The organism is Pseudomonas sp. GW460-LB5 (assembly GCF_059423245.1).
Genome location: NZ_JBWKXT010000011.1, coordinates 1 through 56,405, shown reverse-complemented (window position 1 = coordinate 56,405; position 56,405 = coordinate 1). Strand labels below are relative to the sequence as shown.

The 56,405-nt window shown below is 63.9% G+C and carries 47 protein-coding genes; 34 read left to right on the top strand and 13 right to left on the bottom strand.

Translation table 11 applies throughout. The features are described from left to right. Positions 1-84: 84 nt before the first annotated feature. From AC07XM_RS09335 to AC07XM_RS09320, 4 genes are all read right to left on the bottom strand, one after another. A complete protein-coding gene (locus AC07XM_RS09335; protein WP_016487609.1) occupies positions 85-402 on the bottom strand; it encodes a DUF2388 domain-containing protein in 318 nt (105 codons plus the stop codon). A gap of 215 nt (positions 403-617) precedes the next feature. Continuing rightward, on the bottom strand, positions 618-1,400 hold the full coding sequence (locus AC07XM_RS09330; protein ID WP_016487608.1) for an NAD(P)-binding domain-containing protein: 783 nt from the start codon (positions 1,398-1,400) through the stop codon (positions 618-620). 12 nt (positions 1,401-1,412) lie between these two features. Further along, the gene (locus AC07XM_RS09325) at positions 1,413-1,679 is read right to left on the bottom strand and encodes a hypothetical protein (protein ID WP_408981013.1); all 267 of its coding nucleotides are present in this window, start codon (positions 1,677-1,679) and stop codon (positions 1,413-1,415) included. 14 nt (positions 1,680-1,693) lie between these two features. Beyond that, a complete protein-coding gene (locus tag AC07XM_RS09320; RefSeq protein ID WP_016487606.1) occupies positions 1,694-1,840 on the bottom strand; it encodes a hypothetical protein in 147 nt (48 codons plus the stop codon). A gap of 217 nt (positions 1,841-2,057) precedes the next feature. Between AC07XM_RS09320 and AC07XM_RS09315 the strand changes: the two genes are divergently transcribed. Continuing rightward, positions 2,058-2,684: a glutathione S-transferase family protein gene (locus tag AC07XM_RS09315; protein WP_023048997.1), complete on the top strand. Its 627-nt coding sequence runs from the start codon at positions 2,058-2,060 to the stop codon at positions 2,682-2,684. A 110-nt stretch (positions 2,685-2,794) separates the two neighbouring features. Here AC07XM_RS09315 and sfnR read toward each other — a convergent pair whose 3' ends face one another. The 4 genes from sfnR to AC07XM_RS09295 form a co-directional block, all read right to left on the bottom strand. Beyond that, positions 2,795-3,895, bottom strand: coding sequence for a sigma54-dependent transcriptional activator SfnR (gene sfnR, locus AC07XM_RS09310; protein ID WP_023048998.1), 1,101 nt, complete (start codon positions 3,893-3,895; stop codon positions 2,795-2,797). 9 nt (positions 3,896-3,904) lie between these two features. Beyond that, positions 3,905-5,092 (bottom strand): acyl-CoA dehydrogenase family protein, encoded by a 1,188-nt coding sequence (locus tag AC07XM_RS09305; protein ID WP_016487603.1) that lies wholly within the window; start codon positions 5,090-5,092, stop codon positions 3,905-3,907. Positions 5,093-5,101: 9 nt separating this feature from the next. Then, entirely contained in the window at positions 5,102-5,662 is a 561-nt protein-coding gene (msuE, locus tag AC07XM_RS09300) for an FMN reductase (RefSeq protein ID WP_016487602.1), read from the bottom strand. A gap of 250 nt (positions 5,663-5,912) precedes the next feature. Next, entirely contained in the window at positions 5,913-6,503 is a 591-nt protein-coding gene (locus AC07XM_RS09295) for a TetR/AcrR family transcriptional regulator (RefSeq protein ID WP_102689034.1), read from the bottom strand. Positions 6,504-6,587: 84 nt separating this feature from the next. On the opposite strand from AC07XM_RS09295, the gene AC07XM_RS09290 reads away from it, so the two are divergent. From AC07XM_RS09290 to AC07XM_RS09250, 9 genes are all read left to right on the top strand, one after another. Beyond that, the gene (locus AC07XM_RS09290) at positions 6,588-7,337 is read left to right on the top strand and encodes an SDR family NAD(P)-dependent oxidoreductase (RefSeq protein WP_016487600.1); all 750 of its coding nucleotides are present in this window, start codon (positions 6,588-6,590) and stop codon (positions 7,335-7,337) included. Continuing rightward, entirely contained in the window at positions 7,330-8,085 is a 756-nt protein-coding gene (locus tag AC07XM_RS09285; protein WP_102689033.1) for an SDR family oxidoreductase, read from the top strand. Before AC07XM_RS09290 ends, AC07XM_RS09285 begins: the two co-directional genes overlap by 8 nt. A gap of 195 nt (positions 8,086-8,280) precedes the next feature. Then, on the top strand, positions 8,281-10,356 hold the full coding sequence (locus AC07XM_RS09280) for a hydantoinase/oxoprolinase family protein (protein ID WP_095115473.1): 2,076 nt from the start codon (positions 8,281-8,283) through the stop codon (positions 10,354-10,356). A gap of 23 nt (positions 10,357-10,379) precedes the next feature. Further along, the gene (locus AC07XM_RS09275) at positions 10,380-12,044 is read left to right on the top strand and encodes a hydantoinase B/oxoprolinase family protein (protein WP_016487598.1); all 1,665 of its coding nucleotides are present in this window, start codon (positions 10,380-10,382) and stop codon (positions 12,042-12,044) included. Between the two features lie 3 nt (positions 12,045-12,047). After that, the gene (locus AC07XM_RS09270; protein ID WP_016487597.1) at positions 12,048-13,250 is read left to right on the top strand and encodes a pyridoxal phosphate-dependent aminotransferase; all 1,203 of its coding nucleotides are present in this window, start codon (positions 12,048-12,050) and stop codon (positions 13,248-13,250) included. A 25-nt stretch (positions 13,251-13,275) separates the two neighbouring features. Continuing rightward, positions 13,276-14,088: an NAD-dependent epimerase/dehydratase family protein gene (locus AC07XM_RS09265; RefSeq protein WP_102689032.1), complete on the top strand. Its 813-nt coding sequence runs from the start codon at positions 13,276-13,278 to the stop codon at positions 14,086-14,088. Between the two features lie 136 nt (positions 14,089-14,224). Continuing rightward, positions 14,225-15,421 (top strand): NAD(P)/FAD-dependent oxidoreductase, encoded by a 1,197-nt coding sequence (locus AC07XM_RS09260; RefSeq protein WP_016487595.1) that lies wholly within the window; start codon positions 14,225-14,227, stop codon positions 15,419-15,421. Positions 15,422-15,446: 25 nt separating this feature from the next. Next, positions 15,447-17,132: a thiamine pyrophosphate-binding protein gene (locus AC07XM_RS09255; protein ID WP_102689031.1), complete on the top strand. Its 1,686-nt coding sequence runs from the start codon at positions 15,447-15,449 to the stop codon at positions 17,130-17,132. 63 nt (positions 17,133-17,195) lie between these two features. Then, entirely contained in the window at positions 17,196-18,644 is a 1,449-nt protein-coding gene (locus tag AC07XM_RS09250) for an NAD-dependent succinate-semialdehyde dehydrogenase (RefSeq protein WP_016487593.1), read from the top strand. Positions 18,645-18,836: 192 nt separating this feature from the next. On the opposite strand, the gene AC07XM_RS09245 is transcribed toward AC07XM_RS09250, so the two are convergent. Continuing rightward, on the bottom strand, positions 18,837-19,562 hold the full coding sequence (locus AC07XM_RS09245) for a FadR/GntR family transcriptional regulator (protein WP_016487592.1): 726 nt from the start codon (positions 19,560-19,562) through the stop codon (positions 18,837-18,839). 329 nt (positions 19,563-19,891) lie between these two features. Between AC07XM_RS09245 and AC07XM_RS09240 the strand changes: the two genes are divergently transcribed. From AC07XM_RS09240 to AC07XM_RS09220, 5 genes are all read left to right on the top strand, one after another. Further along, a complete protein-coding gene (locus AC07XM_RS09240; protein WP_024717576.1) occupies positions 19,892-21,040 on the top strand; it encodes a branched-chain amino acid ABC transporter substrate-binding protein in 1,149 nt (382 codons plus the stop codon). Between the two features lie 130 nt (positions 21,041-21,170). Continuing rightward, positions 21,171-22,109, top strand: coding sequence for a branched-chain amino acid ABC transporter permease (locus AC07XM_RS09235; protein ID WP_102689030.1), 939 nt, complete (start codon positions 21,171-21,173; stop codon positions 22,107-22,109). A 10-nt stretch (positions 22,110-22,119) separates the two neighbouring features. After that, positions 22,120-23,367 (top strand): ABC transporter permease subunit, encoded by a 1,248-nt coding sequence (locus AC07XM_RS09230; protein ID WP_102689029.1) that lies wholly within the window; start codon positions 22,120-22,122, stop codon positions 23,365-23,367. Then, positions 23,364-24,137 carry an ABC transporter ATP-binding protein gene (locus AC07XM_RS09225; RefSeq protein WP_016487588.1) on the top strand — a complete coding sequence of 258 codons (774 nt, stop codon included), beginning with the start codon at positions 23,364-23,366 and terminating at the stop codon, positions 24,135-24,137. The genes AC07XM_RS09230 and AC07XM_RS09225 overlap by 4 nt, the downstream gene beginning before the upstream one ends. Beyond that, complete coding sequence (locus AC07XM_RS09220; RefSeq protein ID WP_016487587.1) at positions 24,134-24,850, top strand: ABC transporter ATP-binding protein; 717 nt, start codon at positions 24,134-24,136, stop codon at positions 24,848-24,850. The genes AC07XM_RS09225 and AC07XM_RS09220 overlap by 4 nt, the downstream gene beginning before the upstream one ends. 234 nt (positions 24,851-25,084) lie before the next feature. Here the strand turns inward: AC07XM_RS09220 and mrdA are convergent, their stop codons facing one another. Next, entirely contained in the window at positions 25,085-26,980 is a 1,896-nt protein-coding gene (gene mrdA, locus AC07XM_RS09215; protein ID WP_016487586.1) for a penicillin-binding protein 2, read from the bottom strand. A gap of 572 nt (positions 26,981-27,552) precedes the next feature. Here mrdA and AC07XM_RS09210 point away from each other — a divergent pair. The 3 genes from AC07XM_RS09210 to AC07XM_RS09200 all read left to right on the top strand — a co-directional run bounded on the left by AC07XM_RS09210 (position 27,553) and on the right by AC07XM_RS09200 (position 31,303). Continuing rightward, positions 27,553-28,893 carry an MFS transporter gene (locus AC07XM_RS09210; protein ID WP_102689028.1) on the top strand — a complete coding sequence of 447 codons (1,341 nt, stop codon included), beginning with the start codon at positions 27,553-27,555 and terminating at the stop codon, positions 28,891-28,893. Between the two features lie 102 nt (positions 28,894-28,995). After that, positions 28,996-30,249 (top strand): OprD family porin, encoded by a 1,254-nt coding sequence (locus tag AC07XM_RS09205; protein WP_102689027.1) that lies wholly within the window; start codon positions 28,996-28,998, stop codon positions 30,247-30,249. Positions 30,250-30,589: 340 nt separating this feature from the next. After that, on the top strand, positions 30,590-31,303 hold the full coding sequence (locus tag AC07XM_RS09200) for a GntR family transcriptional regulator (protein ID WP_016487583.1): 714 nt from the start codon (positions 30,590-30,592) through the stop codon (positions 31,301-31,303). Positions 31,304-31,310: 7 nt separating this feature from the next. Here the strand turns inward: AC07XM_RS09200 and AC07XM_RS09195 are convergent, their stop codons facing one another. Together AC07XM_RS09195 and AC07XM_RS09190 are read right to left on the bottom strand one after the other, a co-directional pair. After that, positions 31,311-32,261, bottom strand: coding sequence for a PDR/VanB family oxidoreductase (locus AC07XM_RS09195; RefSeq protein ID WP_102689026.1), 951 nt, complete (start codon positions 32,259-32,261; stop codon positions 31,311-31,313). A 10-nt stretch (positions 32,262-32,271) separates the two neighbouring features. Next, entirely contained in the window at positions 32,272-33,339 is a 1,068-nt protein-coding gene (locus tag AC07XM_RS09190; RefSeq protein ID WP_016487581.1) for a Rieske 2Fe-2S domain-containing protein, read from the bottom strand. A 1,019-nt stretch (positions 33,340-34,358) separates the two neighbouring features. On the opposite strand from AC07XM_RS09190, the gene AC07XM_RS09185 reads away from it, so the two are divergent. Genes AC07XM_RS09185 through AC07XM_RS09175 form a run of 3 tightly spaced genes read left to right on the top strand, consistent with a single transcriptional unit; the run spans position 34,359 to position 38,522 of the window. Beyond that, positions 34,359-35,024 (top strand): ABC transporter ATP-binding protein, encoded by a 666-nt coding sequence (locus AC07XM_RS09185; protein WP_060517345.1) that lies wholly within the window; start codon positions 34,359-34,361, stop codon positions 35,022-35,024. Beyond that, on the top strand, positions 35,024-37,477 hold the full coding sequence (locus AC07XM_RS09180) for an ABC transporter permease (protein WP_102689025.1): 2,454 nt from the start codon (positions 35,024-35,026) through the stop codon (positions 37,475-37,477). Before AC07XM_RS09185 ends, AC07XM_RS09180 begins: the two co-directional genes overlap by 1 nt. Then, positions 37,467-38,522 carry a lipocalin-like domain-containing protein gene (locus AC07XM_RS09175; RefSeq protein WP_102689024.1) on the top strand — a complete coding sequence of 352 codons (1,056 nt, stop codon included), beginning with the start codon at positions 37,467-37,469 and terminating at the stop codon, positions 38,520-38,522. The genes AC07XM_RS09180 and AC07XM_RS09175 overlap by 11 nt, the downstream gene beginning before the upstream one ends. Before the next feature lie 165 nt (positions 38,523-38,687). Here AC07XM_RS09175 and AC07XM_RS09170 read toward each other — a convergent pair whose 3' ends face one another. Continuing rightward, positions 38,688-39,434, bottom strand: coding sequence for an enoyl-CoA hydratase-related protein (locus AC07XM_RS09170; protein WP_060517348.1), 747 nt, complete (start codon positions 39,432-39,434; stop codon positions 38,688-38,690). A 102-nt stretch (positions 39,435-39,536) separates the two neighbouring features. Here AC07XM_RS09170 and AC07XM_RS09165 point away from each other — a divergent pair, with 102 nt between their 5' ends. From AC07XM_RS09165 to AC07XM_RS09105, 13 genes are all read left to right on the top strand, one after another. After that, entirely contained in the window at positions 39,537-40,181 is a 645-nt protein-coding gene (locus tag AC07XM_RS09165; RefSeq protein WP_016487575.1) for a TetR family transcriptional regulator C-terminal domain-containing protein, read from the top strand. Between the two features lie 74 nt (positions 40,182-40,255). After that, entirely contained in the window at positions 40,256-40,972 is a 717-nt protein-coding gene (locus tag AC07XM_RS09160) for a response regulator (protein WP_102689023.1), read from the top strand. Beyond that, positions 40,969-41,754, top strand: coding sequence for a substrate-binding periplasmic protein (locus AC07XM_RS09155; protein ID WP_016487573.1), 786 nt, complete (start codon positions 40,969-40,971; stop codon positions 41,752-41,754). Before AC07XM_RS09160 ends, AC07XM_RS09155 begins: the two co-directional genes overlap by 4 nt. Beyond that, on the top strand, positions 41,751-44,003 hold the full coding sequence (locus AC07XM_RS09150) for an ATP-binding protein (RefSeq protein ID WP_102689022.1): 2,253 nt from the start codon (positions 41,751-41,753) through the stop codon (positions 44,001-44,003). Before AC07XM_RS09155 ends, AC07XM_RS09150 begins: the two co-directional genes overlap by 4 nt. A gap of 196 nt (positions 44,004-44,199) precedes the next feature. After that, positions 44,200-45,606 (top strand): amino acid permease, encoded by a 1,407-nt coding sequence (locus AC07XM_RS09145; protein WP_060517352.1) that lies wholly within the window; start codon positions 44,200-44,202, stop codon positions 45,604-45,606. 342 nt (positions 45,607-45,948) lie between these two features. Further along, on the top strand, positions 45,949-46,743 hold the full coding sequence (locus tag AC07XM_RS09140) for an enoyl-CoA hydratase/isomerase family protein (RefSeq protein ID WP_070086532.1): 795 nt from the start codon (positions 45,949-45,951) through the stop codon (positions 46,741-46,743). 32 nt (positions 46,744-46,775) lie between these two features. Next, positions 46,776-47,936, top strand: coding sequence for an acyl-CoA dehydrogenase family protein (locus AC07XM_RS09135; RefSeq protein WP_016487569.1), 1,161 nt, complete (start codon positions 46,776-46,778; stop codon positions 47,934-47,936). Positions 47,937-47,953: 17 nt separating this feature from the next. Next, complete coding sequence (locus tag AC07XM_RS09130; protein WP_102689021.1) at positions 47,954-50,071, top strand: acetate--CoA ligase family protein; 2,118 nt, start codon at positions 47,954-47,956, stop codon at positions 50,069-50,071. Then, entirely contained in the window at positions 50,064-51,671 is a 1,608-nt protein-coding gene (locus AC07XM_RS09125) for a 5-guanidino-2-oxopentanoate decarboxylase (RefSeq protein WP_102689020.1), read from the top strand. Before AC07XM_RS09130 ends, AC07XM_RS09125 begins: the two co-directional genes overlap by 8 nt. 34 nt (positions 51,672-51,705) lie before the next feature. Then, a complete protein-coding gene (alr, locus tag AC07XM_RS09120) occupies positions 51,706-52,935 on the top strand; it encodes an alanine racemase (protein WP_060517362.1) in 1,230 nt (409 codons plus the stop codon). A gap of 24 nt (positions 52,936-52,959) precedes the next feature. After that, positions 52,960-54,150 carry a pyridoxal phosphate-dependent aminotransferase gene (locus tag AC07XM_RS09115; RefSeq protein WP_102689019.1) on the top strand — a complete coding sequence of 397 codons (1,191 nt, stop codon included), beginning with the start codon at positions 52,960-52,962 and terminating at the stop codon, positions 54,148-54,150. Then, on the top strand, positions 54,143-55,555 hold the full coding sequence (locus AC07XM_RS09110) for an aldehyde dehydrogenase family protein (RefSeq protein WP_102689018.1): 1,413 nt from the start codon (positions 54,143-54,145) through the stop codon (positions 55,553-55,555). The genes AC07XM_RS09115 and AC07XM_RS09110 overlap by 8 nt, the downstream gene beginning before the upstream one ends. 43 nt (positions 55,556-55,598) lie before the next feature. Next, positions 55,599-56,300, top strand: a complete 702-nt coding sequence (locus AC07XM_RS09105) for an NAD(P)H-dependent oxidoreductase (RefSeq protein WP_102689046.1) — start codon at positions 55,599-55,601, stop codon at positions 56,298-56,300. Positions 56,301-56,405: the final 105 nt, after the last annotated feature.

Genomic DNA, 56,405 nt, shown 5'->3' with positions numbered 1-56,405 from the left:
CCCTGCAATCGCTCAGTGATCTGACCTTGAGCACCGTGTTTGCTTCGGTCAACAACCTGTACTGCCGGCCGGCACAGGATTGCCTCAATGATCGGCTATGCGGTCATCCTGAGAAAGAATAGCCCTGGCCAGTTCTTCATCATTGGCCTGTAGCCCTGGGTGGTCCTTGCGCGCCTGTTCCAGCGCCGACTCTACATAGGCGCCACGGATTGCACCGCCGCTGGCGACGAAGGCAGAAAGCTCGTCACGGGCCGGGATGATCCGTTTGTCGTCCTTGAAGGTCGAATACAGCGAAGCGGAAACACCGGCTGAGGTGGCGACGTCGCCCGCATCGACGCGGGCCAGGGCAGCACCGGCAGGCAGCAGGAGCAGCAGCGCAGGGGCGAGGAGTAGGTGGCGCATGTCGAGTTCTCCAATACGTGAAGCACAGGGAAATAAACCACTCAGTGTTTAAGAGGGCCAGGGGGGCGGGTAGTTCCCTTTGCAGGCTGGAGATTGTCGGGGCCGCCGCGCGGCCCCCGAGGCAGGGGCAGGCCAACTGGTTGGTGGTCTTCCCCCGGGCAAAGCACACGAAAACGGCTGGTCCGTTTACCGGGGCTGATACGTTCGATCATCCCTTAGTGCCCGGCCCGCCCTGACCGCGTCAACAGCCCGTCTAGCACCACCTCGCATGCCGCGCCCCAGGTGGCGCTTACCGGCTGATGCATCAGCACCGCGAGGCCATCGGCAGTAAAGGTGCCCGGCGTGGCAATGGCCTCGCCCAAGGCCTTGAGCGTACACGCTGGCTGCTGCCCGGCACTGGCCACGCAGTCTTGCAGGTTGCCCAGCACCAGCGCACGCGCTTCGGTTGCGGGCAGGCCTTTGTCCATCAGCCACTGCTGCAGGTCGTGTAGCAAGAAGTAGAACCAGCCATTCATGCACGCCGCCACGGTGGCCAGCTCGAATTCCGGCTCGCCCTGCAGCACCACCAGTTTGCCCAGTGGCTCCAGGTACTGCGTAGTGAGCGCATCGGGTGGGCACACCACTACCGTGGACTGGTTGTACTGCGCCGCATACGACAGCATCGCACGCACACAGAGGGCACCAGGGAACGCGGTGGACAGTTGCGCAAGGTTGACCCCGGCGGCGAGCGAGACCAGGCGCTGGCCTGAGCGCAGCTGTACGTCATTTGCCAGTTCGGCGAGCGATTGCGGGCGCACGCCAAGGATCACAAGTTCTGCCTGGTCGACCACTGCCTGGTTGCTTGCCAGCACCTGGCAACCATGCTCCTGGGCCAGCACGGCTGCCCGTTGCGCATTGCGCGGTGACAACAGGATGGGGCCTTCGAAACCGCTGCGACGCAGGCCGATGACTGTTTTTTCGGTGAGCTCGCCCACCCCGAGAATGCCAAGGCTATGCATGGTGCCTCCTGATCAGCTTTGCAGGCCGGCGCGGCGCTGGCCCCGGTGCAGGTTGAGGTTGACGCCGGCGCTCAGCAGCGGCTCCGGCGGGTTGCGGTTGGGGCCTGCGGAGCCCAGAAGGACGTCGATCAGCGCGTCGCGTTCGCCGCTCACCCAGTCGGCCAGCAGGGTAACGGTAGCTGTGCCACGGGTGATGGCAAGGCCGTTGCAGCACAGCGCCGCATGCACGTTGGGAGCGAGGGTACCGAAGCGCGACAGGTGGTTGCGCGACAGGCCCATCGAGGCACCCACGTCTATTCAAACGCCATGCCAGACAGCATCGGGAAGCGCCGCTCGAACGAATCGCGATGCTGGCGTCCGGCACGGGCGATGTGGCGTGGGTTGGCGCCGAAACCGCCGCAACCGTTGTCGTGCGCGGGGGTAGAGGTGTTTCTGTACATGGTTTTATCCGTGTTTTTTTGTCCACTATATGGCATTGGCGGTTGGGCGGGGACTATGACGGGAGGGACGGGGAACGGGATGTTATGGCTGCAGGATTGCCTGCGGACGGATTGACCGCGCCGGGCCGAGCGTGATTTGCTCGGCGCTACGGCTTCTTCGCGGGTGAACCCGTGAATGACTCGACACGATCATTCAAAGGAAACTGAAGGTCCCACCATGCCCGACTACAAGCTGCATTGCTTCGCCGAATCCGGCAACGCCTACAAGGCTGCGCTGATGCTCGAACTCACGGGCCAGGACTGGCAGCCGGTGTTCGTCGACTTCTTCCATGGCCAGACCCGTGAGCAAACCTGGCGCGATGAGGTGAACGAGCAGGGCGAGGTGCCGGTGATGGAGCACGCTGGCAAGCGTTTCACCCAGTCTGCGCTGATTCTGGACTACCTCGCCGAACAGACCGGCCAGTTCGGGCCCCGTGACGATGACGAAAAGCGCGAGATCTGGCGCTGGATGCTGTTCGACAACCACAAGTTCACCAGCTATTACGCCGCGCTGCGCTTTCTGTTCTGCCTGAAGAATACCGGCGAAACGGACGTGACCCGGTTCCTGCGTGAGCGTGCCACGGCGGCTTACCGCATTGTCGACGCGCACCTGGCGAAGACGCCGTTCATGGTTGGCGGCCGGCTGACCATCGCCGACCTGTCGTTGGCGGGGTATGTATTCATGCCGGAAGACACCGGTATTCCATTGGCGGAGTTCACCCATATCGAGGCGTGGAAGGCGCGGATCCAGGCGCTGCCAGGCTGGAAGCACCCGTATGAACTGATGCCGCGCACGGCATCCTGACCCATTCGCGGGCACGCCCGCTCCCACAGGTACTGCATAAGCTTCAAGCTTGCGCTGTCCCTGTGGGAGCGGCTTTAGCCGCGAAAGGGCCGGCTCAGGCATTACAAAACTCAGATCGACAACCGCACCACCCGGTTATCCAGCGCCTGCTGTTCCTGCCCGCGCCGCTTGTTCACCACCAGCTCGCCAATCGCAATCAGTCGCGTGCGGGTGATGTTGCGCGATAACCCCAGCAATTGCGCGGTATGCACCTGATTGTAATGGCAGAACCGATAGGCCGAGCGCAGCAGGGCGTTTTCCACTTTCTCGTACAGGTCGCCCGACTGCTCCTCGTACAGCCGGCTGAACGCCCGCTGTAGCAGGTCCTCCACATCATTGCCTGCCGGCTCCTCTTCTTGTCGCTCGATGCGCAGGTTGGACAAACGCAGGTCCTGTGCCTGTATCGTACCGTCGCCACAGGTCAGCAAGCTGTGGTGAATCACGTTTTCCAGCTCGCGGATATTGCCCGGCCAACTGTATTCCACCAGCTTGGCCTGTGCCTTGGGGCTCAGTTCCACCGGTCCGTAGCCAAGCCGGTCGCTGTAAGTGCGGATGAAGTGCCGGGCCAGCGGCAGGATGTCACCCGGGCGGTCGCGCAACGGGTGCAACTGCAAGGTCACCACGTTCAGCCGGTAGTACAGGTCCTCACGGAAATGCCCGGCGTTGATGGCCTTTTCCAGCTGCACGTTGGTCGCAGCCAGTACCCGCACGTTGATCGGGATGCTCTTGCGCGACCCAAGCCGTACCACCTCGCGCTCCTGCAACACGCGCAGCAGCTTGACCTGGATCGGCAGTGGCAAGTCGCCGATCTCGTCGAGGAACAGGGTGCCGCCGTTGGCCTCCTCGAACCAGCCGGCCTTGGCCGACAGGGCGCCGGTGAAGGCGCCTTTTTCATGGCCGAACAGTTCGGCTTCCACCAGCGATTCGGAGAATGCGCCGCAGTTGACCGCAACGAACGGCCCGTTGCGCCGGCCGCTGAGGTTGTGGATGTGGCGCGCGACCAGCTCCTTGCCCGTGCCGGTTTCGCCAATGATCAGGACGCTGGCCTCGCTGGGGGCGACCTGTTGCAAGTGAGCGAGCAGCGCCTGCGATCTGGGGTCTTCGAAGACCTGTGCGGTCGCCCTGATCGAGGTGGCCAGTGTCGGTGACGGGGGGAGGGTCAGCAGTTGCATGGGCAGTCCTCAGGAGTAGAAGGATGGGGCAGGACGTTTGTCGTTGAGGGCCCACTCGCCGAGTTCGTGGATGCGGTAGTCCACCGGGTCGTGCAGGGTTTGTGTGCGCAGGTTGCGCCAGTGCCGGTCGAAGCGCAGCGAGGCATGGGTGGCACGGGCACCGGTGACTTCGAACAGGCGGTTGCAGATGTCCAGGCCGTGACGGCTGGCGGCGACCTTGGCGGTGCCGATGGCCAGCGCCAGGTCGCCGCGCTCCTCGGCGGTGAGGGCATGTTCCTTGGCCCAGGCGGCGTCCAGTTGGCGCGCGGCCCGTTCGATCAGCAGGCGCACGCTTTCCAGGCCGACCCAGAACTCGCCGTAATGACGCAGCACGTAAGGGTCTTCGGCACTGCTGGCGGCGCTGGAGCGGAACCACGGCCGGCTTTCCTTGAGCGTGTACTGACGGGCTTCGTCGAAGGCGCCCTCGGCAATGCCGAGGAACAGGTTGGCGAAGTGCAACTGGGCAATCAGCGGCCGCAGGGCGGCAAACGGCGTGCTCAGGGGGCCTGGGTCGAGCAGCAGTTCATTGTGCTCGACCCGCACACGTTCGAATGTGGCGCTGCCACTGTCGGTCTGGCGCTGGCCGATGTTGTTCCAGTCGCGGTGCAGGCTGATGCCGGTGCGGCCGCTGGGAATGGCGGCGATCAGCAGTTTGCCGCCGGCACGTTCGTCCACCGCCGAGGCGATGAGCATTTCTGAGTCGCTGGCGCCGGAGCAGAAGCTTTTCTTGCCAGAGAACTCGCACCAGCCGTCGAAGTGCTTGACCACCGTGCGCGTGTCCAGCGGGTTCAGGGCATTACCCCAGAACCACTGTTTGCGGGCGGTCTGTTCAAACCACGGCTGCCACTGGTCCGGGCGTGAGAACAGGCGAACGGTGGCCAGCATCAGGTGGTGAAAGCCGAATACATGGGCGATGGAGCTGTCGACCCGGGCGAATTCGCGCACCACCGCGAAGGTGTCGTGCCAGTTGGCGCCCTGGCCGCCGAAGGCCTGCGGGATCGCCAGCGACAGCAGGCCGCTGCCACGCAGCGCATCGCGCTCGGCTTTTGGCGTGCCGCCGCGCTCGTCGCGCTCGACGGCGGTCTGGGCAAACTGCCCGGCCAGTTCTCGGGCGATTGCCAACGCCGGGCGCAGGGGGGCATTTACAGGTGCATTCATGGCCGCTCCTCAGGCGCTTTTACGCAATGCGTGGTGGGCGCCGAACAGCGGCACGGCACGCTCGGCGGCCAGGCGGATGCGGGCGGCGAGGGCATCGCTGGACACCCGATAGTCGGCCAGTTCCGCCTGGCTGGCGAACACGCCGATGGGCAGGGTCAGGGCCTGCAGGAAGCTGAACAGCGGGCGCAGCTGGTGGTCGAGCACCAGTGCATGGCGTTCGCTGCCACCGGTGGCAGCGAGCAGTACCGGGGTGTCGACCAGGGCGTCCTGGCCGATCAGGTCGAACAGGTGCTTGAAGTGGCCGGTGAAACTGCCACGGTACACGGGTGTGGTCACCACCAGCAGGTCGGCCTTTTCCACCAGGCGCAGCTGCTGTTCGACGGTTTCGGGCAGTTCGCTGCGCCACAGGGCACTGCCCAGCGGGCGGGCGATGTCGCCCAGTTCGATCAGGTGCGGCTTGATGTGCAGGTGTTCGGCCAGTTCGGCCAGGATTGCCTCGGTCAGGGCCAGGGTGCGCGAAGGGCGGGAAGTACCGCCGGACAGGGCTACGACGTTCAGTGGGGTGCTCATGGGCAGGTCTCCGGTTCTGGTTGAGCGGGACTTTGCTTGAGCAATCGTCGTGCCGAATTAAAAAATCCCTATAAATCAACAAGTCAGCAACTTTGCAAAGGCGAGCTGCTGTTGCCGGACGGGCGTTTCGTGTTGATCGGGTGTTGCGCTGCCAACAGTTGACCAAGTGTTGGCGGCTGTGCAGTGGCGAGAGTTATAGAGGATTATTTTTCATTAAAAAAAGAATAAGAATTTATATTGTTATTCTATTTTATCGATGTACGGCTGTTTTGCCGGTACCGACGATGCCCTGCACGAAGGTCACCAGTTGCTCCTTGGCAGTCATTACAGTCCCCCATTGCGCCTGCCCGCACAGCAAGCCCAGCACTGCATGGGCAATCGACCGCGCGCGCGGAGTCGTCAGGCCGCACTCGGCGGCGACGATGTCGCTGAGTAGCCCGCTGTATTCAGCTTTCAACTGTTCCACTTGCAACAGTTGCTCCTCGTTCAGATTCATGGCCTCCCGCGTCATCAACACCAGCTTGTCCGGGTTGGCTTGGCTGTAGGTCACAAAGGCCTGTACAAAACAGGGCAAGCGTTCACTGGTGGCTCGGGCGCCTTTGAGGCATTGTCGGGTTTCATACAGCAGGTCGGTCAGGCTCGACTCGATCAGCTCGAACAGCAGGCCCTGTTTGGTATCGATATGGTGATACAGCGAGCCGGCGCGCAGGCCCAGGTGACTGGCCAGGTCACGCAGGCCGATGGCCTGGTAGCCATGGCTGGCAAACAGCGCGGTGGCCGCATCCAGCAAGCGGTCCCGGGCGTGTGGGGTAGGTACGGGCGAGAGGCTGGAAGCGGGCATGGCAGCACCTGTCGGCGAATTGATGTTTGACCAAATGTAAGACAACAGGCATCTTACGTAAAGACTCAATCGCGGAGGTGTTTTGTGGATAATCAAACGGTGGTGATCGTAGGTGGTGCCTCGGGTCTGGGCCTGGAAACAGCCCGGCTGATGGTCAAGCGTGGCGCTGGCAAAATCGGCCTGATCGACCGCAACGAGCAATTGTTGGTACAAGCTGCAGAAGAGCTGCGCGGGCAGGGTGTGGAGGTGGCAATCGCAGTCGGTGACATTGCCCGCAAGGACACCGCCCACGCAGCCTTCGCACAGATCGTTGAAGGCCTGGGACGGGTGCATTGCCTGGTCAACAGCGCGGCCATCTACCCGCGCCAGGACATCTTCGAGATCACCGACGAAGAGTGGGACCTGGAAAACGCCGTGAACATCAAGGGCACCTACCACATGATGGTCGCGGCGGTGCGCCACATGCAGCAGTACGTGGCAGCCCCGGCGGTGACCGGGCGCATCGTCAACGTCACCTCGGTGGATGCCTTCAAGGCCCACCCGCAAAACGCCCACTATGCGGCGACCAAGGCTGCGGTGGTAAGCCTGACCAAGTCGTTCGCCCAGGCCTGTGCCAAGGACCAGATCCTGGTCAACTCGGTGGCGCCGGCCGGTTTTGCCACCGAGCGCGCCAAGCAGTTGGGCTTCCTTGGCGAACTGGCCGCCGCCAACCCGCTGGGCCGCGCGGCGGAGCCGGCAGAAATCGCCGAGTGGATCGTGATGATGGGCAGTAGCCGCAACAGCTATGCCACGGGTGAAAACGTGATTGTCAGCGGGGGTTACATCTATGCCTGAAGTCGCATTCCCCGAGGGCTACCAGCGCGCGCTGGTGAGCGGGGCTACCAGCGGTATCGGCAAGGCCATCGTGCTGGCGCTGCGTGACGCCGGCCTGCAGGTGATTGCCGTGGGGCGCAGCCCGCAGGCGCTGGCGGAGCTTGCTGGCGAGCCAGGTGTGACCACCTTGCAGGCGGATGTGCGCGACTACCGGTCGCTGGCTGCCGCGCTGGAAGGGCAGGCGGTGGATGTGCTGGTCAACAACGCGGGCATTCTGTCTACCCGTGCGGCGTTCCAGGACATCGACGAAGCCGAAATCGACAATATGCTCGACATCAACCTCAAGGCGCCGCTGCACCTGGCGCGCCAGGTGTTGCCGGGCATGGTCGGGCGGGGCAGGGGGCATCTGTTTTTCATCGGCTCCAGTGCCGGCCGCGCGCCGCACCCTGGTGCGGCGGTGTACGGGGCGTCCAAGGCCGGCGTCAGCCTGTTCTGCGATGCCTTGCGCTGTGATCTGCTGGGCAGCGGGGTGCGGGTGACCGAAATTGCCCCGGGCAGGGTGCAGACCCAGCTGTACAAGGCAGCGATGGGCATGCAGGCAGCGGGTAGCGAGCTGTATGACGGCTACGAGTCGATCCAGCCGGAAGACATCGCACAGCTGCTGCTGGCGGCGCTGAAGATGCCCCGGCAGGTGGATGTGTCGCGGCTGGAAGTGTTCCCCACGGCGCAGGCGGTGGGTGGCGGGCGGATGGTCAAGACTGCGGGTTGATCTAGCAGTTGTGTTGCCTGTGCCAGCCTCTTCGCGGCGGTTTGGCGCCTCGCTGAACCGCTCCAGCAGAAGCCGGCATAGGAAGGCGAGATTTCGGAAAATAGGTGCTTGACCACCTGTAAGACAACATATAACTTACATGAAGACCGTTTCAGCCGGTCGAGACAACTACAAAGCACTGCAGGGGATATGACGATGACTGCGACATCATGCCGGGTCGGCGTGGACATAGGCGGGACCTTCACCGATATCGCGCTGGACGTGAACGGCGTGCTGCATTCGACCAAGATCCTGACCGACTATGAGCTGCCCGAACGGGCCATCCTCACTGGCGTGCGCCAGGTGGTGGAGCAGGCAGGCCTGGCGCTGTCGGACATTGATCAGTTGATCCACGGTACCACCCTGGCCACCAACGCCCTGATCGAGCGCCGTGGCGCACGCACAGCCTTCATCACCACCGAAGGCTTCCGCGACACCTTGGAAATGCGCACCGAGAACCGCTTCGAGCAGTACGACATCAACATCGTCCTGCCGCCGCCGCTGATCGACCGCGAACACCGCTACACCCTGCGTGAACGCCTGAATGTCAAAGGCCAAGTGCTGATTGCCCCTGCGCAGGCCGAAATCGATGCCCTGGTCGAGCGCATCGCCGAAGGCAACTACCAGAGCGTCGCCATCGGCTTCATTCACAGCTACGTCAACGGCGCCCACGAGCGCCAGCTGCGCGATGCCCTGCAGGCGCGCCTGCCGCAGCTGTCGATTTCCATCTCCAGTGAAGTCTCGCCGCAGATGCGCGAGTTCGAGCGCTTCAATACCGTGTGCGCCAATGCCTACGTCAAGCCGCTGATCAAATCCTACCTGGACCGCCTGGTGGTTACCCTCAAGCAAGAGGGCGCCGATTGCCCGGTGTTCATGATTCACTCCGGCGGCGGCATCATCTCGGTGCAGAGCGCAGCAGAGTTTCCGGTGCGCCTGGTGGAGTCCGGCCCGGCCGGTGGTGCCATCTTTGCTGCCGACATCGCCCGCCGTTACCAGCTGGAGAACGTGCTGTCGTTCGACATGGGCGGCACCACGGCAAAAATCTGCCTGATCGAAGACCAGGTGCCGAAAACCGCGAAAACCTTCGAAGTTGCACGTACCTACCGCTTCAAGAAGGGCAGCGGCATGCCGATTTCCATCCCGGTGGTGGAAATGGTCGAGATCGGCGCGGGTGGTGGTTCCATCGCCAGCATCGACAGCATGCGCCAAATTCGCGTGGGCCCGCACAGCGCGGCGTCCGAGCCTGGCCCGGCCTGCTATGGCCGTGGCGGCCTGGAGCCGACCATCACCGACGCCAACCTGCTGCTTGGTCGCCTGGATGCCGACAACTTCGCCGGTGGCGCGCTACGCCTGTCCCGAGACAACGCCGCCAACGCCATGGCCCGGGAGATCGGCCAGCCGCTGGGCATGCAGGCCGACACAGCAGCGTTCGGCGTGTGCGAAGTGGTCGACGAGAATATGGCCAACGCCGGCCGTGTGCACGCGGTGGAAAGCGGCAAAGACATCGCCGACTACACCATGATCACCTTTGGTGGTGGAGGCCCGCTACACGCTGCGCGGCTGTGCGAAAAAATGGGCGTGGCGCGTTTCATCGTCCCGGCCGGTGCCGGGGTGGGCTCGGCCATTGGCTTCCTGCGTGCGCCGTTCGGCTATGAGGCCGTACGCAGCGCCTTCGTGCGCCTGTCCGAGTTCGAGGCCGCGCAAGTCAACGGCCTGATCGACGAGATGAAAGCCGAGTCGCTGGGCTTCCTGCGCCAGGGCATGCCGCAAGGCGAGCCGGAAATGGACTGCACCGCATTCATGCGCTATGTCGGCCAGGGCTGGGAAATCCCCGTCGCGCTGCCTTTCAAAGCCTTCAGCGCTGCCGACACGGTAGAGTTCAAGGCGCGCTTCGAAGAAGCCTACACCCGCTTCTTCGGCCGCCCCATCGAAGGACCGGACATCGAGATCGTCAGCTGGTCGGTCCGGGCCAGTTCGCCGCTGCCGCCGGTGGCACGCATCGAAGAAGTGGGCGCTGCCTACCGCGCCCACGAAGTCACGCGGCGCCAGGTGTTCGACGTGGCCGCTGGCGGTTTCGTCGAAGCCGGCATCTACCCACGCGAAGAGCTGCAGGTCGGTGCCCGTGTGGACGGCCCGGCGATCATCGTCGAGCGCGAAACTTCGACCTTCGTCACCTCCAACTTCACCGCCACGGTCCAGCCAGACGGCTGCCTGCTGGTCGTGCGCCGCTAACGCCTGATTCGGAAGCCAGAACCATGAGCGATACTTTGATCGACATTCAAATGCAGGTGATGTGGAACCGCCTGGTCTCGGTGGTCGAAGAGCAGGCGCTGACCCTGATCCGCACCGCGTTTTCCACCAGCGTACGTGAAGCCGGCGACCTGTCTGCGGGGGTGTTCGACCGTGCCGGCAACATGCTGGCCCAGGCAGTCACCGGTACCCCGGGCCACGTCAATACCATGGCCGAGGCGGTGGTGCACTTCATCAACGACATCGGCGAAGACAACATCTTCGAAGGCGATGTGTACGTGACCAACGACCCGTGGAAGGGTACCGGCCACCTGCACGACATCACCATCGTTTCGCCGTCGTTCTACAAAGGCAGGCTGATCGGCTACTTCGCCAGTACCGCCCACGTGGTGGACATCGGTGGCCGCGGTTTTGGCCCCGATGCCCGCGAGGTGTACGAGGAAGGGCTTTTCATCCCGATCATGAAGCTGTTCGAGCGCGGCAAGGTCAACCGCGACCTGATCAACATCCTGCGCAACAACGTGCGCGAGAACGACCGCGTAGTGGGCGACTTCTATGCGCTGTCGGCGTGCAACGAGACCGGTCACAAACGCCTGCTGGACATGCTCGAAGAGTTCAAGCTGGACGACCTGGAACACATCGGTGGCTTCATCCTGGAGCACAGCCGCCGCGCTACCCTTGAATGCTTCAAGTCGTTGCCCCACGGTACCTACACCAACAGCATGACCCTGGATGGCTACGACGTGCCGGTGACCCTGGTGGTGACCCTCACTGTTGGCTCCGACGGCATCAAGAGCGATTTCACCGGCACTTCGGGCATGAGCCAGTTCGGCATCAACGTGCCGCTGGGCTACGCCAAGGCCTATGCTTGCTATGGCCTCAAATGCATCGTCGCGCCGGAAATCCCGAACAACACTGCATCGTTGGCGCCGTTCGAGGTCACTGCGCCGGAAGGCTGCATCCTCAACGCCAAGCACCCGGCGCCGGTGTCGGTGCGCCATGTGCTGGGCCATTTCGTGCCCGACCTGGTGCTTGGCGCACTGCACAAGTGCCTGCCCGGCAAAGTGCCGGCCGAGGGCGCCAGTGCCTTGTGGAACCTGCACCTGAGCGTGCGCCCGCTGGAAAGCAACCCGACTGGCCGGAATGCCGAGATGCTGATGTTCAACAGTGGCGGCATGGGTGCCCGTTCGGCCATGGATGGCCTCAGTGCCACGGCGTTCCCCAGCGGCGTGCACACCATGCCGGTGGAAGCCACCGAGCATGCTGGCCCGGTGGTGGTGTGGCGCAAGGAGCTGCGTGAAGGCTCTGGTGGCGCCGGCCAGTTGCGCGGCGGCCTGGGCCAGGAGATCGAAGTGTCGGCGGCCGAGGGTTACAGCTTCCGCTTCAGTGCCATGTTCGACCGTATCCAGTACGCGGCACGCGGCCTGGAGGGTGGCAAAGCGGGCGCCGAAGGTTTTGTCGGCCTGGACGATGGCAGCCTGCTGCGCGGCAAGGGCCAGCAGTTCGTGCCTGCCGAGCGTCGCCTGGTGCTGCGCCTGCCCGGTGGTGGTGGCTACGGTGACCCGCGCCAGCGCGACCCCAGACAGGTTGAACGCGATGTGCGTGCGGGCTACATCAGCGCCGAACAGGCACGCAACGACTACGGCTTCGACGCCGCCCAGGAGCGCTAGAAAATGGACGTGCAAAGCAGCCGCGTGCGTGCGGTAAAAAGCTCGCCAAGCATGGCGGTGTCGGTACTGGCCAAGCAGATGCTGGCCCAGGGCGAACCGGTCATCAACCTGGCCCTTGGCGAGCCAGACTACAACGTGCCGGCTCACGTTATCGAGGCCGCGTACCAGGCAATGCGCGCGGGCAACAACCACTACACCGGGCCCAATGGCCTTGAAGTGTTGCGCCAGGCCATCGTCGACAAGTTTGCCCGGGAAAACGATCTGGTCTATGGCCTGGACGAAATCTGCGTGGGCAATGGTGCCAAGCAACTGTTGTTCAATGCCTTCCTCGCTACGCTCGAGTCGGGTGACGAGGTAATCACCCCGGCGCCGTACTGGGTGTCTTATACCGACATGGCCCTGCTCAATGGTGGCGTGCCAAAGGTCATCCCGTGCAGCGCGCAGCAGGGCTTCAAGCTCAAGCCCGAACAGCTGGAAGCTGCCATCACCCCACGCACCCGTTGGGTGATGCTCAACTCGCCGAACAACCCGAGCGGTGCGATTTTCACCCAAGAAGAGTTTGCTGCGTTGGGCAAGGTGCTGGAGCGGCACCCGAACGTGCTGATCATCTCTGACGAGATCTACGAGCACATCGTGCTGGGTGATCAGCCGTTCGTGTCCTTCGTCACGGCTTGCCCGCAGTTGCGTGAGCGCACCTTGCTGATCAACGGTGTGTCCAAGGCCTATGCCATGACCGGCTACCGGCTTGGCTACGCCGCCGGACCAAAAGACCTGGTGGTGGCGATGAACAAGACCCAATCGCAGACCACCACCTGCCCGTCGAGCATTTCGCAGCTGGCGGCCGTGGCGGCGCTGAACGGGCCGCAGAACTTCGTGCGCGAAGCCAACCGCGAGTACCAGGCGCGTGGCGCGCTGGTGGTACAGGGGTTGGCGCAGATCCCGGGCCTGCAATTGCAGATGCCACAGGGCGCGTTTTATGCCTTCCCTGACGTCAGTGCCTTCATTGGCAAGCGCACCCCCGATGGCCAGGTCATTTGTAACGATGCCGACCTTTCGGCCTACCTGCTGCGCGTTGGCAAGGTCGCGACCGTCCCGGGTTCGGCGTTTGGCCTTGAGCCCTACATTCGTCTGTCGTTCGCCACGTCGCGGCAGGAACTGGAACAAGCCCTGGGGCAGTTGCGCGATGCGTTCGCGGCGCTGTCCTGACCCCACCAAGCATTCGAGGTAAGACATGAGCAAGCCTTTCAAACGACTGCTGATCACCGGCGCCGCCGGACGCCTTGGCAGCGTGCTGCGCAAGCACCTGGCCGCCTTCGCCGACGAGCTGCGCCTGACCGACATCGCCGAGATGGGCCACGCTGCGCCGCATGAACAGCTGGTGCGTTGCGACCTGGCCAATTTCAACGATGTGCTGCCGCTGACTGAAGGCGTCGACGCCGTCGTGCATGCGGGTGGCGTACCCGTGGAGGACACCTTCGACAAGATCCTCAACGGTAACATCGTTGGCACCTACAACATCTACGAAGCGGCACGGCGCAATGGCGTCAAGCGTGTGGTGTACACCAGCTCCAACCACGCCATCGGTTTCTACGACCGCACCGAAACCATCGACGCAACCGCCGCGCACCGCCCCGACAGCCTGTATGGCGTCAGCAAGTGCTTCGCCGAGGACCTGGGCCGCTATTACTGGGACAAGTTCGCCATCGAGTCGGTCAACCTGCGCATCGGCTCGTCGTTCCCTGAGCCACTGGACCGGCGGATGCTCGCTACCTGGCTGTCGTTCGACGACTTCGCCCAGCTCACCGAGCGCTCGCTGCTGGCGCCGCGGGTCGGGCACATGATCGTCTACGGCATGTCGGCCAACCGCGAAAGCCTGTGGGACAACCGCCTGGCTTCGTCCATCGGTTACGTGCCCAAGGACAGCGCCGACGACTACCGTGACAAGGTGCTGGCCGAGCACCCGCCACTGGATCCGAACGAACCGGCCGCGCGCTATCACGGCGGCAACTTCGCCGGCGCCGGGCACTTCGAAGACCCGAAATAATCGCCTCGTCTGCCACAGGGACAGCGCGGCCCATTGTGAGAGCGGGTTTACCCGCGAAGAGGCCGGTGCGGGTAAAAGAAGCCCGCGTGGCGAGTGTGAATCTTGTATATCGCAACATCAGAAGAGAGCTAATTCCATGGCTTCCACCGCTAAACAACAGAATTACGATGTGGTGATCGTCGGTGGCGCGGTCAACGGCAGCGCCACCGCCTACTTCCTGGCCAACAACCCGGACTTCAACGGTTCGGTACTGGTCATCGAGCGCGACTGGACCTACAACAAGTCGGCCACCGCGCTGTCGAGCAGCTCGATCCGCCAGCAGTTCTCCAACCCGATCAACATCGAAATTTCCAGATTCGGTGCCGAGTTCGTGCGCAGCTTCCCCGAAGTGATGGAGGTAGATGGCGATCGCCCGGACCTGGCCTTCCACGAGAACGGCTACCTGTTTCTGGGTGATGACAAAGGCTACGAAGTGCTGCGCCGCCTGCACGATACCCAGGTATCCCACGGCGCTGACGTGCACTTGCTCGACCCCGAGCAGCTGCAGCGCACATTCCCTTGGGTGAACATCGACAGCCTCGCCGGTGCCAGCTACGGGCGTAGCGGTGAAGGCTGGTTCGACAGCCTGGGCATGCTCAACGGCTTCCGCCGCAAGGCGCGCTCGATGGGCATCGAGTACATCGAGAACGAAGTGGTGAGTGTCCAGCGTGAAGGCGACCGGATTACCGGCGTGCAACTGGCCAGCGGAGAGCGCATCGGCTGCGGCCTGCTGGTCAACTGTGCCGGTACCCGCGGTACCAAGGTGGCGCGCATGGCCGGCCTGGATATCCCGGTCGAGCCGCGCCGCCGCTCGCTGTTCGTGTTCGATTGCCGTACCCCGCTGGAAGGCACCGTGCCCCTGACCATCGACCCGACCGGGGTGTTCTTCCGCCCCGAAGGCAAGTTCTACCTGGGCGGTACCTACCCGAAAAACGACCCGGAAGTGGACTTCGAAGATTTCGATGTGCTGCACGAAGAGTTCGACGAAGAGGTGTGGCCGATCCTCGCTGAGCGGGTGCCGGCGTTCGAAGGCATCAAGGTGGTCAACTTCTGGGCCGGGCACTACGACTTCTGCGTGCTGGACCACAACGCCATCGTTGGCCCGCATAACGAGGTGAACAACTTCCTGTTCTGCAATGGCTTCAGCGGGCATGGGCTGCAGCAGGCACCGGCCATTGGTCGCGGGCTGTCCGAATTGATCACCTATGGCGGCTACCGCTCGCTCGACCTGAGCGCGCTGAGTTACCAGCGGGTGATCGACAACAAGCCGTTCCTGGAAGATTCGGTCATCTGACCGCAGCGCATGAGGTAGAACAACAATGAGCAACTCCGAAGTGAAGCGCAGTGGCGGTCAGGTACTGGTCGATGCCCTGCGGGTGAATGGTGTCGAGCGTGCGTTCTGCGTGCCAGGTGAAAGCTACCTGGCAGTGCTCGATGCGCTACACGATGTGCAGGATGAGATCGACCTGATCGTCTGCCGCCAGGAGGGCGGTGCTGCCTACATGGCCGAGGCCTACGGCAAGCTGACAGGCCAGCCAGGCATCTGCTTCGTCACCCGCGGCCCAGGTGCCACCAACGCCTCGGTGGGCGTGCACACCGCGTTCCAGGACTCCACGCCGATGCTGCTGTTCATCGGCCAGGTGGCACGTGACCAGATCGAACGCGAAGCCTTCCAGGAAGTGGACTACCGGCGCATGTTCGGCCAGATGGCCAAGTGGGTGGTGCAGATCGACGATGCCGCGCGCATTCCCGAACTGGTCAACCAGGCTTTCCAGCGCGCCATCAGTGGCCGCCCTGGTCCGGTGGTAATCGCGCTGCCAGAAGACATGCTCACCGACCTGGTGCAGGTCGCCGATGCGCGCCCGGCCCAGCGTGTCGAGGCTGCTCCGGCGCCCCAGGCAATGGGCGAGTTGCAGGCGCTGCTGGCCAAGGCCCAGCGGCCACTGGTGATTGCCGGTGGCGGTGGCTGGAATGACCAGGCGGTGGCCGACCTGAAGCGCTTCGTGCAGGCGCAGAACGTGCCACTGGCGGCGTCGTTCCGCTGCGAGGACCTGTTCGACAACACCGACCCGCACTATGCCGGTGACCTGGGCCTGGCTGCCGGCCCGGTGTTGGTCGATGCGGTAAAGCAGTCTGACCTGTTGATTGTGGTGGGTGCCCGCCTGGGTGAGATGACCACGGGCGGATATGCGCTGGTCGACATTCCAACGCCAAAGCAGGCGCTGGTGCATGTACATGCCAGCGCCGAGGAGATCGGCCGCGTTTACCAGCCGACCCTGGGCATCAATGCCGGCCCCGGCAGCTTCCTGGCCCAGGCCGCTGCCTTGCAGGCGGTGCGTCCGGCGGAATTCGCCGACTGGGTCGCCAGCCTGAACAGCGGCTACCGCGGCAACTTCGAAACACCGCGCTCGCCGGGTGATGTGCAGATGAGCGAAGTGATCGCCTGGCTGAACAAGACCCTGCCGGCCGACAGCATCCTCACCTGTGGTGCCGGCAACTACACCGGCTGGGTGCACCGTGGCTACCAGCACCGTGTATTCCGCACGCTGCTCGGGCCTACCAACGGCTCGATGGGCTACGGCGTGCCGGCGGCAGTGGCGGCCAAGCTGACCTACCCGCAGCGCACGGTGGTGGCGTTTGCCGGTGACGGTTGTTTCCTGATGAATGGCCAGGAACTGGCCACTGCGGCGCACTACGACGCACGGGTGATCACCGTGGTGGTCAACAACGGCATGTACGGCACCATCCGCATGCACCAGGAGCGCACCTATCCTGGGCGGGTGTCCGGCACCGAACTGCACAACCCGGACTTTGCCGCCCTGGCGCGCGCCTATGGGCTGCACGGTGAAACCGTTACCCGTACCGAGGACTTCGCTGCCGCTTTCGAGCGTTGCCAAGTATCCGGCAAGCCGGCGCTGATCGAAGTGCAGGTCGACCCCGAAGCCCTGACCCCGCGCATGACCCTCAGCCAGATTCGCGACAAGGCCCTGCAAGCCAAGCGCTGATTCACCTCGGGTGGGGCGCGGTCCGGCCCCACCTTTTTTCATTATCCGAACGAGCCAATCGACATGAAACTTGCCGATCGTGATCTGCTGCGTGAAGTTTGCTATATCGATGGAAAATGGCTGGCGGCTGACAGCGGCCAGCGCATTGCCGTGACCAACCCGGCCACCGGCCAAGTGCTGGGCCACGTGCCGCGGATGGGGGCAGAAGAAACCCGCCGTGCCATCGCGGCTGCCGAGTGCGCCTTGCCAGCGTGGCGGGCGCTGACTGCCAAGGAGCGTGCCGCCCGGCTGCAGGCCTGGTTCCGCGAAATCCTCGCTCATCAGGAAGACCTGGCGCGCATCATGACCGCCGAGCAGGGCAAGCCCCTGGCCGAATCCCGTGGCGAGATTGCCTTTGCCGCCGCTTATGTGGAGTTCTATGCCGAGGAAGGCAAACGCATCTATGGCGATGTGATTCCTTCGCCGAACGCTGATCGGCGCTTGATCGTGACCAAGGAACCGATTGGTGTGTGTGCGGCGATTACACCTTGGAACTTCCCGGCGGCGATGATCACCCGCAAGGCGGCGCCGGCTTTGGCGGCGGGCTGCACGTTGGTGCTCAAGCCCGCTTCGCAAACCCCGTTCAGCGCGCTGGCACTGTGCGTGCTGGCCGAGCGTGCCGGTATCCCGGTGGGTGTGCTTAGCGTGGTGACCGGCGATTCGGCGGCCATTGGCGGCGAGCTGACGGCCAGCCCGGTGGTGCGCAAGTTGTCGTTCACCGGCTCGACCCCCATCGGCATCCAGTTGCTGCGGCAGTCGGCGGCAACGGTGAAGAAGGTGACCATGGAGCTGGGCGGCAACGCTCCGTTCATCGTGTTCGACGATGCCGACCTGGAAAAAGCGGTGGAAGGCGCGCTGATCGCCAAGTTCCGCAACAGCGGGCAGACCTGCGTGTGCGCCAACCGCTTCTATATCCAGGACGGCATCTACGAGCGCTTCGTGGCGCGCTTTGCCGAGCGCGTGGGTGAGCTGGTCGTCGGGCAGGGCGATGCACCAGGTACACAGGTCGGCCCGATGATCGACGGGCGTGCGGCCAATGGTGTCGAACGGCTGGTCGGCGAAGCTGTGGAGGCCGGTGCGCGGGTGGTGGCGGGAGGGCGTCGGCACGCCATGGGCGAGGCCTTCTTCGAGCCGACCTTGCTGGCGGATGTGACGCCGGACATGCGCGTGGCGCGCGAGGAAATTTTCGGGCCGGTGGCGCCGATCTTCCGCTTCGGCAGTGAGGAGGAAGTGATTGCCCAGGCCAACGACACCGAGTTCGGCCTGGCCTGCTACCTGTATGCCCGGGATGTCGGGCGCATCTGGCGGGTGACGGAAGCGCTGGAGTACGGCATGGTCGGGGTCAACGTCGGCGTGGTGGCGACTGAAGTGGCGCCGTTTGGCGGGGTGAAGGCCTCGGGGTTGGGCAGGGAGGGGTCACGCTACGGGATCGAGGATTACCTGGAACTCAAGTATGTGTGCCTTGGGCTTTAAGGCATTCCTGAGGCTCTGAGGTTGCCTGTACCGGCCTCTTTGCGGGCAAACCCGCTCCCACAGGTACTGCACAGCTCTCAAGATCTGCATGGCACCTGTGGAAATTTCCCACAGGTACGGCGCATGATTTGAAGGCCGTGCGGTCACTGTGGGAGCGGGTTTACCCGCGAAGAGGCCGACACAGGGTTACGATCAGGCCTTGCTGTCGAGCAGCCGCTGGTAGCGCGACAGGCTTTCTTCCAGGTGCTTGCGCAGCGCCGTACGTGCGCTGGCCACATCGCCCATGCTGATCGCTGACAGGATTGCCCCGTGCTCGCGGGCAATTTTCTTGATGTGTGCCTGGCGGTTCTTGCCGGTTACTTGGCCATGTTTGAGGTTCAGGTCAAGGATGATGTCCGGCCCCAGCGCTTCCAGCAATTGCGTGAAATGCGGGTTGTTGGTGGCCCGTGCAATCGCCAGGTGGAATTCGAAGTCGGCCTTGGCTTCCTCTTCCTGCGTGGCACCGTCCAGCGAGTTGAAGCGGTCGAACGCCTCGGTGATCGCCGCCATGCTGGCCGGGCTGCGGCGCTCGGCGGCGCGGGCCACCGATTCCGCCTCGATCCCCAGGCGCAATTCAAGGATCTGCGCCGCAGCGCGTACGTCATCGACCACGCTGTCGATGGCAAAGCCGATGCGTTTCACATCCTGCTCGACCACGAATACGCCCACACCTTGACGGGCAACCAGGCGCCCGCCCAGGCGCAGCGAGGCCACCGCTTCGCGGATGACCGGGCGGCTGACGTTGAACTCTTTGCACAGCGCTTGTTCGGACGGCAGCTTGTCGCCCGGGCCGTAGGTGCCAGTGTCGATCCGGCTGGAAAGCTCCTGGATCACGATTTCCGCCAGATTGGCGCGACGCGTGCCTAACGACGCATTCATAGAAGGGTTGCTCCTGAAACTGATTGGCTCATCACGGTTGATTCTCCGGCAGGTTGCGCGCAGCCCTCATGCCCCTTGCGGCGGGATCCGTAGCCAACCAGCGGTGATGTTGTCGGCATATGTTATCAAACATCTTACTAGCTCGTCTGATGCCCCACTTCTTGACCACGCAGATCTCGTCGCCGTGAAAATTATTTTACCTGCTCGCGTAGCATACACCCATTGACAGTTGCCTGCTGACTGTTATCTTACAAGTGCGATGGCGTTCCGGCCATTTCGCATGCGGTAAGCGATGTCGAGGTTCGTCCAATCACTACTGGGAGCTGAGCATGAATAACAACAAGGGAGGGCGTACAGCCCTCGCGACCGCGGTAACATTGCTGATGGCCATGGGGACGGCAAACGCAGCAGACAGTGAAGTTGTCAGGATCGGCTTCGCCGGCCCCCTGACCGGCCCTTCGGCGCACCAGGGACAGGACGTCGAGCATGGCATTCAGATTGCCGTAGAAGAGGCCAACCAGCAGCAACTGAAAATCGGTGACAAGGTGGCCCAGTTCAAACTGGTCTCCGAGGACGATGTCGCCGACCCACGCACGGGCACGGCGGTGGCGCAACGCCTGGTGGACTCGAAAGTGGCGGTGGTGATCGGCCACTACAACTCCGGCACCAGCATCCCGGCTTCGAAGATCTACGCCGCCGCCGGCATCCCGCAGATCTCGCCCTCGGCCACCAACCCCACCTTGACCCAGCAGGGCATCCCTTCGGTGTTTCGCACGGTCAACGACGACGCCACCCTGGGCCGCTACGCCGGCAACTACCTGGTCAGCCAGCTCAAGGCCCAGCGCATCGCCATCTTCGATGACCGCACCGCCTATGGCCAAGGCCTGGCCGACGAGGTGACCAGGGCGGTCAAGGCGGCTGGCGGCAATGTGGTGGTGCGTGAGTACACCAACGACAAGTCCACCGATTTCAACGCCATCCTCACCACTGCCAAGGCGCAAAAGGCCGACGCGGTGTTCTTCGCGGCACTCGACTACCAGGCCGCACCCATGGCCAAGCAGATGAAAAACCTGGGCCTGAAGGCGCGCTTCATGAACATCGGCAACCTGCCCAATGACTCGTTCAAGCAGATGGCTGGCAGCGCCGCCGAAGGTACCTATGCCTGGAACTATGGCACGCCGCTGCTGGACATGCCCAAAGGGGCAGCCTTCGAACAGAAGCTCAAGGACAAGTTCGGCGTGGGTGTGGTGCAGTCGTCGCCCGCTGCGTATGACGCCACCTGGGCCGCGATCAACGCCATGGTCAAGGCCGGCTCCGACGACCCCAAAGTGTATCTGCCAGTGCTCAAGAGCCAGAGCTATGACGGCGTCACCGGCACCATCGCCTTCGATGACAAGGGCAACCTGAAGAACCCGGCTGCCACCGTGTTCCAGTTCGCCGAAGGTGGCTGGAAAACCTTGTCGGTCGAGCGCGACTGAGTTTCACCCCATAACAAGCGGGCGCACGCCTGCGACATAACAAGAAGACTTTTCCCACCTGCCAGGCCAGTCGGCGTGTGGCGCTGAGCCGCCGCGCGCCGACGACAACGCAGTTTCGAGGATTCAGCGCGTGGACGGTAATTTCGATATCTTGTTGCAACAGGTCCTTAACGGCCTGGTGCTGGGCAGCATCTATGCCCTGGTAGCCTTGGGCTACACCATGGTCTACGGCATCATCGGCCTGATCAACTTCGCCCACGGCGAGGTGGTGATGATCGGCGCCATGGTCACCATTTCGGTACTGACAATGCTCGCTGGCGCCGGCTTTGCCCCTGGCGTCATCACGTTGCTGCTGGCAATCATGGCTGCTGCGGTGGTGTGCATGCTGCTGGCCCAGGGCATGGAAAAGTACGCCTATCGGCCCTTGCGCAAAGCCCCGCGGCTGACCCCGCTGATCCTTGCCATCGGCATCTCCATCGCCTTGCAGAACCTGGCGATGATGATCTGGGGGCGCGGCTACAAGACCTTCCCTGAAGTGGTAGAGACGCGGCCCGTGGACGTGTTCGGCGCCATTGTCACCAACGTGCAGCTCTCGATCATGCTGGTTGCCGTGGTGATCATGCTTGGCTTGTGGCTATTGGTGGACAAGACTCGCCTGGGCAAAGCCATGCGCGCCACCGCGCAGAATCAGGAAGTGGCCGGGCTGATGGGCATCAACATCAATCGGGTGATCAGCGCCACCTTCCTGATTGGCGCCAGCCTGGGTGCCATCGCCGGGGTAATGCGCGCCATCAACTACGGCCAGGCCGATGCCTACATGGGCCTGCTGCTGGGCCTGAAAGCATTCTCCGCAGCGGTGCTTGGTGGTATCGGCAACCTGTTCGGGGCCATGGCCGGTGGCCTGTTGCTGGGGCTGATCGAATCGCTGGCGGCAGGCTACACCGGGCAGTTGACGGGCGGCTTCCTGGGGGCCAACTACCAGGACATCTTCGCCTTTGCGGTGCTGATCCTGGTGTTGCTGTTCCGGCCCAATGGGCTGCTTGGCGAACGCCAGGCTGACCGGGCGTGAGGAGGCAGTCATGAAAAACCTCAAGACCCAGTACCTGTTGTTGATTCTCGGCTTCATCGCCTTGCCGTTCCTGGTCGAGGCCATTCCCATGCTGGGCGCTACCTGGGTGCGCATTCTTGGCTTTGCCATGCTCTACGTGCTGCTGGCGTTGGGACTGAACATTGTCATCGGTTATGCCGGCCTGCTCGACATGGGCTACATCGGCTTCTACGCCATTGGTGCCTACCTGTATGCACTGCTGGCTTCGCCCCACCTGCAAATGGCCGGCCTGCTTGAGGCTGTGCTGGACTGGCCGGTGTCGGTGATCATCCCGTTGGCTGCCGTGGCTGCGGCCATTTGCGGGGTGCTGATCGGTGCGCCGGTACTCAAGTTGCGCGGCGATTACCTGGCCATCGTCACCCTGGGCTTCGGCGAGATCATTCGCATCTTCATGAACAACCTGGACCAGCCGGTGAACCTCACCAACGGTCCCCAGGGCATCAGCAACATTGCCCCGCTGCACGTCGACTTCGGGGCATGGGCGCACGCGCCAGGTGCCGGGACAACGCCGGTGCTGTCGCTGCAGCAAAGCTGGAGCCTGTTCGGCCTGCCCGTGTCGCCGGTGATCAGCTACTACCTGTTCTTCCTGTTCGTCGTCATCCTCTGCATCGTGCTGTCCAAGCGCCTGGAAGTGTCGCGTATCGGCCGCGCCTGGATGGCCCTGCGCGAAGACGAAGTGGCGGCCGAGGCCATGGGCCTGAACAAGCGCAACCTCAAGCTGCTGGCCTTTGCCATGGGGGCGACCTTTGGCGGGGTGTCCGGTGTGCTGTTCTCCAGCTACCAGGGTTTCGTCAGCCCCGAATCGTTCACCCTGATGGAGTCGATCATGGTCCTGGCCATGGTGGTGCTCGGCGGCATGGGCTCGATCCGGGGCGTGGTGCTGGGGGCGCTGATCCTGTCGGTGATGCCCGAACTGTTCCGCGACCTGGTCAACTGGGTCCAGCCGTGGGTGATGGACAACGTCACCTTCATCAGTCGCGATATCCTGCGCAACGTGCTGGATGCCTCAACCCTGCGCATGCTGGTATTCGGCCTGGCGCTGATCCTGGTGATGCGTTTTCGCCCCGAAGGACTCTGGCCGTCCAGTCGCCGCCGTGCCGAACTGCACGATGACGACCCTGAAGCCGAGCCGGCGCCTGCGGTGCTCAGCACTGCAATCAATGGACCGGCCAGCGAAGCCTCCTTCGAACTCCCGATCAAACAGGCGGACAAGGCATGAGCGATTTCCTTCTCGAGCTGCATCAGGTGAGCAAGTTCTTCGGTGGCCTGCAGGCCCTGCATGGCATTGACCTGAGCATCCGTCGCGGCGAGATCCGCGGCCTGCTGGGCCCCAATGGCGCCGGCAAGACCACGCTGTTCAACGTGCTCACTGGGCTGTATCGGGCCGAGCAGGGCAGGGTGATGTTCGACGGCAAGCCACTGCGCATCAGCAAACCGCACAAGGTGGTGGAGGCAGGCATCTCCCGCACCTTCCAGAACATCCGCCTGTTCCACAACATGACCGCCCTGGAAAACGTGATGATCGGCCGCCACGTACGCACCCGCAGTGGTGTGTTCGGCGCAATTCTGCGTACCCCGGCCTGTGTGCGTGAAGAGCGGGAAATCCGCCAGGCCGCGCGTTACTGGCTGAACTACGTCGGCATCGGCCACTTGGCCGGTGAACTGGCCAAGAGCCTGTCCTACGGCGACCAGCGCCGCCTGGAAATCGCTCGGGCGCTGGCCACCGAGCCAAAGCTGATTGCGCTCGACGAACCGGCGGCGGGGATGAACGCTTCGGAAACCGAAGGCTTGCGCCAGCTGATGTGCAAGATGAAGGCGGATGGCAAGACAGTGTTGTTGATCGAGCACGACGTGAAGCTGGTGATGGGCCTTTGCGACCACATCACCGTACTGGAATTCGGCCGCAAGATCGCCGACGGCCTGCCGGCCGACGTGCGCAAGGATCCACGCGTGATCGAGGCCTACCTGGGTGCAGAGGCAGTGGCATGAAAAACATCCTGCAAGTGAGTGACCTGAAGGTCAGCTACGGGGCTATCCAGGCCATCAAGGGCATCGACCTGACGGTGGGCGAGGGTGAGATGGTGGCGCTGATCGGCGCCAATGGCGCCGGCAAGACCACCACCCTGAAAACCTTGGCCGGCTTGCTGAAGCCCAGCGCCGGCAGCATCACCTTCGATGGCAAGGCGCACGCGGCGATCAAGGGCCATGACCTGATCCGCGAGGGGCTGGCGCTGGTGCCGGAAGGGCGGGGCATTTTCCCCAAGCTGACGGTGCACGAAAACCTCGAGATGGGGGCCTTCAGTCGGCGCGACGGCAAGGACGCCATCGGTGCTGACATCGAACGCATGTACGGTATCTTTCCGCGTTTGAAAGAACGTGCCTTTCAGCTGGCCGGCACCATGTCGGGTGGCGAGCAGCAGATGCTGGCCATTTCACGGGCACTGATGGGGCGGCCCAAGCTATTGTTGCTGGACGAGCCCTCCATGGGGTTGGCGCCGATCATCGTGCAGAAGATTTTCGAAACCATCGTCGAAGTGGTCAAGGGCGGGGTAACGCTACTGCTGGTGGAGCAGAACGCCCGCCTGGCGCTGCAGACCTGTCAGCGCGCCTACGTGATCGATGGCGGCCGTATCAGCCTGGAAGGCTGTGCCAAGACCTTGTTGCATGACGACCAGGTGAAGAAGGCCTACCTGGGCGAATGATCCAATCACAATGACAAGAGGATTTGCCCTGGGGTTGAGTGTTTGTCTTGCTGGCCTCTTCGCGGGCACGCCCGCTCCCACAGGAATCTCACAGGCCTCAGGATCTGTGCAGTACTTGTGGGCGCGGGCGTGCCCGCGAAGAGGCTAGTAGGCCCATGGCCGATTTCCTCCCAGGCAGGTTCCCCGAGCCCAGCACCGCACCGCAGCCATTGGGCGCGAAGCAGCCCCGAATTCTCAGATGTGTGGCACGTTACGGCCACTTGCACCGCCCGCATACTCAGGCTTCAGGTGCCCTTGCTCATCCAGCAGGTAAGCATCCATCACCTCGCGCACCACCGGCCCCGCCACCCGGCCCCCAGCCTCACCGTTCTCGATCATCACCGCCACCACCACACTCGGGTGGTCGGCCGGTGCAAAGCCGACAAACAGGGCGTTGTCGCGGTGGCGCTCCAGGGTCTTGTTGCGGTTGTAACGCTCACCCTGCTTGATCGCCACCACCTGCGCGGTACCACTCTTGCCGGCGATCCGGTATTGCGCGCCTGCCGCAGCGGCGCGGGCAATACCGCGCGGGTCGTGCATGACCATCTGCATGCCCTGGCTGACCTGGTCCCAGGCATGCTTGTCGTGCAGCACGATGTTGGGCATCGGGTTGGGGTCCACCGGCGCATCGCCACCCACGGTCATGGCCAGGTGCGGGCGATGCCACACGCCCTTGCTCGCCAGCAGGCTGGTGGCCTGGGCCAGCTGCAGCGGGGTGACCTGCATGTAGCCTTGACCAATGCCAAGAATCAGCGTTTCGCCCGGGAACCAGGCCTGGCGCCGGGTGGCACGCTTCCACTGGGCCGACGGCATCAGCCCGGAGGCCTCTTCGAACATGTCCAGCGACACCTTCTGGCCCAGGCCGAATTCGGCCATGTAGTCATGCAGGCGGTCGATGCCCAGCTTGTGCGCCAGGTCGTAGAAATAGGTGTCGTTGGACCGCATGATGGCGGTGTACATGTCCACCCAGCCGTCGCCGCTGCGGTTCCAGTTGCGGTACTTGTGGTCATAGTTGGGCAGCTCGTAATAGCCCGGGTCGAACACCCGGCTGCCTGGGGTGATCACGCCGCTGTCGAGGCCGGCGATGGCCACTTCCGGTTTCACCGTCGAGCCTGGGGCATACAGGCCGCGCAGCACACGGTTGAACAGCGGTCGGTCGATGGAATCGCGCAGTTCGGCGTACTGCTTGAAGCTGATGCCCTTGACGAACAGGTTGGGGTCGAAGCTGGGGTTGCTGACCATTGCCAGCACGTCGCCATTGGCCGGGTCCAGTACCACCACCGAGCCACGGCGGTCGCCCAACGCCTTTTCTGCGGCCACCTGCAAGTGGGCGTCCAGGGTCAGGACGATGTCTTGTCCCGGGGTCGGGGCCTTGTGGTTGAGCACGCGCATCACCCGGCCCTGGGCGTTGGTCTCGACCTCCTCGTAGCCCACATGCCCGTGCAGCTGGCTTTCGTAGAAGTGTTCGATACCGGTCTTGCCGATTGACTGGGTGCCACGGTACTCGGTGCTGTCGAGAACCTTGGCCTCTTTCTCGTTGATGCGCCCCACATAACCCACCGAGTGGGCGAAATGTTCGGCCAAGGGGTATTCGCGGATGAACTGTGGCTCTACTTCCAGGCCCGGCAGGCGGAACTGGTTCACCGCCACCAGGGCGATCTGCTCTTCGCTCAGGCCCACCATCAGGGTTACCGGTTCGAACGGCTTGCGGCCACGGCGCAGGTCTTTGTCGAACTGCTTGCGGTCGTCTTCGGTCAGGCCTAGCACCTGGGTGAGGGTGTCGAGCACCTTGGCCGAGTCGCCGCCGGCCCGCTCGCGGGTCATGGTCAGGTCGAAGCTGGGTTTGTTGTCGGCCAGCACCACGCCGTTGCGGTCGTAGATCAGCCCGCGTTCGGGGGCGATGGGCAGCACGTGCACACGGTTGTTTTCCGACACGGCGGTCTGCTGGTCGTGCTGCAGCACCTGCAAGACATACAGCCGCCCCACCAGCACGGCGACCAGGCTGAAGACCAGGATGGCGCAGGCCAGGAGCCGGCGATTGACCAGGTGCTTTTCCTTTTCGTGGTCCTTGAGGGGGATGGGTTGTGGCATCAGTAGCTCTTGTCTGCAGGTATCGCGGTGGCTGTACGGGCGCGCGATCGGGCCGGGGATGCTACGCAACACCCACCGCGCCCTCAAGGCGAGTGGCGACTGACGGTGGGCGGTTAATGTCTGCCCACCCCGGAATCAGGGCGCTGGCGGGGAACATGAAGATTTGTTCATCGCTGCTGCCTCTTGAGCGCTCAGGCATGGATTTGGGCTTCTTTTATGGATCCACAAAATTGTAGCGTTCGATAAACGAACAAAATTTTTATCCAGCATTAAATCTGTAAATGCCTGATTAATATAGATAAACACAATTTTCTTTGATGATTTTGTCTTTTTCATGAACGGTTTAACTGGGGGGACTAAGCCTTGCTCATTGTTTGTGGATCCATTATCTGGTTGATTGAGCGCCTGACAGCGGCAGGAGCCCTCCTGCCGTATGCGATAACAATTACAAAAAGGGTCCAAGTCATGAATGGCTTCTCACGGCCACGGAACCGTCATGGTTCCTACCGCTTCGCCTGCGTCTGCACATCTGTCCTCTCACTTGTGGCCAACCCAGGCCGGCAGGTGACCCTATGAATGCCGATCTCAAGCAACGGCTGGACAACGACCCGATGGGCCGCTTTCAGTACCTGGCCATCGGTATTTGTATCGTCCTCAACATGATCGATGGCTTCGACGTCCTGGTGATGGCCTTCACCGCTGCCTCGGTGTCCGCCGAATGGGGCCTTAACGGGGCGCAGGTGGGGCTGCTGCTCAGTGCCGGCCTGTTCGGCATGGCGGCCGGTTCGTTGTTCATCGCGCCTTGGGCCGACCGCTTTGGCCGCCGCCCGCTGATCCTGCTGTGCCTGGCGCTTTCCGGTATTGGCATGTTGCTCTCGGCAATGAGCCAGAGCCCGTTGCAACTGGCGATGCTGCGTGGCCTGACCGGGCTGGGCATTGGCGGCATCCTGGCCAGCAGCAATGTGATTGCCAGTGAGTACGCCAGCAAACGCTGGCGCGGCCTGGCGGTGAGCCTGCAGTCAACCGGCTACGCCCTGGGCGCGACGCTGGGCGGTTTGCTGGCGGTATGGCTGCTGGGGCATTGGGGTTGGCGCTCGGTGTTTTTGTTTGGCAGCATTGTCACCGTGCTGGTAATCCCGCTGGTGCTGTTGTGGCTGCCGGAGTCGCTGGATTTTCTGCTGGCGCGTCGACCGGCCAATGCGCTGGCACGGGTCAACCGCCTGGCCATGCGCCTTGGCCAGCCGGCGCTGGCACACCTGCCAACACCCGTAGCAAGGGAGCCGGGCGCCGCCCGCGGCTTCCGGCAACTGCTGGCGCCGTCCATGCGCCGCACCACGCTGGTGATCTGGTTACTGTTCTTCCTGGTCATGTTCGGGTTCTACTTCGTCATGAGCTGGACGCCGAAACTGCTGGTCGCCGCCGGCCTGTCGGCACAGCAGGGCATCACCGGCGGGGTGCTGTTGAGTGTCGGCGGCATCCTCGGCGCGGCGCTGATCGGTGGCCTGGCGTCGCGCTGGCCACTCACCCGCGTGCTGGCGCTGTTCATGCTGATCACGGCGGCGTTGCTGGTGCTATTTGTGGTCAATGGCGCGTCGGTCAGTGCAGCCTTGGCCTTGGGGCTGCTGATCGGGCTGTTCTCCAATGGCTGCGTAGCCGGCCTGTATGCCCTGTCGCCGGTGGTCTATGACGCCTCGGTGCGCGCTACCGGCGTGGGTTGGGGTATTGGCATCGGCCGCATGGGCGCCATCTTGTCGCCGACCGTGGCCGGCGTGTTGCTCGATGGCGGCTGGCAGCCACTGCACCTGTACGGGGTGTTTGCCAGCGTATTCGTGCTTGCCGCGGGTTGCCTGCTGTTGCTGCGCCCAATGACCAAGCCGGCGCCTGCGCAGCCGGCAGATGCACTGAGCCACTGAGCGCAACCCGGCCTGGCCGGGTACCTGAATGCAGCGTGCTGCCCTGGGCCAAGTTGGCCTGGGGCGTTCGGCTGCGCCTATTGAAAGCGGAGAACAATAATAATGATGCACATAACCTGCACCCTGGCCCGTTCGGCCTCGGTGGTTTCGCTGGCGCTTGGCCTGGGTATGCCGGCTTGGGCCGAGGAGGGGGGCTTTTTTGAAGATGCCAAGGCCGGGCTGACACTGCGCAACTACTACTTCAACCGCGATTTCCGCGACCCAGGAGCGGCCAAGAGCAATGTCGAAGAATGGGCCCAGGGCTTCATCTTCAAGTTCAGCTCTGGCTACACCCCGGGGCTGATCGGTGTTGGCCTGGACGGCATCGCGATGTTCGGCATGAAGCTGGACAGTGGCCGCGGTACCAGCGGCTCCGAACTGCTGCCAGTGCACGATGACGGGCGTGCGGCCGACGAGTATGGCCGCGCCGGGCTGGCGGCCAAGCTGCGTATTTCATCGACCGAGCTGAAGGTGGGTGAGTTGCTGCCGGATATTCCGCTGCTGCGCTACGACGATGGCCGCCTGCTGCCGCAGACCTTCCGTGGCGCCATGCTCGACTCGCGGGAAATCGAAGGCCTGAGCCTGCAAGCCGGCCAGTACCGCGAGGTCAGCCTGCGCAACTCGTCCGATATGCAGGACCTTTCTGCCTGGGCCGCCCCCGGGGTTACCTCGGACGGCTTCAACTACGCCGGCGCAGAATACCGCTTCAACCAGCAGCGCACGCTGATTGGCGCCTGGCATTCGCAGCTGGAGGATATCTACCAGCAAAGCTACTTCAACCTGCTGCATAGCCAGCGAGTGGGCGAGTGGACGCTGGGGGCCAACCTGGGTTACTTCATCGACCGGGATGACGGCCAGGCGCGCATTGGCGATATCAAGAGCCGCACTGGTTACGCTCTGCTGTCAGCTTCGCACAGTGGCCACACGCTGTACCTGGGGTTGCAGAAAGTCAGTGGCGACAGCCAGTGGATGTCGGTGTACGGCAGCAGCGGCCGCACCTTGGGTAACGACATGTTCAACGGCAACTTCAGTAACGCCGACGAGCGCTCGTGGCAAGTGCGCTACGACTACAACTTTGCCGCGCTGGGTGTGCCGGGACTGTTGGCCATGGTGCGTTACGGGCATAGCGAAAATGCCACCACGGCGGCAGGCAGCAATGGCAAGGGGTGGGAGCGTGATACCGAGGTGAACTACACGTTCCAGAGCGGAGCGTTGAAGAACCTCAACATCCGCCTGAACAACGCCACCAACCGGCGCAGCTTCAACAGCGATTTCGACCAGACGCGACTGATCGTCAGCTACCCGCTGACGCTTTAAGCGGCAATATGCCCAGTGAACACGCTCCTTGTATCGCGCAGGGTTCAGGCTTATGCAGTACCTGTAGGGGCAACTGTCTTGCACCACACCTGAAAGCTGGCGCGACAACTGTGGGGGCCATTGTGTTGCTCAATATCCGGAATCTAGCGCGGTTTCTGTAGGAGCGGGCTTGTCCCGCGAACACCGGCAAAGCCGGTGCCAGGTACCGCGTTGCCTGCTTCGCGGGTGAACCCACACGCACACACCTGTCTCGAGCCTTGTGTGGTGCGCTCCGAACAGGCCTGCAGCATCCCCTCGGCTTGCGCTAAGATGCCCGCTCATGTCCCTGGAAGTAGCCTGGATGAGCAAACCCGGTCAAATGGTGCTGGTTGCGCTGCGCAAGATGATCGCCTCGGGCGAGCTGGCGGCCGGCGAGCGCTTGATGGAAGTCCCCACTGCCGAACTGTTCGGCGTCTCCCGCATGCCGGTGCGCATGGCGTTTCGTACCCTCGAGCAGGAAGGCCTGCTGGTGCGTTTTGGCGGCCGGGGTTTTCAGGTGCGCTCGGTCAGCGCCGATGACATCGCAGGTGCGGTGGAGGTCCGCGGCGTGCTGGAGGGGTTGGCCGCTCGCCAGGCTGCAGAGCGTGGCTTGTCGGCGCAAGCGCGCGCGGCGCTGCAACAGTGCCTGGTCGAGGGCGATCAGTTGTTCGACAAGGGCTTCGTCACCGAAGAGGACCTGCAGGCCTATCACGACCTGAACATGCGCTTTCACCAGGTGATCATCGAAGCCAGCCACAACCCGGCCATCGCCGATGCCCTGGCACGCAACGACCACCTGCCGTTCGCCTCGGTCACCGCACTGGCCGTGGACCGCCATGACCTGGCCCGCGAGTACCGGCGCTTCAACTTCGCCCATATGCAGCACCACGCGGTGTTCGACGCCCTGACCAACCGTCAGGGTGCCCGCGCCGAAGCGATCATGCGCGAGCACGCCAATGCCACTTTGCGCTACGCCGAGACCTTTGGCGGCGCAACGGCGGACGCGAGCATGAAAGTCATCCTGCCCTTGTCGTAAAACTGGTTCAGATATCCAGCACCAGCAGCGGCGACTTCGAGCGCGAGCAGCAGGGCGTGAACTGATCGTTCAGCGCCTGCTCCTCTTCGGTGAGGAACATGTCGCGATGGTCCGGCGTGCCTTGCAGCACCCGCGTCAGGCAGGTGCCGCAAATACCCTGCTCGCATGACATGGCGATCTCGATACCGTTGCGTTCCAGCACCTGCACCACGGTCTGGTCGGCTGGCACCTCGAACACTTGCCCCGTGCTGCTCACCTGCACCGAAAAACTACCGTCGTTGCTGGCATCCACGGGCGCTGCGGCAAAGTACTCGCGGTGCAGGTTGGCCTCTTGCCAGCCCAGCCCCTTGGCGCTGGCCAGCACATGCTGCATGAACCCGCCGGGCCCGCATACATACAGGTGCACATCGTCTTGCGGGTTGCCCAGCACCTGAGCGATATCCAGTGCGGTTTCCGGTTGCTCGTCAAAGTGCACGACCAGGCGATCAGCGAATGGCGCGTTGCGAATGCGCTCGACAAAGGCCGCACGCTCGCTGGAGCGGGCGCAGTAGTGCAGCTCGAACGGGTGGCCGCTGTGGGACAACTGCTCGGCCATGCACAGGATCGGGGTAATGCCGATGCCACCGGCAAACAAAAGGCTGCGCCGCGCACCCTCGGCCAGCGGGAACAGGTTGCGCGGCGCGCTGATGCGCAGCCGGGCGCCGGCCTGCACCTGCTCATGCAAGCTGCGTGAGCCGCCCCGCGAAGCTGGGTCGTTGAGGACGCCAATCAGATAACGGTGGCGTTCTTCGGGGTGGTTGCACAGCGAATACTGGCGCACGAGCCCATCAGGCAAATGCACGTCGATATGCGCGCCGGCGCTGAACGCCGGCAGCAGGCTGCCATCCGCCGCCGCCAACTCGAAACTGCAGATACCCTGCGCTTCATCGTTACGGGATACCACTACGGCATCGATCATGTCGGCTTCCTCAGGCAGGGGTGGCGCTGGTGGCGATCAGTTGCGGCTGCGGCGCACGTTCTTTGGCGATAATCCGCTCCAGCACCTTGCGCGACTGCACGCCGCCAGCATCGATGTTCAGCTTCAGCAGGTTGCGCTCGGGGTGGGCCAGCAGGTTCTGTTGCTGGCGCTCGAGCATCTCCAGGTCTTCGCTGAAAATCTTGCCCTGGCCCTCACGAATGTTGTCGGTCAGGGCCTGGTCGTGCGCGGCGAAGTTGCGCGCCATGCCCCAGAAGTACCAGATTGAGGTATCGGTTTCCGGGGTGATGAAATCGACCACGATGCTCGACGCCTTGTGCTGCGCTTCGGCGTGGTAGCCACCCTTGCCGGCATGGGCTACGCCCACTTCGATCAGCACATGGCTGGGCGGGGTGAAGCGGCAGATCTGCCAGCGATCCACCGGCACATCGTCGGCCAGGCCGTTGCCACGCAGGGCCATGCGCCAGAAGGGCGGGGCCATGATGTTTTCCATATGCCGGGCGGTGACCACCTCGTCTCCTGTGACGGTGGTGACTGGCGGGGCCTCGTCGATTTCCTTCTGGCCGATGCTGGAGGCATGCACATAGGTTTCGTGGGTGAGGTCCATCAGATTGTCGATCATCAGCCGGTAGTCGCAACCGATGTGGAACAGCCCGCCGCCGTAAGCCCACTCATCATTCACCGCCCATTCCAGATGCGGGATCAGCGCCGGGTCGGCCTGCGCCTGGTCGCCGGGCCAGACCCAGATAAAGCCGTAGCGCTCGACGGCCGCAAAGGTCTTGTTGCAAGGGAAGCCACGCACCCGCTGGCCCGGCATCGACACAGTCTTGCCGTCGCAGCCCATGACCAGGCCGTGGTAGCCGCACACCAGGTTGCCGTCCTCGACATAGCCCAGCGACAACGGTGCGCCGCGGTGGGGGCAGAAGTCCTCGACAGCGGCCACTTGGTTCTCCTTGGCGCGGTAGAACACGATCTTTTCGCCGCAGATCTGTCGACCCAGGGGCTTGGTGGCTATCTCGTCGGGGGTGCAGGCGACGTACCAGGTGTTTTTGGGGTACATGGAAGGCTCTCCAGGGTTTTGTTTTTATTTAATGGATCCATTAGAGCTCTGGTATGAGAAGCAGGTCAACACATTGTGCGTATATTTCGCTGGTCATGTGCGGTTATCGAACGATCAGTGGATCCATTAATGCCAATCCCTTAGGCCACTCTCGGTAGCAGATGGGGCGGTTTCAGCGGCAGGTCTTGAAGGCAGGTGGACGTGTGCCTTGGCCAAGAGCCAAGGGCTGACGCACCCTCTGGAGGAGCAGGCTTGCCCGCTAACACGGGCGACCCCCGTGTCATTTGGTTGCGAGTTATGTAGATGACACAAGTGATCTAAGCATTATTCGATATCTTGTAAGCTAAAGGATCTGCTTAAGACCAGATGATTTCTACGTGATAGCTCTCGTTGCGCTTAGTTGCAATGCACGCCCTTGGCAGGGCCATCAAGCGGCTTATGAATAGAGTGCTCGCAAATATAATAGGTGTGAAAAAATTGAGGCTCATTCAATACAACATGGGGTGTGGAAGTGGATGTGCTGATGGGTTTGGTGGCAGCCTTATGTTGGAAGGTTACGGTAGCGATCACTTCCCGCTCTATCGGCACGCAGCACGTCGGCGACAAGGAAAAACAGGCTGTGGCGACGTGTCTCACGAGAGGGCGGACGCTGCTCAAGGTCATCACCCTGCAAAGGGGTACAACAACTCAAGCAGTTGGAAATAGTTGTACTGTTGGGCGCCCGTCAAAACAATGACGACAGTTTTTGCTCCAGGCCATTGATTTAATTTCAAGAAGTTAATGTTTATAAAGCCAGGAATAATCTTTAGGAAGTCTCGTTGTTGCTTGTTGGTGATTGTTCATTTTGACTGTTGGTTGCACCGATAAGCGTGGCGTCGCTAGCTATTTTGAGCTGTTGATTTATGCGCCAATTACCAAGACAACTGGTTATTCGCCCTGAAAAATTCAGACACGTGTTCGGCTGAAACTCCCCGAACCTGCTATTCCTGAAAGGACCCCCAAATCACCAAGGCCCGTCGATGCTAGCCATCGAACAGCTCCACAAATCATTCCTCACCCCCCAAGGCCCGCTCCCCGTTCTGCAGGGTGTGGACCTGCGCCTGGCACGCGGCAGCAGCCTGGCGCTGATGGGCGAGTCGGGCAGCGGCAAGAGCACGTTGCTGCACCTGATTGCCGGCCTGGACCGTGCCGACAGCGGCCGTATCCTGATCGATGACGTCCCGCTCGACGGCCGTTCGGAGGCGTCGCTGGCGCAGTGGAGACGGCAGGGGATTGGGCTGGTGTTCCAGCAATACAACCTGATCAGCAGCCTGGACGTGGCGGCGAACCTGGCCTTTCAGGCCAGGCTGGCGGGCAGGCATGACCCACAATGGGTGGCTTACCTGGCAGAGCAGTTGGGCTTGGCAGGTTTGCTGGCGCGCTACCCAGAGCAGTTGTCCGGTGGCCAGCAGCAACGGGTCGCCATCGGCCGCGCGCTGGCTGGGCGCCCGGCCTGGCTTTTGGCTGACGAACCCACCGGCAGCCTTGACGAAGCCAGCAGCGATGAGGTGCTGAGCCTGTTGCTGGAACTGGTCGCCGAGGCCGGCAGCGGTGTGTTGATGGTGACCCACAGCCCCCGGCTGGCGGCACGCTTGCAGCGGCGTTGCCAGCTGCAGGCCGGCCGCGTTCAGCCAGAGTTGGGGTGATGAGGCTTTTGTCGCTGGCCCTGTTGGCGTTGTTCAGCCATTGGCGGCGCCATCGTGTGCAGTTTTTCAGCATCTTCACCGGGCTGTGGCTGGCCACGGCGCTGTGGACGGGCGTGCAGGCGCTGAACAGCCAGGCACGCAGCGATTACGCCCGGGCCAGTGCCGTGCTGGCCGGGCCGCTGCAGGCGCAGCTAGTGCCGCGCAACGGTGAGCGCTTCGACCAAGGGCTTTACGTGCAATTGCGCAAGCAGGGTTGGCCAGTAATGCCCGTGCTGGAAGGGCGCTTGCGTTTGCCTGGGGAGCCCGCGCGCAGCGTGCGCCTGCTGGGCATCGACCCTTTGAGCCTGCCGCCAGCCAGCAGCATTGCCGGTGTCCAGCCGCAAGCATTCGATGTGCAGGCGTTCATCGGCACGCCCGGGCAAGCGTGGGCCGGGCCAGACACCTTGCGGCAACTGGGCGCAGAGCGTGGGGAAGCGGTGCGCGACAGCGAAGGGCAACTGTTGCCACCCATGGTCCTGCAGCCTGCATTGGCGCCCGGCGTGATCGTGGTCGATATCGGCCATGCCCAGCGGTTGCTGCACGCGCCTGGGCAGTTGTCGCGATTGCTGGTGGCCGGCAAGCCAGGGCCGCTGCCTGCTGATATTGCGGTTTACCTCGAACTGCAACCGCAACAGGACGACGGCGGGTTGCAGCGGCTGACTGAGAGCTTTCACCTCAACCTGACTGCTCTCGGCCTGCTGGCGTTCGTCGTAGGCCTGTTTATCGCCCATGCCGCAATCGGTCTGGCGCTAGAACAGCGGCGTGGATTGATCCGCAATCTGCGCGCCTGTGGCGTCAGCTTGAACACCCTGCTGTGCGCCTTGATGCTGGAGCTGGGACTGTTCGCCGTCCTGGGCGGGCTGGCCGGCGTGGCCAGCGGGTATGTGCTGGCGGCGTGGTTATTGCCCGATGTGGCAGCCAGTTTGCGCGGCCTGTACGGCGCCCAGGTTGCCGGTTCCCTGAGCCTGCCCGCGTGGTGGTGGCTGGTGGGGGTGCTTGTGAGCGTGCTGGGGGCATTGCTGGCAGGGCTGGGCAGCGTGTTGCGTGCTGCCCGGTTGCCATTACTGGCGTTGGCGCAGCCTCAGGCCTGGCGGCTGGCGCAGGGGCCATGGTTGAGGCGCCAGGCTTGCATAGCGTGCGTTCTGTTGCTGCTGGCCTTGGGCTGCGGCCTGCTGGGTAACCGCCTGGCCAGCGCGTTTGCCATGCTGGCTGGGTTGTTGCTGGCGGCGGCGCTGTTGTTGCCGGCCTTGCTCGACCGGGCTCTGGCCTTGCTGACGCCGTATTGCCGGCGACCTTTGGCGCAATGGTTCGTCGCCGATAGCCGCCAGCAACTGCCGGCACTGAGTTTGGCGTTGATGGCACTGTTGCTCGCGTTGGCTGCCAGTGTCGGCGTGGGCAGCATGACCGAAGGCTTTCGCAAGACTTTTGTCGGCTGGCTGGACCTGCGCCTGTCTGCCGACCTGTACGTCAGCCCTCGGGATACCGCCCAAGGTCTGGAAATTGCGCAATGGCTAGGGCAGCAATCGGCAGCCAGTGTGGTGCTGCCCGGCTGGCGTGTAGAAACGCAGTTGCAGGGCTGGCCAGTGCAGCTTCAGGGCATCGTCGATCACCCGGTCTACCTCAAGCGTTGGCCGTTGCTGCAGCAGCAGCCTCACGCCTGGGAAACGTTGGCCGGCGGGCATGCGGTGATGCTCAGCGAACAGCTGGCCAGGCGCCTGAAGCTGCAACTGGGCGATCGCCTGGCGCTGCCTTCAGAGGCCATGACGGTGGTGGGGATCTATGCCGATTACGGTAACCCCAAGGGGCACGTACTGGTCAATGCCAGCTGGTTGCGCAGGCAATGGCCGCAGGCAACGCTGACCGGGTTGAGCGTTGATCTGCCCGCTGAACAATTGCCCGTCATCAAGGCAGCGTTGCAGCAGCACTTCGCCTTGGACGACAGCCGCGTGGTGGAGCAGGCAAGCCTGAAACGCTGGTCCACCGAAGTGTTCAACCGCACCTTCGCCGCCACCGCCGCGCTCAACAGCCTCACGCTTGGCGTGGCCGGCGTGGCGCTGTTCATCAACTTGCTGACGTTGGGCCAGACGCGGCTGAGCCAGCTGGCCCCCCTGTGGGCACTGGGTGTGCAGCGCAGGCAACTGGTGTGGCTGAGCTTGGGGCAGACCCTGATGCTGAGCAGTTTCACGGTACTGCTGGCAATCCCGTTGGGGGTGTTGCTGGCCTGGGGCCTGGTGGCGGTGGTCAACGTGCAGGCGTTCGGCTGGCGCCTGCCGCTTTACGTTTTCCCCGTGCAGTTGCTGCAACTGGCCGCGCTGGGTTTGTTCACCAGCCTGTTGGCCAGCGCCTGGCCGCTGTGGCAACTGGCGCGCCGCCAGCCCCGTGAATTGTTGAGGCCGTTTGCCGATGAAGCGTAACACCTTGCTGTTGCTATGCGGCCTGCTATGCGCTTGTGACCCGCCGGCGCCACAAAGCTATGCCGGGCTGGGGCAGCAGGCGGACGGTTTCAGCCAGGTGGTCCGCGCGCATCGCCTGGAATTCCCGCGTGACCATGGCGCACACGATGGCTTTCGCATCGAATGGTGGTACGTCACCGCCAACCTCAAGGACGCCCAGGGGCGTGACTGGGGCGCCCAGTGGACCCTGTTCCGCTCGGCCCTGCGCCCCGGCCCTGAAACCACCGACTGGAACAGCCCCAACCTGTGGATGGGGCACGCGGCCCTGACCGGGCCGGGTGGTCACCAGTCTGGCGAAACCCTGGCGCGTGGCGGTATCGGCCAGGCTGGTGTGCAGGCCCAGCCGTTCCGGGCGTGGATCAATGATTGGTCATTGCAGGGCAGGGGGGGTATCGAAAGCCTGCACATGGTTGCCGGTGGCGAAGGCTTTCGCTACGACTTGCGTTTGCGCAGTGATCGGCCCCTGGTGCTGCATGGCGATCAGGGTTACAGCGAGAAATCCGGCAAGGGGCAGGCCTCGTACTATTACAGCCAGCCGTTTTACCGGGTGCGCGGGGAAGTGGAACGTGAAGGCATGTGCATCGCGGTCACCGGCCAGGCCTGGCTCGACCGGGAGTGGAGCAGCCAGCCGCTGGCGGCCGGGCAAACGGGGTGGGACTGGTTTTCCCTGCACCTGGACAATGGTGCCAGGCTGATGGTGTTCCAGGTGCGTCAGGCTGAGGGCGATGCCTACCGCGCCGGCACGTGGGTTGGCCCGCACGGTGAAGTGGTCGCGCTGCTGGGCGCGCAGGTTCAGTTGCAGGCCTTGGCCTGGGCCGAGCAGAAGAATGGCAAGCAGGTACCGACGCACTGGCGGGTGCAGGTGCCGGCGCAGGGGGTGGATGTGCAGGTCGAGGCGGTGGAACCACGGGCCTGGATGGATACGCGGTTCCCTTACTGGGAAGGACCGGTGCGGTTGAGCGGGAGTGCGGGTGGGCGCGGGTATCTGGAGATGACAGGCTACTAGTGCAACACATTCCCGCGATCATGCACCCACCCTGTGGGAGCGGCCTTGTGTCGCGAAAGGGCCGCACAGCGGCCCCGGCAATTCTGCGGCGAGGCGCAAATCCCGGGGGCGCTGCGCACCCCTTTCGCGACGCAAGGCCGCTCCCACAAGGGACGCGTCATCGTTTCAGTCTTTGATCAGCCGCCGTAACACGGCGCGTGCTTCGTCGGTGCGCAAGCACTCGATGAACAACTGGCTTTCACGCGCCACCGTGGCCTCCAGCTCCGCCCGCTGGCTGTCCTTGATCAGCCGCTTGCTGATGCGCAATGCCGCCTGCGGGTAACTTTGCAGCTGCCGCGCCAGCTTGCGCGCTGCGGCCAGGCACTGTTCGCCATCTTCATGCAGCTCATTGGCCAGCCCCCAGGCCACTGCCTGTTCGCCATCCAGCAACGCGTTACCCAGCAGCAGGCCGGCGGCGCGGGCCTGGCCAAGCAAGCGGGGCAGTAGCAGGCTGGAGCCAAACTCTGGGCACACCCCCAACGGTGCGAAAGGCATGCGCAACTTGGTCGAGCGGCTGACCAGCACCTGGTCGCAATGCAACAGCAAGGTGGCGCCGATGCCGATTGCTGCGCCACTGACTGCCGCGATCAGCGGCTTGTCCAGGCCCATGACCACCCGCATCAGGCGGAACACCGGGCTGTCCAGGTCAGTGGGCGGGTTGTCGAGAAAGTCGCGCAGGTCGTTGCCAGCCGTGAAACAGTGCGGCCCTCCGGTGAGGATGATGACATCCACAGCAGGGTCTTCACCCGCCGCCAGCAACAAGTCGCCCAGTTGCTGGTACATGGCGGTGTTCAGGGCATTTAGCTTGTCGGGGCGGTTGAAGGCCAGGGTCAGCAGGCCTTGGTCCAGCTCGCGTGTGATCAGGTCGTTCATGGCAGCCGTTTTTGTTGTTGTGGGCGGGAGTGCCAAGGGTTTATCACGCAGTCCGGCTTGTTGTACAGTCGTTCAGCCCCGCACTGGAACCGAGAACTGCCGATGAGCCAGGAAGCCCGCTACCACCGTATGCTGCCGGAATTACGCAAGGCCAACCTGGTCGAAGCGACCTTGGTGTGCCTCAAGCGCCATGGTTTCCAGGGGGCTTCGATCCGCAAGATCTCGGCCGAGGCCGGTGTCTCGGTGGGGCTGATCAGCCACCACTACGCCGGCAAGGATGAACTGGTGGCCGAAGCCTACCTGGCCGTCACCGGCCGGGTGATGGGGCTGCTGCGTGACGCCATGGCGCAGGCTGCGCCCAATGCCCGCGAGCGGTTGTCGGCGTTTTTCCGCGCCTCGTTCTGTGCAGAGTTGCTCGACCCGCAACTGCTCGACGCCTGGCTGGCCTTCTGGGGCGCGGTGAAGACAGCCGACGCGATCAACCAGGTGCATGACCATTCCTATGGCGAGTACCGCAAGGAACTGAGCCGGTTGCTGGCCGAGCTGGCCACGCAGGAGGGCTGGCAGGGCTTCGATGCCGATCTCGCGGCCATCAGCCTCAGTGCCCTGCTCGATGGCCTGTGGCTGGAGTCAGGGCTTAACCCCGGCACCTTCACCCCCGAGCAAGGCGTGATTATCTGCGAAGCCTGGGTCGATGGCCTGCAGGCCGGCGGCCGGCGGCGCTTCAGCCTGCCCGAGGGCTGTTGATCGTCTGTTCAGTAACGAGTACGCTGCTGGCGCGAGTGTGTAGAACAACACCAATAAAAAAGAGACAACACGCAATGACGCCTCGGGTATTGATCGTCGATGACGATCCGCTTATTCGTGACTTGCTGCAGGCCTATCTGTCCCAGGAAGGCTATGACGTGCACTGCGCCGATACGGCGGAAAAGGCCGAAGCCTTGCTCGGCAGCCAGGACGTCGACCTGGTGTTGCTGGATATCCGCCTGCCTGGCAAGGACGGCCTCACCCTGACCCGCGAACTGCGCGTGCGCTCGGAGGTGGGCATCATCCTCATTACCGGCCGTAACGACGACATCGACCGCATTGTCGGGCTGGAATGTGGTGCTGATGACTACGTGATCAAACCGCTCAACCCCCGTGAGCTGGTATCGCGCGCCAAAAACCTGATCCGCCGCGTGCGCCATGCCCGCGAAGCGCAACCGGCACCGGCCTGCGCGCAGTCGCTGAAGCAGTTTGCCGACTGGGCGCTGGACACCGACCGCCGTCGCCTGATCGATCCACGCGGGGGGCAAACCCTGCTCACCCACGGTGAGTTCCAGTTGCTCAGCGTGTTCCTGCGTAACAGCGGCCATACCCTGAGCCGCGACCAGTTGATGGACCAGATTCGCAACCGCGAGTGGGTGCCCAACGACCGCTCCATCGATGTGCTGGTCGGCCGCCTGCGGCGCAAGCTGCACGATGACCCGGCCGAGCCGCAACTGATCATCACCATTCACGGTACCGGCTACCTGTTCACTGCCAGCGTGGCCGCATGATCCACCGCGCCCGCCGTGCCTGGGGGATGGTGCTGGCGTTGCTCGCCGTGCCGGCCGGCGCAGCACAGACGGTGCGCTACTGCGATTACCCGGTGTACCCGCCGATGTCCTGGAGCGACGGCCACCAGGTGCGTGGCCTGGCGCCAACCGTGGTGCGCGAACTGTTCGCCCGCATGGGCTACCCAGTGCAGACCGTGGTGCTGGGCAACTGGAAGCGTTGCCTGATGGACGCCGCCGCCGGGCGTGTGGACGTGGTACTGGCCTACAACAGCGATCAGCGGGACCAGCGCATGCGCTTTTCCACGGAGCCGGTGGTACGCGAAGAAGTCGCGGTATTCTACAACCGCCTGCGGCCGGTCAGTTTCCAGCGCCTGGAAGACCTGGCCGGCTACCGTGGCGGCCTGTTGTACGGCGAAAGCTACGGCGCCGAATTCGACCGCTTCGTCGCCCGGCACCAGAACATCGAACGGGTGTCTTCCAGCCAGCAGAACTTTGGCAAGCTGATGCGCGGGCGCATCGACTACGTCATCCAGGAGCGGCGCACTGGCCAGCTGTTTATCGAGCACCTGCCCGGGGCGCAGGACATCCGCGTATTGCCCCGGGCACTGAGCGTGGACTACCTGCGCGTTGCCGTGTCCAGGCAATCACCTCTCAGCCAGCACATGGACGAAATCGACGCGCAGCTGCGGCGCATGAACCAGGCTGGCGAAATCGCGCGCTGGCTGGAGCAGAGCGAAGTCACCTACCGCGACATGATCAACCTGCCGGCAGATGCCCGATGATACGCCTGCACACCGATGGCCTGCTGCGCCGTCTGTTGCGGTTCATCCTGCTGTTCAGCCTGTGCTTCACCGTGCTGGCCAGTGGCGTGCAGCTGTACTTCGAATACCGCCGCGAAATGCGCGACATCGAGGCCCGCATGGCGTTGATCCGCGCCGGCTACTTGGCCAGCCTGGAACGCAGCCTGTGGGACCTGGACGAGGCGCAGCTGGACACACAACTGCGCGGCCTGGTGGATTTTTCCGATGTGGCCCGGGTGCGCCTGGTCAGCGACGATTTTCAGCTGCTACGTGGGGAGGCTGAACCCAAAGGGCCGCTGCGCATCGAGCGCTTCCCCCTGGACTATCAGCCCCCCACGGGGCCGGCCAGGCACCTGGGCGAGCTGGAGGTCAGTATCGACCTGGGTGCGGTGCACCGTCGGCTGTACGCCACGGGCCTTGCCAGCCTGCTGTGGATGGGCGTGTTCCTGTGTGGCCTGGCGGTAGCGCTGTCGGGCCTGTTCTATCGCCTGGTTACCCGCCACCTGCAAGTGATGGCCGAGTTCGCCCGGCGTATTGGCGCCGGGCAGTGGCAGGAGCCGCTGCGGCTGGGGCGCCGCCGCTCGGCGCGGCCGGATGAAATTGACACCGTGGCCCATGCCCTGGACGACATGCGCCGCGCCATCCTCAGCGACATCGAGCGCCGCGAGCGCGACCGCCTGGCGTTGCAAGACAAGCGCGACGAACTGCAGGCCATGGTCGAACGACGTACAGCCAGCCTGGCCCGGGCCAAGGATGACGCTGAGGCCGCCAACCTGGCCAAGTCGCGCTTCCTGGCGACCATGAGCCACGAGCTGCGCACCCCGCTCAACGGCATTCTGGGCATGGCCGAGCTGCTACGCGGTGGCCGGCTGGAAGCAGCCGATCGCCAGCGCGTGGAGGCCTTGTACAAGGCCGGCGAGGGGCTGTTGGCGATTCTCAACGAAGTGCTGTATTTCGCCCGGCTAGAAGAAGGTGAGAGCCGCGCCGAACGGGTCGGCTTTTCGCTGCGCCAATTGTGCCAGGAGGTGCTGGCGCTGCTCGAACCCATGGCCGTGGACAACGGCGACACGTTGCACCTGGAGGTTGATGAGCAATTGGCCGTCTACCAGCACGGCGCCGAACAGTACCTGCGTCAGGTGCTCAGCAACCTGTTGGCCAATGCCATCAAATTCACCGAGCACGGCCAGGTGCGGCTCAAGGTGCAGGTGCTGGCCAGTGATGCGACCGCGCAGCGCCTGCGGCTGTCGGTCAGTGACAACGGCATCGGCATCGAGCCGGCCGTACAGGCGAAAATCTTCGACCGCTTTGTCCAGGCCAGCGAGGCTGTGGCCCGGCGCTACGGCGGCACGGGTCTGGGCCTGGCAATCTGCAAACACCTGGTGGAAAAGCTGGGAGGCTGTATTGGCCTGGACAGTGTGCAAGGGCAGGGCAGTTGCTTCTGGTTCGAACTCGACATCGCCCTTGGGCAGCCGGTTTCGCCCTTTGACCCCGCCCAGGGGGCCAGCGCCAGCCTGGATATCCTGGTGGTCGAGGACGTCGCGCTGAACCGGGACGTGGCCGGCGGTTTGCTGGTGCGTGATGGCCACCGGGTGAGCTTTGCCGAAGATGCCGGGCAGGCCCTGCAAGTGTGCACACAGCAGCGCTTCGACCTGATCCTGCTCGACGTTCACCTGCCCGGCATGAGCGGGGTGGAGCTGTGCCGGCAGCTTCGCGCCACCCCTGGGCCTAACCAACACAGCCGGATCGTGGCACTGACGGCGGGCGTGCAACCGGGGCAAGTGCCAGTTTACCTGGAGGCCGGCATGCAAGGTGTATTGGCCAAGCCACTGCGCCTGGCCAACCTGCGCCAGGCGCTGGCCGACGCAACGCCGACCGAAGAGGCCGGTAATGACGCGAACATGGACTGGTCGCTGCTGGCCACTCACCGCTCCCTGCTGGGCGCACAGAAGCTGCAGGGCCTGTTGAACGTGTTGCGCCAGTCCCTGGAGCAGCACGCCACGGCGTTGGCCGAGGCGCTGACGGCCCAGGACTTTACCGAAGTGCTGCACCTGGCCCATCGCCTCGCCGGCAGTTGCGACTCCCTGGGTTTTTCTGGCCTGGCTGCGCTGTTGCGACGCCTGGAGGATGCAGCCCGCCAGCATGACGGGCAGGCGCTGAACGCCCTCGCCGAGCCATTGGCAAACCAGCTCGGCCAGGCCCGCGACACGCTGGAACGGTTGATCCAGAGCTGACGTACAAAAAACTTACGACTTTTTACATCTTCGATCCGTTCGTACAACGGCACCTTACATCCGTTTCCAATAATCCATGGCAACCGTGTTGCACGCGGTCCATGAGGCTTATTGGAGACAAGAATAATGACATGCCGTAGCGCTCAGCCCCTCCTTTGTACCGCCCCCCGTACCTGCCGCAATGGCGAGGTGCGCCATGACTGACAACCACGAAAAAATCCAGCTCACCCGCGCCCTGAAAAGCCGGCACATTTTCATGCTGTCGCTGGGCGGGGTAATCGGCACCGGCCTGTTCATGGGCTCGGGCGTGACCATCAACCAGGGCGGGCCGGTGGGCGCGATCCTGGCGTATCTGGTGGCGGGCTTGCTGATGTATCTGGTGATGGTGTGCCTGGGCGAACTGTCGGTGCAGATGCCGGTGTCCGGTTCTTTTCAGGCCCACGCCACCAAGTTCATCGGCCCGGCCACCGGCTTCATGATTGGCTGGGTGTACTGGATGAGCTGGGCCACCACTGTGGGCCTGGAGTTCACCGCCGCCGGCATGCTGATGACCCGTTGGTTCCCCGAAGTGCCGATCTGGTACTGGTCGGCATTGTTCGTGGTGGTGCTGTTCGGCCTCAACGCCTTGGCCACTCGCGCGTTTGGCGAGGCCGAGTACTGGTTCTCGGGCATCAAGGTGGCGACCATCCTTGGCTTCATCATCATCGGCCTGCTGGTGATATTCGGCGCCATCCCGCTGAGCAGCGGGGCACCGGCGCCAATGCTGGACAACCTGGTGGGCGAGTCGCTGTTCCCCCACGGCCTGTCGGCGGTGTTCGCGGTGATGATGACCGTGGTCTATGCCTTCCAGGGCTGCGAAATCATGGGCGTGGCGGCCGGCGAGACCGAGCACCCGGAAAAAAGCATCCCGCGGGCGGTGCGCAACGTGGTGTTCCGCGTGCTGATTTTCTACGTGCTGGCGATTGCCGTGCTGTCGGCCATTGTGCCGTTCGAGCAGGCCGGCCTGATGGAAAGCCCGTTCGTGCAGGTATTCGACATGGTCGGCATCCCCTTTGCTGCCGACGTGATGAACTTCGTCATCCTTACCGCCATCCTGTCGGTGGGCAACTCTGGGCTGTATGCCTCTACGCGCATTCTCTGGGCGATGTCCAAGAGCGGCATGGCGCCGAAAAGCCTGGCACCGCTGAGCAAGCGCGGCGTACCGCTGCGGGCGCTGAGCATCACCCTGTGCTTTGCCCTGGTGTCGCTGATGACCAGTTTCATTGCCGCCGACACCCTGTTCATGGTGCTGATGGCGGTGAGCGGCATGTCTGGCACCGTGACCTGGATCGTGATCGCCCTCGCGCAGTACCGCTTCCGCAAGGCCTACCTGCGTGAAGGTGGGCAACTGCAGGACCTCAAGTACAAGGCGCCGCTGTACCCGCTGGTGCCGCTGCTGTGCATCACCCTGTGCAGCTCGCTGTTCGTGTTCCTGGCGCTGGATGAAACCCAGCGACCGTCGCTGTACTGGGGCTTTGGCTTCATTGCCCTGTGCTACGCGGCGTACTTCATCGTCAACCGCCGCCGGCAGGGCGCCTTCGAGCCCAGCGCGCCTGGCGTTTGATTCACGATTGCCGGGGCCGCTTTGCGGCCCATCGCGACACAAGGCCGCTCCCACAGGTACTACGCAGACTTGAACGCTGTGAAAGACCCTGTGGGAGCGGCCTTGTGTCGCGAAAGGGGCGCAAAGCGCCCCCGGCAATCCCACAGTTGTACAAAGTTGTAACAACCACCTCGGATTTAACCCTCACAAGTTTAAAAAAATCACTATTGAAACAATAGGTTAGGTTGCTTTCGAGTCATGTTACAGGCCATTTTTCCGCCAATTGCCGCCTTGTTGAACACTCGTTTAGTATCTCCCTCATCAAGCCCTCCCAAAACCATCACAACAACACCGAGGCCCCCCATGACCATTCCGTCATCGTCACTGTTGAGCAAGGTCGAAGCCGGCGTTGCCTGGATCACCCTCAACCGCCCAGAGCAGCGCAACGCGCTGGACATCCCCACCCTCAAGCAACTGCACGCCTTGCTCGACAGCCATAACGCCGACCCGGCCGTGCGCGTGGTGGTGCTCACTGGCAGCGGCCGCACCTTCTGCGCCGGTGCCGACCTGGCCGAATGGGCTGCCGCCGAAGCCGCAGGCACCCTGGAAAGCTACGGCTGGACCGAAACCGCCCACGCCCTGATGTTGCGCCTGCACAGCCTCGACAAACCCACCATCGCCGCCATCAACGGCACTGCCGTGGGCGGTGGCATGGACCTCAGCCTGTGCTGCGACCTGCGTGTCGCCGCCGCTTCTGCGCGCTTCAAGGCCGGCTACACCAGCATGGGCTACAGCCCCGATGCCGGGGCCAGCTGGCACCTGCCACGGTTGATCGGCAGCGAGCAGGCCAAGCGCTTGTTGTTTCTCGATGAACTGTGGGGCGCCGAGCGCGCCCTGGCGGCCGGGCTGGTCAGCGAAGTCTGCGCCGACGAGCAACTGCCCGCCGTGGCTGCCGAGCTGGCCGGGCGCCTGGCCAATGGCCCGACCTTCGCCTACGCGCAGACCAAGCAGCTGATCCGCGATGGCGCCCGGCGCACCCTGGCCGAGCAGCTGGAAGCCGAGCGCCAGGCGGGCCTGCTGTGTGGCCGCAGCCAGGATGGCGCCGAGGCGCTGCAAGCCTCGGTAGAACGCCGCGCCCCCCGTTTTATCGGCCAGTAACCCGATACCGACCCTGATCAGGACCTTTGCAGATGAATTTCCAACTGACCCAAGAACAAGAAATGTTGGTGGAAGCGGTACGCAGCTTTGTTGCCAAGGAGTTGGCGCCCCATGAGGAAGCGGTGGACCGCGCCGATGCCGTGTCGCCAGAGCTGGCCGCACACATCCGTGGCAAGGCCATCGCCGCCGGGTTCTATGCCTTCAACATGCCCGAGGAAGTCGGCGGCGGTGGCCTGGACTACTTGTCCCAGGCGCTGATCGAACGTGAGCTGTCCAAGGTGTCCTGGGCGCTGCACGTGTTTGTCGCACGCCCGTCGAAAATCCTCATGGCCTGCAAGGACGAGCAGATCAACGACTACCTGCTGCCTTGCGTGCAGGGTGAAAAAACCGATTGCTTCGCCCTCACCGAACCGGGCGCCGGCTCCGATGCCAATGCCATCAAGACCCGCGCCGTGCGCCAGGGCGATGACTTTGTCATCAACGGCAGCAAACACTTCATCAGCCACGCCGGCCACGCCGATTTTGCCATTGTCTTCGCGGTCACCGACACCTACGAGCACAACGGGCGCAAGCGCAATGCGGTCACGGCGCTGCTGGTCGACCGCGGCACACCGGGCATGACCATCCGCCGCGGGCCTAAGTGCGTGAGCAACCGGGGCTACCACACCTACGAGCTGTTCTTCGACGACTGCCGGGTGCCGGCCAGCAAGGTACTGGGCGAAGTCGGCAAGGGCTGGGAAGTGGCCAACGCCTGGCTGACCGCGGGCCGGGTCATGGTCGCCGCCAACTGCGTGGGCCAGGCCCAGCGTGCCCTGGACCTGTCGCTGCAGTGGGCCGCCGACCGCAAGCAGTTCGGCCAGGCCATCGGTAGCTACCAGGGCGTGTCGTTCAAGCTGGCCGACATGGCCACGCAGATTCGCGCGGCCGAAATGCTCACCCTGCACACTGCCTGGAAGATGGACCAGGGCAGCATGACCGACGGTGAAGCCGGCATGGCCAAGCTGTTTGCCAGCGAAGTACTGGGCAAGGTGGCCGACGAAGCCGTGCAGATCTTCGGCGGCATGGGCCTGATGGACGAAGGGCCGGTCGAGCGCATCTGGCGCAACGCGCGTATCGAGCGTATCTGGGAGGGCACCTCGGAAATCCAGCGGCACATCATCGCCCGCGAACTGCTGCGCCCGCTGTTGCGCTGAGCGCCAGGAGAACACCCATGTCGCAATCGATTCGTGACAACCTCAAGCGCCTGCTGGCGCCCCGGCACCTGGCCTTCGTTGGCGGGCGCAGCATGGCGCGGGCGCTCAAGCGCTGCGCCGAAGGTGGCTTTGGCGGCGAGCTGTGGCTGATCAACCCTCAGCATGAAAGCCTCGAAGGCATCCCCTGCGTGGCACACGTGGGCGACTTGCCCTATGCCCCGGACGCAGTGTTCATCGCCACCAACCGTGAACTGACCTTGCAGTGCGTTGCCGAGCTGGCCGCGCGTGGCGCCGGTGGTGCCATCTGCTATGCCTCCGGCTTTGCCGAAAGCGGCGAAGAGGGCCGCCAGTTGCAGCAGCGCCTGCTCGCTGCGGCCGGCAACATGGCCCTGCTCGGCCCCAACTGCTATGGCCTGCTCGATTACCTGCACGGTGCCGCCCTGTGGCCGGTGGCCCACGGCGGCAAGCCGGTGGAGAAGGGCGTGGCGATCCTCACCCAGAGCGGCAACTTCGCCTACAACCTGTCCATGAGCGACCGCTCGCTGCCGGTGGCCTACATGGCCTCGGTCGGCAACCAGGCGCAACTGGGGGTGGCCGAGTTGATGGACGTCTTGCTCGTCGACCCACGGGTAACGGCCATCGGGCTGCACCTGGAAGGCGTGAAGAACGTGCCGGGTTTTGCACGCGCCGCTTACAAGGCATTGCAGCAGGGCACGCCGATCATTGCCCTGAAGACGGGTGTGTCGCAGATCGGCGCTGAACTGGCGCTCAGCCACACCAGCTCGTTGTCCGGCTCCGATGCTCTGTACGACAGCCTGTTCCAGCGCCTGGGCGTGATCCGCGTCAGCGGCCCGGTGAGCTTTGTCGAAACGCTCAAGGCCGCCGCTTGCGGGCGCTTGCCGGCAGAGGGCGAACTGATCGCGCTGGCCTGTTCAGGCGGCGATGCGGGCCTGATTGCCGATTATGCCGAACGCAACCATCTGCACCTGCCAAAGCTTGAACAAGGCCAAGTGACAGCACTGGCCGAAGTGCTGCCGGCCTATGCCAACCTGGTCAACCCACTGGATTTCACCACTGCCATCTGGGGCGATGAAGCTGCCCTGCAACGTATGCTCGACAGCACCCTGAGCGGGGCGGCCGATGCCGCCATGCTGGTGCTGGACTACCCGGCGGCCTTCACTGGCGAGCGCAAGGAGTGCGACTTGCTGCTGGCGCTTTACTGCGACGCGCTGGAGCGTCACGGCAAGATCGGTTTTGTCACCTCCGCCTTTCCGGAGCTGCTGCCTGCCAGTGCGCGTGAGCGCCTGCATGCCCGAGGCATCGCCGCCCTGCAGGGTGTGGAAGACGGCCTGGCGGCCTGGGGCCGCATCGTCGCTTACCAACGCAACCGTCAACGGTTGCTGGGGCAAGGCGAGGCTGGGCGGGTACCGCTGTGCCCACAAGCCGTCACGGGCGAAGGCCGTTTGCTGGACGAATGGCAAGCCAAGCAAGCCCTGCGCGCCTTCGGTTTGCCGGTGCCGGCAGGTGTGCTGAGTACGCCCGAGCGCGCTGTGGTGGATGCCGCCCGCGTAGGTTACCCGCTGGTACTGAAGGCGGTCAGCGCACAACTGCCGCACAAGACCGAAGCCGGTGCGGTGGCACTTAACCTGCGCGATGCCGCTGCCCTGGAGGCTGCACTGGTACAGATGCGCCAGCGTATCGCTGACTATGCCCCACAGGTAGCGTTCGACCAGATACTGCTCGAACCCATGGCCGCGCCGCTACTGGCCGAGCTGATAGTGGGCATCAAACGTGAACACGACTTTGCCCTGGCGTTGGTAATCGGCGCCGGTGGCGTGCTGGTCGAACTGCTCAAGGACAGTGTCAGCCTGTTGCTGCCCACTACCGACAGCGCCATCCGCGCCGCGTTGCTGAGCCTGCGCAGCGCCAGCCTGCTGCAAGGTTTCCGTGGCAGGCCGGCCGCCGACCTGGACGCCTTGGTCGCAGCCATCCGCGCGGTAGCCGACTATGCCTGCGAAAACGCCGGGCAACTGCTGGAACTGGATGTGAACCCACTGATGGTCGGTGCCCACGGCACCCTCGCGGTCGACGCGCTGATCCGCCTCGGCCAGGCGCAAGGAGAACGACATGAATGACCTTACCCTGACTGCCGGCCAGGCGCTGGTGCGCCTTTTGGCCAACTATGGCGTGCAGACCGTGTTCGGTATCCCGGGTGTGCACACCCTGGAGTTGTACCGCGGCCTGCCGGGCAGCGGTATCCGCCATGTGCTTACCCGCCACGAGCAGGGCGCCGGTTTCATGGCAGACGGCTATGCGCGGGTGAGCGGCAAGCCGGGCGTGTGCTTTGTCATCACCGGCCCGGGGGTGACCAACGCCGCCACCGCCATCGGCCAGGCCTATGCCGATTCCATTCCGATGCTGGTGATTTCCAGCGTCAACCATACCGCCAGCCTGGGCAAGGGCTGGGGCTGCCTGCACGAAACCCAGGACCAACGCGCCATGACCGCGCCGATCACCGCATTTTCGGCGGTGGCGTTGCGTGGCGATGACCTGCCCGAGCTGATTGCCCGTGCCTGGGCCGTCTTCGACAGTGAACGGCCGCGCCCGGTGCACATTTCGGTGCCGCTGGACGTGCTGGCTGCGCCTGTCAGCCGTGACTGGAGCGATGAGGTGGTACGCCGCCCCTGGCGTGGCCAGCCGTGCCGCGAAACCCTGGACCAGGCTGCCCTGAAGCTGGCAGCGGCCAAGCGGCCAATGATCATCGCCGGTGGCGGTGCGCTGCACGCGGCTGAACAGCTGGCGCAGTTGAGCACCCGGCTGGCCGCACCAGTATTCACCAGCGTGGCCGGCAAGGGCCTGCTGCCGCCGCAGGCGCCATTGAATGCGGGTTCCAGCCTGTGCGTGGAGCCTGGTTGGCAGTTGATCAGCCAAGCCGATGTGGTGCTGGCAGTGGGCACCGAAATGGCCGACACCGACTTCTGGCGCGAGCGCCTGCCAATCACTGGCGAGCTGCTGCGGGTGGACATCGACCCACGCAAGTTCAACGACTTCTACCCCTGTGCCATTGCCTTGCAGGGAGATGCCCGGCAAACCCTGGCCGGCTTGCTCGAACACCTGCCAGCACTCGACCGGGACCCGGCTCAGGCCAGCGAAGCGGTCAGCCAGTTGCGCCAGGCCATCCGCACCGGGCATGCACCGTTGCAGGCCACGCATCAGGCCATTCTGGACCGCATCGCCGCCGTGCTGCCCGATGAGGCGTTCATCAGCAGCGACATGACCCAACTGGCCTACACCGGCAACTACGCTTTCGCCAGCCGGGCGCCGCGCAGCTGGCTGCACCCCACTGGCTACGGCACCCTTGGCTACGGCCTGCCGGCCGGCATCGGCGGCATGCTTGCCACCGGCCACCGCCCGGGCCTGGTGCTGGTGGGCGACGGTGGTTTTCTTTATACCGCCCAGGAGCTCGCCACTGCCGTGGAGGAGCTGGACCGGCCTTTGGTGGTGCTGCTGTGGAACAACGACGCCCTCGGCCAGATCCGCGATGACATGCTCGGCCTGAACATCGAGCCGGTCGGCGTGCTGCCACGTAACCCGGACTTCATCGGCCTGGCCCGTGCCTTTGGTTGCGCGGTGCGCCAGCCGCGTGACCTGGACGCGCTGCAGGCCGACCTGGCCAGTGGTTTCGCCACCCCCGGCGTTACTTTCATCGAACTCAAACACACCTGCGTCTGTTAAGACGCGCACAACGACAAGAACAAGAGAAACCGACATGCCATTTCGCCGCACCCTGCTGGCCGCATCCCTGGCCCTGCTGATCACCGGTCAAGCCCCCCTGTATGCCGCACCTCCGCTGTCGATGGACAATGGCACCAACGCCCTGACCGTGCAGAACAGCAACGCCTGGGTCGAAGTCAGCGCCAGCGCCCTGCAACACAACATCCGCACCCTGCAGGCCGAGCTGGCTGGCAAGTCCAGGCTGTGCGCCGTGCTCAAGGCCGACGCCTATGGCCACGGTATCGGCCTGGTGATGCCGTCTATCATTGCCCAGGGCGTGCCCTGCGTGGCGGTGGCCAGCAACGAGGAGGCCCGCGTGGTCCGCGCCAGTGGCTTCACCGGGCAACTGGTGCGGGTACGCCTGGCCAGCCTCAGCGAGCTGGAAGATGCCTTGCAGTACGACATGGAAGAGCTGGTCGGCAGCGCCGAATTTGCCCGCCAGGTCGATGCCATCGCCGCACGCCACGGCAAGACCCTGCGCATACATATGGCGCTCAACTCCAGTGGCATGAGCCGCAACGGTGTGGAGATGGCGACCTGGTCCGGCCGTGGCGAAGCGCTGCAGATCACCGATCAGAAGCACCTCGAGCTGGTTGCGCTGATGACCCACTTCGCCGTCGAAGACAAGGACGATGTCCGCAAGGGCCTGGCGGCCTTCAACGAGCAGACCGATTGGTTGATCAAGCACGCGAAGCTCGACCGCAGCAAGCTCACCCTGCACGCCGCCAACTCGTTCGCTACCCTGGAGGTGCCGGAGGCGCGCCTGGACATGGTACGCACCGGCGGCGCGCTGTTCGGTGACACCGTGCCGGCGCGCACCGAGTACCAACGCGCCATGCAGTTCAAGTCGCACGTGGCGGCGGTGCACAGTTACCCGGCCGGCAACACCGTCGGCTACGACCGCACCTTCACCCTGGCCCGTGATTCGCGCCTGGCCAACATCACCGTCGGTTATTCCGATGGCTATCGCCGGGTGTTCACCAACAAGGGCCATGTGCTGATCAACGGCCACCGCATACCGGTGGTGGGCAAGGTGTCGATGAACACGCTGATGGTCGATGTCACCGACTTCCCGGACGTGAAGGGCGGCAACGAAGTGGTGCTGTTCGGCAAGCAGGCCGGGGGCGAAATCACCCAGGCCGAGATGGAAGAAATCAACGGCGCGCTGCTGGCCGACCTGTACACCGTGTGGGGCAGTTCCAACCCGAAGATCCTCGTCGACTGAAACCGCCAAAGAAGGGAGATTACCATGCGCTACGCCAAGCTCACCCAACGCATCGCCGGCGACGGGGCTGCGGCCTGGGACATCCACTACCGCGCCCTGGCGCTGCAGGCCGAGGGCAAGGACATCCTGCTGTTGTCGGTGGGTGACCCAGACTTCGACACACCTGCGCCGATTGTCGAGGCGGCCATCGACAGCCTGCGGGCGGGTCACACCCATTACGCCGATGTACGCGGCAAGCTGGCCCTGCGCCAGGCTATTGCCAGGCGCCACCAGCAGCGTAGCGGCCAGGCCGTCGACGCCGACCAGGTGACGGTGCTGGCAGGGGCCCAGTGCGCGCTGTACTGCGTGGCCCAGTGCGTACTGGACCCAGGCGACGAGGTGCTTGTCGCCGAACCGATGTATGTGACCTATGAGGCGGTGTTCGGTGCCTGTGGTGCCAAGGTGGTGCCGGTGCCGGTCAAGCCGGAAAACGGCTTTCGGGTATGCCCGCAAGACGTGGCCGAGCGCATCACCCCGCAAACCCGCGCGCTGGCCTTGAACAGCCCGCACAACCCGTCGGGGGCAAGCCTGCCCCGTACTACCTGGGAAGCACTGGCCGAACTGTGCATCGCCCACGACCTGTGGCTGATCTCTGACGAGGTGTACAGCGAATTGCTGTACGAGGGCGAGCATGTCAGCCCTGCCAGCCTGCCGGGCATGGCCGAACGCACCGCCACCCTCAACAGCCTGTCGAAGTCCCATGCCATGACCGGCTGGCGGGTAGGCTGGGTAGTGGGTTCGGCCGAGCTGGCCGCCCACCTGGAAAACCTCGCCCTGTGCATGTTGTATGGCTCGCCCGATTTCATTCAGGACGCCGCTGTGGTGGCGCTGGAGCAGCCGTTGCCCGAGCTGGCCGCCATGCGCGAGGCCTACCGCCAGCGCCGTGACCTGGTGTGCGAACAGCTGGCCGGCTGCCCGGGCCTGAAGGCACTGAAGCCCGATGGTGGCATGTTCGTGATGGTTGATATCCGTGAGACCGGCGTAAGTGCCCAGGCCTTTGCCGACCGCCTGCTGGACCGCCAGGGCGTGTCGGTACTCGCCGGCGAAGCGTTCGGCCCCAGTGCTGCCGGGCATATCCGCCTGGGCCTGGTGCTGGGCGATGCGGCGCTGGTCGATGCCTGCCAGCGCATCGCCCGCTGTGCCGACGAGCTGAAACGGGAGTACGGCCATGCGTGAGTATGCGCGGCTGTACATCGATGGCGCCTGGCAGGTGCCGAGTGGGCAGGGTATGGCTGAGGTGATCGACCCGGCCACCGAGCAGGCCATTGGCCGGGTACCACTGGGTGGCGAGGCGGATGTCGAGCGGGCAGTGATGGCGGCGCGGCGGGCTTTCGCTGGCTGGTCGCGCACGCCGTCCAGTGTGCGTGCAGGGTACATCCAGGCGTTGGTGGTGCAGCTGAAATGCCACGCGGCGGAAATGGCCGGGGCCATTACCGACGAACTGGGCATGCCGGTGCAGTGGTGCCAGGCGGTGCAGGTCGAAGGCCCGATTGTGGGGCTTGCGCAGTACGCCGAACTGACCGGGTTGATGGATGAGGTGCGCGAAGTCGGCAATTCGATGGTGTACCGTGAGGCCGTTGGCGTGTGCGCTTTCATCAACCCATGGAATTACCCGCTGCACCAGATGATCGGCAAGCTGGCGCCGGCCTTGGCCGCCGGCTGCACGGTGGTGGTCAAGCCCAGCCAGGAAACGCCGTTGCACGCGTTTTTACTGGCCGAAATGATCGACGCCATCGGCCTGCCGGCCGGGGTGTTCAACCTGGTCAGCGGCCCGGGGGCAAAGGTGGGTGAGGCCCTGGCCCGGCACCCGCAGGTGGACATGGTGTCGTTCACCGGTTCAACCGGTGCCGGTGTCCGGGTGGCACAGGCGGCCGCGCCGACGGTGAAGCGGGTGTGCCTGGAGCTGGGTGGCAAATCACCGTTTCTGATTACCGCCGATGCCGACCTGCACGCTGCGGTGCGCCATGGCGTGCAGGACGTGATGATCAACTCGGGGCAGACCTGCACGGCACTGACCCGCATGCTGCTGCCGGCCAGCCGCTACGCCGAGGCGCTGGAAATCGCCGAGGCCGAAACCCGCGCACTGGTCATGGGCGACCCGCGTGACCCGGCCAGCTTCCTCGGGCCGATGTGTTCGGCAGGCCAGCGGCGCACGGTGCTGGACTACATTCGCCAGGGCCAGGAGGAGGGCGCGCGCTTGTTGTGCGGTGGTGATAGCGGCGGCTTCGAGCGCGGGTTCTACGTGGCGCCCACGTTGTTCGCCGATGTCGACAACCGCATGCGCATTGCCCAGGAAGAAATCTTCGGCCCGGTGCTGTGCCTGATCCCCTACGCCGACGAGGCCCAGGCGCTGGCGCTGGCCAATGACTCGCCGTTTGGCCTGTCCAGCGCAGTGTGGGCGGGCAGCCGCGAGCATGGCCTGGCTTTGGCGCGGCAGATACGGGCCGGGCAGTGCTTCATCAACGGGGGCGGGTTCAACTACCAGGCGCCGTTCGGTGGCTACAAGCAGTCAGGCAACGGCCGCGAGTGGGGCGAAGAGGGCCTGGCGGAGTTCGTCGAGGTGAAAGCCGTACAGTGCTGAGCCACCGCTGCAAGACAACCTGTTTTGTGTAAGGAGAATGTTTGTGAATGTACTGATCGTCCACGCTCACCCCGAGCCGCAATCGTTCACCGCTGCCCTGCGCGACCAGGCCGTGGAAACCTTCCGCGCCCAGGGCCACCAGGTGCAGGTCAGCGACCTGTACGCCATGGGCTGGAACCCGGTGGCCAGCGCCGATGATTTCACCCAGCGTGAGAACCCTGATTATCTGGTGTATGCCCTGGAGCAGCGCCAGGGGGTCAAGCGCGGCGCTATTGCCAAGGATATCCAGCAGGAGCTGGACAAGTTGTTGTGGGCCGACTTGCTGGTGCTGAACTTCCCGATCTTCTGGTTCTCGGCACCTGCCATGCTCAAGGGCTGGATCGACCGGGTGCTGGTGTCGGGGGTGTGCTATGGCGGCAAGCGTTTCTACGACCAGGGCGGGTTGGCGGGCAAGAAGGCGCTGGTGACCGTGACCCTGGGCGGGCGCGAGCACATGTTTGGCGAAGGGGCGATTCATGGGCCGCTGGAAGACATGCTGCGGCCGATACTGCGGGGCACGCTGGCTTATGTGGGGCTTGAAGTGCTGCCGCCATTCGTGGCCTGGCATGTGCCGTATATCAGCGATGAGGCGCGCCAGGACTTTTTGCAGCAATACCGGCAGCGCCTGGAGCAGCTCTCGGACGACCAGCCATTGGTGTTCCCACGCCTGGCCCAGTTCGATGAGGCGCTTTACCCTCTATCTTGAGTCGTGCGCAGCCCCCTGTAGGAGCGGCCTTGTGTCGCGATGGGCTGCGCCGCAGCCCCAGGATCTGCGCCCCAGTACAAATTGTCGGGGCTGCTGTCGCAGCCC

What these genes read in the sequence shown, in the direction of transcription:
- AC07XM_RS09335 (WP_016487609.1), bottom strand. Translation starts at nt 402, where the DNA reads ATGCGCCACCTACTCCTCGCCCCTGCGCTGCTGCTCCTGCTGCCTGCC.
- AC07XM_RS09330 (WP_016487608.1), bottom strand. Translation starts at nt 1,400, where the DNA reads ATGCATAGCCTTGGCATTCTCGGGGTGGGCGAGCTCACCGAAAAAACA.
- AC07XM_RS09325 (WP_408981013.1), bottom strand. Translation starts at nt 1,679, where the DNA reads ATGGGCCTGTCGCGCAACCACCTGTCGCGCTTCGGTACCCTCGCTCCC.
- AC07XM_RS09320 (WP_016487606.1), bottom strand. Translation starts at nt 1,840, where the DNA reads ATGTACAGAAACACCTCTACCCCCGCGCACGACAACGGTTGCGGCGGT.
- AC07XM_RS09315 (WP_023048997.1), top strand. Translation starts at nt 2,058, where the DNA reads ATGCCCGACTACAAGCTGCATTGCTTCGCCGAATCCGGCAACGCCTAC.
- sfnR (WP_023048998.1), bottom strand. Translation starts at nt 3,895, where the DNA reads ATGCAACTGCTGACCCTCCCCCCGTCACCGACACTGGCCACCTCGATC.
- AC07XM_RS09305 (WP_016487603.1), bottom strand. Translation starts at nt 5,092, where the DNA reads ATGAATGCACCTGTAAATGCCCCCCTGCGCCCGGCGTTGGCAATCGCC.
- msuE (WP_016487602.1), bottom strand. Translation starts at nt 5,662, where the DNA reads ATGAGCACCCCACTGAACGTCGTAGCCCTGTCCGGCGGTACTTCCCGC.
- AC07XM_RS09295 (WP_102689034.1), bottom strand. Translation starts at nt 6,503, where the DNA reads ATGCCCGCTTCCAGCCTCTCGCCCGTACCTACCCCACACGCCCGGGAC.
- AC07XM_RS09285 (WP_102689033.1), top strand. Translation starts at nt 7,330, where the DNA reads ATGCCTGAAGTCGCATTCCCCGAGGGCTACCAGCGCGCGCTGGTGAGC.
- AC07XM_RS09280 (WP_095115473.1), top strand. Translation starts at nt 8,281, where the DNA reads ATGACTGCGACATCATGCCGGGTCGGCGTGGACATAGGCGGGACCTTC.
- AC07XM_RS09275 (WP_016487598.1), top strand. Translation starts at nt 10,380, where the DNA reads ATGAGCGATACTTTGATCGACATTCAAATGCAGGTGATGTGGAACCGC.
- AC07XM_RS09270 (WP_016487597.1), top strand. Translation starts at nt 12,048, where the DNA reads ATGGACGTGCAAAGCAGCCGCGTGCGTGCGGTAAAAAGCTCGCCAAGC.
- AC07XM_RS09265 (WP_102689032.1), top strand. Translation starts at nt 13,276, where the DNA reads ATGAGCAAGCCTTTCAAACGACTGCTGATCACCGGCGCCGCCGGACGC.
- AC07XM_RS09260 (WP_016487595.1), top strand. Translation starts at nt 14,225, where the DNA reads ATGGCTTCCACCGCTAAACAACAGAATTACGATGTGGTGATCGTCGGT.
- AC07XM_RS09255 (WP_102689031.1), top strand. Translation starts at nt 15,447, where the DNA reads ATGAGCAACTCCGAAGTGAAGCGCAGTGGCGGTCAGGTACTGGTCGAT.
- AC07XM_RS09250 (WP_016487593.1), top strand. Translation starts at nt 17,196, where the DNA reads ATGAAACTTGCCGATCGTGATCTGCTGCGTGAAGTTTGCTATATCGAT.
- AC07XM_RS09245 (WP_016487592.1), bottom strand. Translation starts at nt 19,562, where the DNA reads ATGAATGCGTCGTTAGGCACGCGTCGCGCCAATCTGGCGGAAATCGTG.
- AC07XM_RS09240 (WP_024717576.1), top strand. Translation starts at nt 19,892, where the DNA reads ATGAATAACAACAAGGGAGGGCGTACAGCCCTCGCGACCGCGGTAACA.
- AC07XM_RS09230 (WP_102689029.1), top strand. Translation starts at nt 22,120, where the DNA reads ATGAAAAACCTCAAGACCCAGTACCTGTTGTTGATTCTCGGCTTCATC.
- AC07XM_RS09225 (WP_016487588.1), top strand. Translation starts at nt 23,364, where the DNA reads ATGAGCGATTTCCTTCTCGAGCTGCATCAGGTGAGCAAGTTCTTCGGT.
- AC07XM_RS09220 (WP_016487587.1), top strand. Translation starts at nt 24,134, where the DNA reads ATGAAAAACATCCTGCAAGTGAGTGACCTGAAGGTCAGCTACGGGGCT.
- mrdA (WP_016487586.1), bottom strand. Translation starts at nt 26,980, where the DNA reads ATGCCACAACCCATCCCCCTCAAGGACCACGAAAAGGAAAAGCACCTG.
- AC07XM_RS09210 (WP_102689028.1), top strand. Translation starts at nt 27,553, where the DNA reads ATGAATGCCGATCTCAAGCAACGGCTGGACAACGACCCGATGGGCCGC.
- AC07XM_RS09205 (WP_102689027.1), top strand. Translation starts at nt 28,996, where the DNA reads ATGATGCACATAACCTGCACCCTGGCCCGTTCGGCCTCGGTGGTTTCG.
- AC07XM_RS09200 (WP_016487583.1), top strand. Translation starts at nt 30,590, where the DNA reads ATGAGCAAACCCGGTCAAATGGTGCTGGTTGCGCTGCGCAAGATGATC.
- AC07XM_RS09195 (WP_102689026.1), bottom strand. Translation starts at nt 32,261, where the DNA reads ATGATCGATGCCGTAGTGGTATCCCGTAACGATGAAGCGCAGGGTATC.
- AC07XM_RS09190 (WP_016487581.1), bottom strand. Translation starts at nt 33,339, where the DNA reads ATGTACCCCAAAAACACCTGGTACGTCGCCTGCACCCCCGACGAGATA.
- AC07XM_RS09185 (WP_060517345.1), top strand. Translation starts at nt 34,359, where the DNA reads ATGCTAGCCATCGAACAGCTCCACAAATCATTCCTCACCCCCCAAGGC.
- AC07XM_RS09180 (WP_102689025.1), top strand. Translation starts at nt 35,024, where the DNA reads ATGAGGCTTTTGTCGCTGGCCCTGTTGGCGTTGTTCAGCCATTGGCGG.
- AC07XM_RS09175 (WP_102689024.1), top strand. Translation starts at nt 37,467, where the DNA reads ATGAAGCGTAACACCTTGCTGTTGCTATGCGGCCTGCTATGCGCTTGT.
- AC07XM_RS09170 (WP_060517348.1), bottom strand. Translation starts at nt 39,434, where the DNA reads ATGAACGACCTGATCACACGCGAGCTGGACCAAGGCCTGCTGACCCTG.
- AC07XM_RS09165 (WP_016487575.1), top strand. Translation starts at nt 39,537, where the DNA reads ATGAGCCAGGAAGCCCGCTACCACCGTATGCTGCCGGAATTACGCAAG.
- AC07XM_RS09160 (WP_102689023.1), top strand. Translation starts at nt 40,256, where the DNA reads ATGACGCCTCGGGTATTGATCGTCGATGACGATCCGCTTATTCGTGAC.
- AC07XM_RS09155 (WP_016487573.1), top strand. Translation starts at nt 40,969, where the DNA reads ATGATCCACCGCGCCCGCCGTGCCTGGGGGATGGTGCTGGCGTTGCTC.
- AC07XM_RS09150 (WP_102689022.1), top strand. Translation starts at nt 41,751, where the DNA reads ATGATACGCCTGCACACCGATGGCCTGCTGCGCCGTCTGTTGCGGTTC.
- AC07XM_RS09145 (WP_060517352.1), top strand. Translation starts at nt 44,200, where the DNA reads ATGACTGACAACCACGAAAAAATCCAGCTCACCCGCGCCCTGAAAAGC.
- AC07XM_RS09140 (WP_070086532.1), top strand. Translation starts at nt 45,949, where the DNA reads ATGACCATTCCGTCATCGTCACTGTTGAGCAAGGTCGAAGCCGGCGTT.
- AC07XM_RS09135 (WP_016487569.1), top strand. Translation starts at nt 46,776, where the DNA reads ATGAATTTCCAACTGACCCAAGAACAAGAAATGTTGGTGGAAGCGGTA.
- AC07XM_RS09130 (WP_102689021.1), top strand. Translation starts at nt 47,954, where the DNA reads ATGTCGCAATCGATTCGTGACAACCTCAAGCGCCTGCTGGCGCCCCGG.
- AC07XM_RS09125 (WP_102689020.1), top strand. Translation starts at nt 50,064, where the DNA reads ATGAATGACCTTACCCTGACTGCCGGCCAGGCGCTGGTGCGCCTTTTG.
- alr (WP_060517362.1), top strand. Translation starts at nt 51,706, where the DNA reads ATGCCATTTCGCCGCACCCTGCTGGCCGCATCCCTGGCCCTGCTGATC.
- AC07XM_RS09115 (WP_102689019.1), top strand. Translation starts at nt 52,960, where the DNA reads ATGCGCTACGCCAAGCTCACCCAACGCATCGCCGGCGACGGGGCTGCG.
- AC07XM_RS09110 (WP_102689018.1), top strand. Translation starts at nt 54,143, where the DNA reads ATGCGTGAGTATGCGCGGCTGTACATCGATGGCGCCTGGCAGGTGCCG.